Source organism: Zunongwangia sp. HGR-M22, assembly GCF_027594425.1.
Lineage (GTDB): Bacteria > Bacteroidota > Bacteroidia > Flavobacteriales > Flavobacteriaceae > Zunongwangia.
In genome coordinates this window covers 550,001-607,671 of the sequence record NZ_CP115159.1, presented here as the reverse complement: position 1 = coordinate 607,671, position 57,671 = coordinate 550,001, and the positions used below count along the sequence as shown (strand labels likewise).

Annotated in this window: 47 protein-coding genes and 2 tRNA genes (2 of these 49 running past the window's edge); 20 read left to right on the top strand and 29 right to left on the bottom strand. The window is 36.2% G+C overall.

Features of this window, described 5'->3' with window-relative positions:
- Nucleotides 1-240, bottom strand: the 5' portion of a protein-coding gene (locus PBT91_RS02545) for a rhomboid family intramembrane serine protease (RefSeq protein ID WP_270060239.1). It extends 501 nt beyond the left edge of the window; 240 of the gene's 741 nt are visible here — the first part of the coding sequence; the start codon lies at nt 238-240; its stop codon lies off the left edge, out of view.
- Nucleotides 241-326: 86 nt separating this feature from the next.
- On the opposite strand from PBT91_RS02545, the gene PBT91_RS02540 reads away from it, so the two are divergent.
- Nucleotides 327-1,601 (top strand): replication-associated recombination protein A, encoded by a 1,275-nt coding sequence (locus PBT91_RS02540; protein ID WP_270060238.1) that lies wholly within the window; start codon nt 327-329, stop codon nt 1,599-1,601.
- On the opposite strand, the gene PBT91_RS02535 is transcribed toward PBT91_RS02540, so the two are convergent.
- The 6 genes from PBT91_RS02535 to PBT91_RS02510 are packed head-to-tail and all read right to left on the bottom strand — an operon-like array spanning nt 1,598 to nt 7,502.
- Nucleotides 1,598-2,431: a hypothetical protein gene (locus PBT91_RS02535; protein WP_270060237.1), complete on the bottom strand. Its 834-nt coding sequence runs from the start codon at nt 2,429-2,431 to the stop codon at nt 1,598-1,600. The two genes, PBT91_RS02540 and PBT91_RS02535, sit on opposite strands and share 4 nt — an antisense overlap.
- Before the next feature lie 51 nt (nt 2,432-2,482).
- Complete coding sequence (locus tag PBT91_RS02530) at nt 2,483-3,172, bottom strand: YjjG family noncanonical pyrimidine nucleotidase (RefSeq protein ID WP_270060236.1); 690 nt, start codon at nt 3,170-3,172, stop codon at nt 2,483-2,485.
- Nucleotides 3,159-4,448: a polysaccharide deacetylase family protein gene (locus PBT91_RS02525; RefSeq protein ID WP_270060235.1), complete on the bottom strand. Its 1,290-nt coding sequence runs from the start codon at nt 4,446-4,448 to the stop codon at nt 3,159-3,161. Before PBT91_RS02525 ends, PBT91_RS02530 begins: the two co-directional genes overlap by 14 nt.
- A gap of 11 nt (nt 4,449-4,459) precedes the next feature.
- Nucleotides 4,460-5,158 (bottom strand): RadC family protein, encoded by a 699-nt coding sequence (radC, locus tag PBT91_RS02520; protein WP_270060234.1) that lies wholly within the window; start codon nt 5,156-5,158, stop codon nt 4,460-4,462.
- A 49-nt stretch (nt 5,159-5,207) separates the two neighbouring features.
- Complete coding sequence (locus tag PBT91_RS02515; protein WP_270060233.1) at nt 5,208-6,560, bottom strand: UDP-N-acetylmuramate--L-alanine ligase; 1,353 nt, start codon at nt 6,558-6,560, stop codon at nt 5,208-5,210.
- Between the two features lie 54 nt (nt 6,561-6,614).
- Entirely contained in the window at nt 6,615-7,502 is an 888-nt protein-coding gene (locus PBT91_RS02510; RefSeq protein WP_270060232.1) for a tetratricopeptide repeat protein, read from the bottom strand.
- Between the two features lie 201 nt (nt 7,503-7,703).
- Between PBT91_RS02510 and PBT91_RS02505 the strand changes: the two genes are divergently transcribed.
- The 3 genes from PBT91_RS02505 to PBT91_RS02495 are packed head-to-tail and all read left to right on the top strand — an operon-like array spanning nt 7,704 to nt 14,793.
- Entirely contained in the window at nt 7,704-12,215 is a 4,512-nt protein-coding gene (locus PBT91_RS02505) for a gliding motility-associated C-terminal domain-containing protein (protein WP_270060231.1), read from the top strand.
- A 20-nt stretch (nt 12,216-12,235) separates the two neighbouring features.
- A complete protein-coding gene (locus PBT91_RS02500; RefSeq protein ID WP_270060230.1) occupies nt 12,236-13,174 on the top strand; it encodes a PorP/SprF family type IX secretion system membrane protein in 939 nt (312 codons plus the stop codon).
- 11 nt (nt 13,175-13,185) lie between these two features.
- Complete coding sequence (locus tag PBT91_RS02495; RefSeq protein ID WP_270060229.1) at nt 13,186-14,793, top strand: OmpA family protein; 1,608 nt, start codon at nt 13,186-13,188, stop codon at nt 14,791-14,793.
- Nucleotides 14,794-15,124: 331 nt separating this feature from the next.
- Here the strand turns inward: PBT91_RS02495 and PBT91_RS02490 are convergent, their stop codons facing one another.
- From PBT91_RS02490 to hpt, 4 genes are all read right to left on the bottom strand, one after another.
- Nucleotides 15,125-15,652: a DUF4136 domain-containing protein gene (locus PBT91_RS02490; protein WP_270060228.1), complete on the bottom strand. Its 528-nt coding sequence runs from the start codon at nt 15,650-15,652 to the stop codon at nt 15,125-15,127.
- A 149-nt stretch (nt 15,653-15,801) separates the two neighbouring features.
- Nucleotides 15,802-16,818, bottom strand: coding sequence for a GTPase ObgE (gene obgE, locus PBT91_RS02485; RefSeq protein ID WP_270060227.1), 1,017 nt, complete (start codon nt 16,816-16,818; stop codon nt 15,802-15,804).
- Between the two features lie 14 nt (nt 16,819-16,832).
- On the bottom strand, nt 16,833-17,405 hold the full coding sequence (locus tag PBT91_RS17590) for an adenylate kinase (RefSeq protein WP_333474218.1): 573 nt from the start codon (nt 17,403-17,405) through the stop codon (nt 16,833-16,835).
- Between the two features lie 10 nt (nt 17,406-17,415).
- Nucleotides 17,416-17,946, bottom strand: coding sequence for a hypoxanthine phosphoribosyltransferase (gene hpt, locus PBT91_RS17585; protein ID WP_333474217.1), 531 nt, complete (start codon nt 17,944-17,946; stop codon nt 17,416-17,418).
- A gap of 121 nt (nt 17,947-18,067) precedes the next feature.
- Here hpt and PBT91_RS02475 point away from each other — a divergent pair, with 121 nt between their 5' ends.
- From PBT91_RS02475 to PBT91_RS02455, 5 genes are all read left to right on the top strand, one after another.
- Nucleotides 18,068-19,222 (top strand): 5-(carboxyamino)imidazole ribonucleotide synthase, encoded by a 1,155-nt coding sequence (locus PBT91_RS02475; protein WP_270060226.1) that lies wholly within the window; start codon nt 18,068-18,070, stop codon nt 19,220-19,222.
- A gap of 309 nt (nt 19,223-19,531) precedes the next feature.
- The gene (purE, locus tag PBT91_RS02470) at nt 19,532-20,020 is read left to right on the top strand and encodes a 5-(carboxyamino)imidazole ribonucleotide mutase (RefSeq protein ID WP_270060225.1); all 489 of its coding nucleotides are present in this window, start codon (nt 19,532-19,534) and stop codon (nt 20,018-20,020) included.
- Between the two features lie 400 nt (nt 20,021-20,420).
- A complete protein-coding gene (locus PBT91_RS02465) occupies nt 20,421-22,451 on the top strand; it encodes a M3 family metallopeptidase (RefSeq protein WP_270060224.1) in 2,031 nt (676 codons plus the stop codon).
- 183 nt (nt 22,452-22,634) lie between these two features.
- On the top strand, nt 22,635-23,186 hold the full coding sequence (locus PBT91_RS02460) for a sigma-70 family RNA polymerase sigma factor (RefSeq protein ID WP_270060223.1): 552 nt from the start codon (nt 22,635-22,637) through the stop codon (nt 23,184-23,186).
- 2 nt (nt 23,187-23,188) lie between these two features.
- Entirely contained in the window at nt 23,189-23,452 is a 264-nt protein-coding gene (locus PBT91_RS02455; RefSeq protein WP_270060222.1) for a hypothetical protein, read from the top strand.
- Here the strand turns inward: PBT91_RS02455 and PBT91_RS02450 are convergent.
- A complete protein-coding gene (locus PBT91_RS02450) occupies nt 23,430-24,254 on the bottom strand; it encodes a hypothetical protein (RefSeq protein ID WP_270060221.1) in 825 nt (274 codons plus the stop codon). The two genes, PBT91_RS02455 and PBT91_RS02450, sit on opposite strands and share 23 nt — an antisense overlap.
- Before the next feature lie 177 nt (nt 24,255-24,431).
- Between PBT91_RS02450 and gcvP the strand changes: the two genes are divergently transcribed.
- The 4 genes from gcvP to PBT91_RS02430 all read left to right on the top strand — a co-directional run bounded on the left by gcvP (nt 24,432) and on the right by PBT91_RS02430 (nt 30,068).
- A complete protein-coding gene (gene gcvP / locus PBT91_RS02445) occupies nt 24,432-27,281 on the top strand; it encodes an aminomethyl-transferring glycine dehydrogenase (RefSeq protein WP_270060220.1) in 2,850 nt (949 codons plus the stop codon).
- Nucleotides 27,282-27,407: 126 nt separating this feature from the next.
- A complete protein-coding gene (locus PBT91_RS02440; RefSeq protein ID WP_270060219.1) occupies nt 27,408-28,466 on the top strand; it encodes a 3-oxoacyl-ACP synthase III family protein in 1,059 nt (352 codons plus the stop codon).
- Between the two features lies 1 nt (nt 28,467).
- On the top strand, nt 28,468-28,986 hold the full coding sequence (locus PBT91_RS02435; RefSeq protein ID WP_270060218.1) for a methyltransferase: 519 nt from the start codon (nt 28,468-28,470) through the stop codon (nt 28,984-28,986).
- A gap of 227 nt (nt 28,987-29,213) precedes the next feature.
- Nucleotides 29,214-30,068: a glycosyltransferase family 2 protein gene (locus PBT91_RS02430; protein ID WP_270060217.1), complete on the top strand. Its 855-nt coding sequence runs from the start codon at nt 29,214-29,216 to the stop codon at nt 30,066-30,068.
- A 183-nt stretch (nt 30,069-30,251) separates the two neighbouring features.
- Here the strand turns inward: PBT91_RS02430 and pafA are convergent, their stop codons facing one another.
- A complete protein-coding gene (gene pafA, locus PBT91_RS02425; RefSeq protein WP_270060216.1) occupies nt 30,252-31,892 on the bottom strand; it encodes an alkaline phosphatase PafA in 1,641 nt (546 codons plus the stop codon).
- Between the two features lie 115 nt (nt 31,893-32,007).
- Here pafA and PBT91_RS02420 point away from each other — a divergent pair, with 115 nt between their 5' ends.
- Both PBT91_RS02420 and PBT91_RS02415 read left to right on the top strand, forming a co-directional pair.
- On the top strand, nt 32,008-32,745 hold the full coding sequence (locus PBT91_RS02420) for an MlaE family ABC transporter permease (RefSeq protein ID WP_270060215.1): 738 nt from the start codon (nt 32,008-32,010) through the stop codon (nt 32,743-32,745).
- Between the two features lie 2 nt (nt 32,746-32,747).
- Nucleotides 32,748-33,512, top strand: coding sequence for an ABC transporter ATP-binding protein (locus PBT91_RS02415; protein WP_270060214.1), 765 nt, complete (start codon nt 32,748-32,750; stop codon nt 33,510-33,512).
- Here PBT91_RS02415 and PBT91_RS02410 read toward each other — a convergent pair.
- The 8 genes from PBT91_RS02410 to porV all read right to left on the bottom strand — a co-directional run bounded on the left by PBT91_RS02410 (nt 33,509) and on the right by porV (nt 41,726).
- On the bottom strand, nt 33,509-34,927 hold the full coding sequence (locus PBT91_RS02410) for a DUF389 domain-containing protein (protein WP_270060213.1): 1,419 nt from the start codon (nt 34,925-34,927) through the stop codon (nt 33,509-33,511). The genes PBT91_RS02415 and PBT91_RS02410 overlap by 4 nt on opposite strands.
- A 21-nt stretch (nt 34,928-34,948) precedes the next feature.
- Nucleotides 34,949-35,548: a SprT-like domain-containing protein gene (locus PBT91_RS02405; RefSeq protein WP_270060212.1), complete on the bottom strand. Its 600-nt coding sequence runs from the start codon at nt 35,546-35,548 to the stop codon at nt 34,949-34,951.
- Between the two features lie 9 nt (nt 35,549-35,557).
- A complete protein-coding gene (locus PBT91_RS02400; RefSeq protein ID WP_270060211.1) occupies nt 35,558-36,241 on the bottom strand; it encodes an SDR family NAD(P)-dependent oxidoreductase in 684 nt (227 codons plus the stop codon).
- A gap of 1 nt (nt 36,242) precedes the next feature.
- Complete coding sequence (locus PBT91_RS02395) at nt 36,243-37,193, bottom strand: M28 family peptidase (RefSeq protein ID WP_270060210.1); 951 nt, start codon at nt 37,191-37,193, stop codon at nt 36,243-36,245.
- A 68-nt stretch (nt 37,194-37,261) separates the two neighbouring features.
- Entirely contained in the window at nt 37,262-38,890 is a 1,629-nt protein-coding gene (locus tag PBT91_RS02390; RefSeq protein WP_270060209.1) for a pyruvate dehydrogenase complex dihydrolipoamide acetyltransferase, read from the bottom strand.
- A gap of 5 nt (nt 38,891-38,895) precedes the next feature.
- A complete protein-coding gene (pdhA, locus tag PBT91_RS02385; RefSeq protein WP_270060208.1) occupies nt 38,896-39,894 on the bottom strand; it encodes a pyruvate dehydrogenase (acetyl-transferring) E1 component subunit alpha in 999 nt (332 codons plus the stop codon).
- A 109-nt stretch (nt 39,895-40,003) separates the two neighbouring features.
- Nucleotides 40,004-40,486, bottom strand: coding sequence for a cytidine deaminase (gene cdd, locus PBT91_RS02380; protein WP_270060207.1), 483 nt, complete (start codon nt 40,484-40,486; stop codon nt 40,004-40,006).
- 85 nt (nt 40,487-40,571) lie between these two features.
- Nucleotides 40,572-41,726, bottom strand: a complete 1,155-nt coding sequence (gene porV, locus PBT91_RS02375; RefSeq protein ID WP_270060206.1) for a type IX secretion system outer membrane channel protein PorV — start codon at nt 41,724-41,726, stop codon at nt 40,572-40,574.
- A gap of 356 nt (nt 41,727-42,082) precedes the next feature.
- On the opposite strand from porV, the gene gldJ reads away from it, so the two are divergent.
- Nucleotides 42,083-43,774 carry a gliding motility lipoprotein GldJ gene (gldJ, locus tag PBT91_RS02370; RefSeq protein ID WP_443089602.1) on the top strand — a complete coding sequence of 564 codons (1,692 nt, stop codon included), beginning with the start codon at nt 42,083-42,085 and terminating at the stop codon, nt 43,772-43,774.
- Between the two features lie 72 nt (nt 43,775-43,846).
- Nucleotides 43,847-45,136 (top strand): UDP-N-acetylmuramoyl-tripeptide--D-alanyl-D-alanine ligase, encoded by a 1,290-nt coding sequence (locus PBT91_RS02365; protein ID WP_270060204.1) that lies wholly within the window; start codon nt 43,847-43,849, stop codon nt 45,134-45,136.
- Nucleotides 45,137-45,190: 54 nt separating this feature from the next.
- Here the strand turns inward: PBT91_RS02365 and PBT91_RS02360 are convergent.
- From PBT91_RS02360 to PBT91_RS02325, 8 genes are all read right to left on the bottom strand, one after another.
- A tRNA-Val gene (locus PBT91_RS02360) sits at nt 45,191-45,265 on the bottom strand.
- Nucleotides 45,266-45,319: 54 nt separating this feature from the next.
- Nucleotides 45,320-45,394 (bottom strand) — tRNA-Val (locus PBT91_RS02355).
- Nucleotides 45,395-45,460: 66 nt separating this feature from the next.
- Entirely contained in the window at nt 45,461-46,681 is a 1,221-nt protein-coding gene (locus tag PBT91_RS02350) for a bifunctional folylpolyglutamate synthase/dihydrofolate synthase (RefSeq protein ID WP_270060203.1), read from the bottom strand.
- Between the two features lie 3 nt (nt 46,682-46,684).
- Nucleotides 46,685-47,515, bottom strand: a complete 831-nt coding sequence (locus tag PBT91_RS02345) for an energy transducer TonB (RefSeq protein ID WP_270060202.1) — start codon at nt 47,513-47,515, stop codon at nt 46,685-46,687.
- Nucleotide 47,516: 1 nt separating this feature from the next.
- Nucleotides 47,517-47,909 carry an ExbD/TolR family protein gene (locus PBT91_RS02340; protein WP_084841259.1) on the bottom strand — a complete coding sequence of 131 codons (393 nt, stop codon included), beginning with the start codon at nt 47,907-47,909 and terminating at the stop codon, nt 47,517-47,519.
- Nucleotide 47,910: 1 nt separating this feature from the next.
- On the bottom strand, nt 47,911-48,612 hold the full coding sequence (locus PBT91_RS02335; protein ID WP_270060201.1) for a MotA/TolQ/ExbB proton channel family protein: 702 nt from the start codon (nt 48,610-48,612) through the stop codon (nt 47,911-47,913).
- Nucleotides 48,613-48,748: 136 nt separating this feature from the next.
- On the bottom strand, nt 48,749-49,975 hold the full coding sequence (locus PBT91_RS02330; protein ID WP_270060200.1) for a Glu/Leu/Phe/Val dehydrogenase dimerization domain-containing protein: 1,227 nt from the start codon (nt 49,973-49,975) through the stop codon (nt 48,749-48,751).
- A 39-nt stretch (nt 49,976-50,014) separates the two neighbouring features.
- Nucleotides 50,015-51,088 (bottom strand): anhydro-N-acetylmuramic acid kinase, encoded by a 1,074-nt coding sequence (locus PBT91_RS02325; RefSeq protein ID WP_270060199.1) that lies wholly within the window; start codon nt 51,086-51,088, stop codon nt 50,015-50,017.
- Nucleotides 51,089-51,178: 90 nt separating this feature from the next.
- Here PBT91_RS02325 and PBT91_RS02320 point away from each other — a divergent pair, with 90 nt between their 5' ends.
- The 3 genes from PBT91_RS02320 to PBT91_RS02310 form a co-directional block, all read left to right on the top strand.
- A complete protein-coding gene (locus PBT91_RS02320; RefSeq protein ID WP_270060198.1) occupies nt 51,179-52,321 on the top strand; it encodes an acyl-CoA dehydrogenase in 1,143 nt (380 codons plus the stop codon).
- A 229-nt stretch (nt 52,322-52,550) separates the two neighbouring features.
- Entirely contained in the window at nt 52,551-57,074 is a 4,524-nt protein-coding gene (gene gltB, locus PBT91_RS02315) for a glutamate synthase large subunit (RefSeq protein ID WP_270060197.1), read from the top strand.
- A gap of 3 nt (nt 57,075-57,077) precedes the next feature.
- Nucleotides 57,078-57,671: the 5' portion of a glutamate synthase subunit beta gene (locus tag PBT91_RS02310; RefSeq protein ID WP_270060196.1), read on the top strand. The gene runs 870 nt beyond the window's last position; 594 of the gene's 1,464 nt are visible here — the first part of the coding sequence; its start codon is at nt 57,078-57,080; the stop codon falls past the right edge of the window.

The following is a 57,671-nucleotide window of genomic DNA, read 5'->3' as shown; positions in this document are numbered from 1 at the left end:
GGCCATAGAAAGCACCAAAAGCGGAATTGTATTATTAAATAAATGTTTTATCCCACTATGGATAAATGGAGAAAAAATCACACCTCTTAACCCAGCAAGAGTTCGGGGAAAGACTCCCAAATGATTTAGGCTGAAACCAAATCTCACTTCAGCCCAAAATACAATCCATATAATTAACACAAAAACTAAGGGATAACCAATAACTCCCGGTGTGAATTGAAAATTTTCCTTGCTGCTCAATCTCTATTAATTTTATAGCATACTACAAAAAAATAACCAATTCAACATAGTAGATATTTTGTCATTCTAATTTTTACATTTGCAATATGAGTGAACCACTAGCAGAAAGACTTCGACCAAAGACTTTAGGGCAATATTTGAGTCAGACGCACCTTATTGGAGAAAAAGGAGCTTTAAAACAGCAAATACAAAGAGGAATAATCCCTTCGATGATTTTTTGGGGGCCTCCTGGCGTTGGTAAGACGACATTAGCAAATATCATCGCTAATGAATCTGATCGTCCATTCTTCACCCTAAGTGCGATAAGTAGTGGTGTAAAAGATGTACGCGAAGTCATTCAGAAAGCAAAAAAAAGTGATGGTTTATTTACGACAAAAAGTCCGATTCTTTTTATAGATGAAATTCATCGCTTCAGTAAGTCTCAGCAAGATTCGCTTCTTGGTGCCGTAGAAAAAGGCTGGGTAACTTTAATCGGTGCGACTACAGAAAACCCAAGTTTTGAGGTTATTTCAGCATTACTTTCCAGATGTCAGGTTTACGTACTCAAACCTTTCTCTAAAGAAGATCTAATCGCTTTGCTTAACAGAGCGATGAAAGAGGATAAAATTATAGCTTCGAAAAACGTAAAGCTTAAAGAAACCGAAGCTTTGCTGCGATTAAGTGGCGGTGATGCACGAAAATTACTCAACATTTTCGAACTCTTAGTTAATTCAAGTGACGAAGGATCTGAAATTACTAATGATCTAGTTTTTGAAAAAGTACAACAAAACACGGTGCTCTACGACAAAACCGGCGAACAGCATTATGATATCATTTCAGCATTTATAAAATCGATTAGAGGTAGTGATCCTAACGGAGCTGTTTATTGGCTAGCCAGAATGATTGAAGGTGGAGAGGATGTGAAATTTATTGCCAGAAGATTATTAATCCTTGCCAGTGAAGATATAGGAAATGCAAATCCTACAGCGTTAGTAATTGCCAACAACACATTCCAGGCGGTAACAACTATTGGTTATCCTGAAGCCAGAATTATTTTAAGCCAATGTGTAACCTACTTGGCGACTTCACCAAAAAGTAATGCTTCCTATCAAGCCATAAATCAAGCTATGAGCTTAGTAAAGCAAACAGGAAATCTTTCTGTACCCCTTAATATTCGAAATGCACCAACTAAATTAATGAAAGATTTAGGATATGGGGAAAACTACAAATATGCCCACAATTATGAAGGTAATTTTGTAAAAGCAGAATTTTTACCAGATGAGATAAAAAATACCATCCTTTACGAGCCGGGCAATAACCCTAGAGAAAACTCTCAACGCGAATTTCTTCGGAAAAGATGGTCTGGAAAATACAATTATTAATCCTGAAGTTTATAAACGGTTTTTATCGTTTTATTGCTTTGGCGATCAAAAATCTCTACAACAATACTTCCGTCTTCATCAAAATAAGCAATTCCTTGTTTAGTGAGTGAATTGTAGATAAAATTATCTGAACCATCAGATTTTATAAGCATTGCAAAAGGTTCTGACATTCCTTTTTGATAAAAACCAAATCCAGATTCATTCTCTTTAAGAAAATAAACAGAATTATCGTTCACAAAAAACTTTTCTGAAGAAGTTGCAATAATAGAATCTTCAGTATCCATTTCGTTTTCTTCAACCACTTCTACTTCACTCTCTACAGCATTAGAAACTTCAGTAGCTGCAACAGCTTTTGGTTGTTTTTCAACCTGTTTATTTGAAGCTTGTTCTACTATAGGATCCTCGTTGTACGAATAATCTAAATCTTCTAAAGATGTAAAGGCATCTCTTAAGGCTTCATGGTAAGCGCTTTTATACTCTTTTTCTCTACTTCTTCCCTCTTTAGACTCATAAATCACATTCCCGTAGCAATCTTTTAATTGAAGCACCATTTTGGTCACAAATAAACCTGAATTATTTTGAACATCTGCCTCTAAGGCTAAACAGTTATTATTTTGCAATTCAGCTGGTTTTTCAGCGCTTTTCATCACCGTTGAAAATCCATACTTCTCTAATAAAAACTTTGTAAGCGCATTAACCTGATATTGATTTTTCTCTTTTGAGAATTCGAATTTCTCTGGAACAATCACATATTTATAATCATCCACGCTTTTTTGACCATAGATAATAGCGGTAAATAATATTGCAAATAAAACAGTAAGCTTTTTCATTATTATTTTAATTTAATTCTCAGTTCAAAAGTAAAAGTATTAAAGTCCATTCTACAAAAACTGATTAATCTTTTTCAAATTGTTTAATCCTATAATATCTTTGTAAATCGACTTATTGTAATAATCAAAATAAATCGTGTGTAATCCAAAGGCGGCAGCACCTTCGATATCTGCTTCGTAATTATCCCCTATCATCACCGATTTTGCCGGTAAAGCTTTGGCTTTTTTAAGCGACATTTCAAAAATAGTTGGATGTGGCTTTTTAACACCAGCTTCTTCAGAGGTTGTTATTGTTTCAAAATAATTAAGAATATTAGCATTCTTCATTTTTTTATGCTGCACTTCATCAAATCCATTGGTAATAATATGAAGTTTGTATTTATCAGAAAGATAATCCAAAGCTTCCAAGCCACCATCCAGAAGATGATTATATTCAGAAAGATAAAGAATATAATCATTAGATAACTTGGCAATATCTTTATCAGAGAGATTGTAAGACAAGGCTTCAAAAGAATCTTTTAACCTGCCATAGCGCAGTTTCTCTTTAGAAACTAAATTTTTGCGATAATTCTCCCAATATTTAAAATTGACAGGAACATATACTTCCAAAAATTTGGATAGATCTATCTCTATGCTATTCAGCTTAAAAATATATTCGAAAGTAAGTGCAGAATTTTTATCAAAATCCCATAGCGTATGGTCTAAATCAAAAAAAATATGCTCTATATTATTCAATTTCATGAATTTGTTTTAATAGTGAATAATACCTACTGCTATTATAATATTCTGAAAAGTCTTCATTCTTGAAAATCGTCCTAAAGGTTCCTCCTACGCTTTTTACCCTTTCATGAATTTTACTAATTTCTTTTTTCAATTCTTCGGAAGAATATTTTTTACCCACATTAGAATTGAAGATATAAGGATGAATTTGCAGCGGACTGGTAATTTCCATATTAATATCATAAAACAAAAATGAAAAACAGGTCCCGGCTCTAAATCCCAAATCGTCTGGGTATCCCATAGAGTAATCATTTTCAAACTCTAATTCTGCCAACGTATTAAAATGCTCAGGGATGCCAAGATCGTAACTTGCATTTAAAACATTTTCTAAAGGATAATGGATAATATTTTCTAATCGCACCTTTTCTACGCGTAATGTTTTAATAACCTGAGAAGAATAATGACCTAACAGCAATCCAATTTTAGCATAATCTGAGACATATTTTATATTGGATCGATAAGGCATTCTGTTGTAATTTATATTCCTATCATACAGTGTAAAATCTGCAACCTTGAACATAAAAATCGTAGATAATGAATGTTTTTTTACCAACTGCACCAACTCATCAAAAATATCGTATGGATCTCTTTTAAGTTTCATCCAAGATTTTACACGATCTACAAATCGATGAAAATGCAATTTTACTAAATCATTACCCCATCCAACCATGCTCCTAATAACTCCCTTATTACTAAAAACAAAACCATGCTCTATAGCAAAAATAGTCTCTGCTCTAAAATTGGTTGTATTAAAAAGCATCTCTGGAAATTTCTCTTTTAAAACTTCTTTAAATTTGTACGCCCAAATATCTACAACAGGTGTTTTTAGAAAGCTTTCTTTATAGGCCAAACTTTCTGAAACCGGAAACCGGCCAGCTTTATCTTTTACATGTGGTAGATATTCTTCGTATCTAGTAAGTAAATAAAAAGAGGCGGCAAATATATCGAAAGGCAAATTGCTATGGTCACTTACCGGGAAAAAGCAAACTGTATTTCCCCAAGGCTGTACCTTAACTTCCAGCTCTTCAAAACCATGTTCTAGTAATAAATCTGTATTCTGAATAAAAAACTCGTTCCCTAACGGCTGTTTTCCGTAAGACATTTTAAAACCATCATGCGCTACAAACTCCTCTATTTTGGAGGTAAATTTAATCTCTATCCCCAGCATATTTGTACATATATGCTTAAAAATATAGATAATTCTAGGAGTAACTTTTTGCGTGTAGACCAGTAGCATTTAGGGAATTTTTAAAGAATCGCTTCGTCCGCAAAGCTAAAATAGGACATTTCAGTTACAATTATGTGATCAAGCACTTTTATATCCAGACTTTCTGATGCTGTTTTTAATTTTTGCGTTAAATTCTTATCAGCAGTACTAGGCTTTAATGTTCCAGAGGGGTGATTATGCGCCAGAATTATAGAAACTGCACCCATCTCTAGTGCCTTTTTAAGTGTGAGTCGCACATCCACCAGAGTACCGGTAATTCCGCCTTTACTTAATTGCAATTTATCAATAACTTTATTAGAATTATTTAAATAAATAATCCAAAACTCTTCGTGTGGCAACTCGCCAATAACAGGTTGCATTAGTTCAAAAACAGATCTACTAGAAGTAATCTTGGTTCTTTCTAAGGCATTTTCTAAACGTCGCCTTCGACCAAGCTCTAAAGCTGCAATGATGGTAATTGCTTTCGCCTCACCAATTCCGCTAAACTTACAAAGTTGGCTAACCGTTAGCTTTCCTAATTCACTAAGGTTATTTTGTGTTGAGGCCAAAATTCGCTTACTAAGCTCTACTGCGGTTTCTTTACGATTGCCAGAACTTATTAAAATAGCAATCAATTCTGAATCACTTAAAGCTAGCTTCCCCTTTCTAAGCAATTTTTCTCTTGGCCTATCATCTATTGCCCAATTTTTAATACTAAAATGTTCTGATTGCTCCTCCATTCAGTTAAAATACAACACATTAGGAAAGCATTAAAGAATTTAACCAATTTTATAATTCAGTAACAAACTGTTCTAAATCGATACCGCCATAATTTCCGCTGCTCATAAAAAGCAAAGCTGAATTATCGAAATTTGATTTTTTTAGATGATCTTCTAATTCTGAAGTCTCAGTAATTACTACTAAATCATCTCGATCGAAAGCAGACTTTATAGCTTCAGTAGAAATAGCTGTTAATTTTTTATGCGCAACAGCTTCAGAAGAATAAAACACAATTGCCGTATCGGCTGCATCCAGGGATTTTTTATATTCAGCAATAAAACTTTCATTTAAACTACTAAACGTATGCAATTCTAAACAGGCAATGATTTTTTTATCTTGAAATTGTTCTTTTACTGCATTTACACTCGCCCTAACTTTTGAAGGGCTATGAGCAAAATCTTTAAAAGCGATAAAGTCTCCAGATTCTTTAATTTTCTGAAGTCTTTTTGAAGCTCCTTTAAAAGTTGCAATGGCTTCATAAAAATCTTCTTCATCTATCCCCATATGCTGGCAAACCCACTTTGCTCCTGCAAGATTGTTTAAATTATGTTTACCAAAAATTTCTAGAGGCATATCACCTTCCGGAGTAATTAGAACTGTTTCCCCATCTTCAATGTTATATTCTGGCGTTTTATAAGGATGTTTTCTTATAGGATTAGTATTGTTCTCAACAATAGTTTTTAGCTCTAAATCCTCCTCATTATAAACAAGAATGCCACCGTTTACAATCTTATCTATAAAGATGCTAAACTGCTCCAAATAATTCTCATAAGTAGGAAATACATTGATATGGTCCCAAGCAATACCGCTTAGCAAAGCAATGTTAGGTTCGTACAAATGAAATTTTGGGCGACGATCTATGGGTGAAGATAAATATTCGTCCCCTTCAATAACCATAAAATCATTATTGTCGTTTAGCTTTATGGTATTATCTAGTCCTTCTAGTTGTGCTCCTACAAGATAATCTACCTCGCGATCATGGTAATGCATCACATGCAAAATCATACTTGTGATTGTGGTCTTACCATGCGAACCACCAACTACCACTCGAGTTTTGGTTTTAGATTGCTCAAAAATAAATTCTGGATACGAATAAATTTTCAAGCCCAATTCCTGAGCTTTCAATAATTCTGGATTGTCTTTTCTAGCGTGCATTCCTAAAATTACTGCATCTAAATCTTTTGTAATCTTCTGCGGAAACCAGCCAAAATCATTTGGTAATATACCGTTTTGCTGAAGTGAAGATTTTGAAGGCTCAAATATAGCATCATCACTACCTGAAATTTGAAATCCTTTATCGAGAAGAGCTATAGCTAAAGCATGCATGGCGCTCCCTCCTATAGCTATAAAATGAATTTTCATTGAAACAATTTTCAGCAAATGTAATTATTGCTTTTTTAAACACGAAGTTCTAGCTTACATATCCTTAATATCTTCTTTTAAATCTAAGGCTGTTTTGGAATTTCCGTCTATTTCTAATGATTTATTAATATAGTATAGCGCGGTGGACTTATCTGATTTATTTTCTGAAATTTGAGCAAGCTTTAAATAAGCTTCCGCGGGAGTTTTGAGATCCAAATAATTAAATCCCTGTATATATTTATCCATGAGAGAATCAATTTCAGATTTAGGTATTCCATACCTTAACCCTTCTTGCGCAAACTCAAAATAGAGATAATTACGCAAAACTAAAGACGGTTTACCTTTTAAAGCTTTAATACCTTCTTTTATATATTTCGCTGATTTTTGTTTTTCGTCTTTGTAATTATAAACTGAAGCCATAGCAATGCAATAGTCAAGCTTACTTAACTTATTTAAGCTTTTCGCCTGTGCTAATCCTTTTTCAAAACTACCTCCTAGTACAGAAGGAAGTTGTAAATATAATTCAGACAAAGCTCTTTTGCTTTCTATGTGATTAGGATCTAAAGAAGCTGCTTTTTCTAAGTGCTCTTTAACTTTAGGTATTAAAAAGGCTGCTTGAAATTTATTAATCTCAATAGCTTTCATGCCCATTGCACCGCCCACCTTAAAATGATATTCGGCAAAATTGGGATCCAGCTCTACTAAACTTTTATAGTTATAGATAGCCTTATCCCACTCTTTTAGATGACTAGCAATGTTACCTAAGTATAGCTTACCTGCTTCGGTAAACTCAAAATTTCGATCTATAAAAATTTCAGCCTTATCGAGTTCATAATTTTGTATAAATTTTTTCGCTGTTCTTAACTCCTCACTTGATTGCGCATTACTTTTACAACATAAAATAAAAAAAAACAGCATTCCTAAGACATTTTTTACCTCCAAACGTTAATTTTTTAAGATTACTTATAATAAATTTAAGATTTCATTTCCAAACAGCTTTAACAGTTATTGCCTAATAAGGGGAAAAATACTAATAATTCCTAAATCCTAGCATTTTTTATATCCGCATGTTAAAAATTATTACAATATTTGTGCTATAAATATTGTATTTATTAATTATTATTCGAATTTAACACCTAGCCTATGCGAAATTTTACTTTGAGGATTAGGGGAACCAAATTGTTCCTATTATCCTTTGTATTATTTATGGGAGGATTGTCTATGTACGGCCAGCAAGGTTGTCCAACAACGGCAAATACCGACCAGAATCAGACTTTCTGTTACCTACAGACTGTAGGAGAAATAGAAACTGATGGAACAACAGTTTACAGAACTGAAACATCTACGAATCCTATTCCTAGTGACGAGCTTCTTGAAAATGCAGCAACTTACTATATAGGTAATGCAGATGGAGATTGTAGTACAAGAATTGCTGTAAATATAACTGTAAATTCAGCTCCGGCTCCAGTTTCTGGATACGGAACTACATTTTCCCCTACTCTTGGATCTTCTTCAGATTCTTTCGATGTAGATGATTTAATCGCTACTTTAGTAGATGATAACCCAGGAATGAATTTAGTTGTATTTGCAGATCAATATGATACTAATACACTTCCAGGAAACACAACTTTAATTGCTGAAAACCCATATTGGGTAGGGCAAACAGGAAATGCTTGTCCTTCTGAAAGATTAGCGATTCGATACGACCCGATAGTTGCTGAAGCTCCAACAGGAGAAGCTCAGCAAACTTTTTGCCCTGAAGCAACGGTTGCAGACCTTGTAGCACAAGGTACAAGCGAAAACACTCAGGCAATTCGTTGGTATAGTACTGCTACATCTAATCCAGCTTTGGGTGATGATGTCATATTAGTTGACGGAGAAACTTATTACGCTACTCAGATAATCAACAATGTAGACTCTCCTCTTCCTCCTACAGAAAGTGAAGATAGATTTGAAGTTACGGTTACCGTTTTTGAACCGGTAAATGCTGGTGATGACGCTAGTACTGTGGTATGTTCAAATGACTCTACGCTAGATTTATTCACTCTTCTTTCTGGAGATGCTGATACAGATGGTGCATTTACTTTAGACGGCACAGATCTTAATGGTCAATTTGATCCGGCAAACTATCCTGCTGGGGAGTATTCAGTTACTTATAGTGTAGCTGATGATTGTACTACTGATGAAGCTACTTTCACAATTACGGTTACTGCGCAACCAGACGCTCCAGTTATAGGAGATCAAGAATTTTGTGAAACTGATAATGCTACTGTTGCTGATTTAGGTACCGATACTAATATAGCTATTTACGATGATGCCAGCTTATCAAATGAGCTTGCACCTTCAACAGCTTTAGTAGACGGAATTTATTTTGCAGTTGCCAGCGATGGACCTTGTACTTCTGAAGCCAGTGAATTCGAAGTAGCGATTTCTGAAGTTCCGGATGCTCCAGTTATTGCTAATCAAACTTTCTGTGAAACTGATAATGCAACTGTTGCCGATCTAGGCACTGGTGATAGCATTTCTATTTATGATGATGCTTCTTTAACCACAGAACTAGCTCCCGCTACTGCATTAACAACAGGAACTTATTATGCTGTGGCAACTAATGGTTCTTGTGTATCTGACGATACTGAATTTGAAGTAACTATAACTCCTGCAGTATCACCTAAAGCTGGAGACGACGCTTCTTTTGACGTTTGTATCAATGAAACTATTGAACTTACCGATTACCTAAGTAGTGATGCACTTACTACCGGTACTTTTTCAGGTAACGGTGTATCGGGGACACAATTCTCTGCATCTACAGCAGGTGATTACACGATCACTTACAATGTAAATAGTACTAATAGTTGTGTTACTAATGGATCTGATTCAGCTACTTTCACAATTACTGTAAACAACCCTGCTGATGCAAATGCTGGTGAGGATATGGCTTTTGATGCTTGTGTTAATGAATCTATTGATCTTGTAGCTTACCTTTCTGACAATGCAATCACTTCTGGTGAATTCACTGGAGATGGGGTTACTGAGGGAATGTTCATGGCGACTACGGCTGGAACTTATACCGTAACCTACACTGTTGATGAAAATGACACTTGTGTGAATGCCGGAACTTCTGATTCAGCTACTTTCACAATTACTGTTAACAACCCTGCTGATGCAAATGCTGGTGAGGATATGGCTTTTGATGCTTGTGTTAATGAATCTATTGATCTTGTAGCTTACCTTTCTGACAATGCAATCACTTCTGGTGAATTCACTGGAGATGGGGTTACTGAGGGAATGTTCATGGCGACTACGGCTGGAACTTATACCGTAACCTACACTGTTGATGAAAATGACACTTGTGTGAATGCTGGAACTTCTGATTCAGCTACTTTCACAATTACTGTAAACAACCCTGCTGATGCAAATGCTGGTGAGGATATGGCTTTTAATGCTTGTGTTAATGAATCTATTGATCTTGTAGCTTACCTTTCTGACAATGCAATCACTTCTGGTGAATTCACTGGAGATGGGGTTACTGAGGGAATGTTCATGGCGACTACAGCTGGAACTTATACCGTAACCTACACTGTTGATGAAAATGACACTTGTGTGAATGCCGGAACTTCTGATTCAGCTACTTTCACAATTACTGTAAACAACCCTGCTGATGCAAATGCTGGTGAGGATATGGCTTTTGATGCTTGTGTTAATGAATCTATTGATCTTGTAGCTTACCTTTCTGACAATGCAATCACTTCTGGTGAATTCACTGGAGATGGGGTTACTGAGGGAATGTTCATGGCGACTACAGCTGGAACTTATACCGTAACCTACACTGTTGATGAAAATGACACTTGTGTGAATGCCGGAACTTCTGATTCAGCTACTTTCACAATTACTGTTAACAACCCTGCTGATGCAAATGCTGGTGAGGATATGGCTTTTGATGCTTGTGTTAATGAATCTATTGATCTTGTAGCTTACCTTTCTGACAATGCAATCACTACTGGTGAATTCACTGGAGATGGGGTTACTGAGGGAATGTTCATGGCGACTACAGCTGGAACTTATACCGTAACCTACACTGTTGATGAAAATGACACTTGTGTGAATGCTGGAACTTCTGATTCAGCTACTTTCACAATTACTGTAAACAACCCTGCTGATGCAAATGCTGGTGAGGATATGGCTTTTGATGCTTGTGTTAATGAATCTATTGATCTTGTAGCTTACCTTTCTGACAATGCAATCACTTCTGGTGAATTCACTGGAGATGGGGTTACTGAGGGAATGTTCATGGCGACTACGGCTGGAACTTATACCGTAACCTACACTGTTGATGAAAATGACACTTGTGTGAATGCTGGAACTTCTGATTCAGCTACTTTCACAATTACTGTAAACAACCCTGCTGATGCAAATGCTGGTGAGGATATGGCTTTTAATGCTTGTGTTAATGAATCTATTGATCTTGTAGCTTACCTTTCTGACAATGCAATCACTTCTGGTGAATTCACTGGAGATGGGGTTACTGAGGGAATGTTCATGGCGATTACGGCTGGAACTTATACCGTAACCTACACTGTTGATGAAAATGACACTTGTGTGAATGCTGGAACTTCTGATTCAGCTACTTTCACAATTACTGTAAATGCTACTGCTAATGCAGGTGATGATGCTACCGAAAATGTTTGTGTAGCTGACACTCCGATAGACCTAAGTATATTCCTAAATGGAGCAGATGATAATGGAGTTTTCTCACTTGACGGAAACGATCGTGATAATTCTAACTTCGACATTAGCACAACAGGTACTTACGTATTCACTTACACAGTAACAAACAATTGTGGAACAGATGCTTCTACATTAACAATTACAGTTAATGAAGTTCCTGATGCACCTACCCCTAACGCTACAGATTTGAGTTTCTGTGCTGTTGACGGCGCAACTGTTGGAGACATTAATGTTCCAGGAACCAATGTAGCATATTATGCTGATGAGACTACTGAAGATGCGTTAGACGCAACTGAAGTTTTAACTTCGGGAACCTATTACGCTACTCAGACCAATGCTTCTGGATGTGAATCTGAAAGAGTTGCTATTAACGTAACCGTTGAGGATCCACAAGCACCAACTATTCCGGCTATTGAAATATGTGAATATGACGATCGATTTAACAGAACGACACTTCAAGATATAACTGAAGCTATAAATAGCGATAATGTAATTACTTGGTATGATTCTGCCGACAGTGATAATGCACTTAGCAATAATACTGTTTTAGTTGACGGAACAACTTACTATGCCAGTGCATCCAACAATGCAACAGGCTGTGAAAGTTCTACTAGAGCAACTTATGTAGTTGATTTCGGAGATTGTGAGACTCCGTTCCAAGAAGGTATTTCTCCAAATGGTGATCAGCTTAACGATACTTTTGATCTTCAATATTTAAAACTTGACTATCCAAATTATGAAGTTGAGATTTACAATAGATGGGGAAGAATGGTTTATAAAGGAAATTCATCAACTCAACCATGGGACGGTACATCAAGCGAATCTTCAATCGGAGATGACGTTTTACCAAATGGTGTATACTTCTATGTGATTGAATTCAATGACGGATCAACTCCTGCTAAACAAGGCAAAATATACTTAAGCAGATAATCAGGATAAATTAGAAAGCAATGAAAAATATAATCACAAAATATCTAATATTTACAGGCATTATCCTTTTTTCTTTAAAGGGTATGTCTCAGCAGGATCCTGTGTTCACACAATACATGTATAATATGAGTGTTGTGAACCCGGCATATGCTACAGACGATCCAGGGATGTTAAACCTTGGTGGTATTTATAGAGCTCAGTGGGTAAATGTTGACGGTGCACCTCGCACCGCCAACTTCTTCGCCCACACTCCAATAAGCGAAAGAATTGAGGTTGGTTTAACCGTAGTTCATGACGAAGTTGGAGATTGGATTAAAGAGAATAATATTACTGCAGATTTTGCTTATGTATTACCATTAACAAATAACAGTAAGTTATCCCTTGGTGCTAAGGCTGGTTTAACCACTTTCGATTCTAACACTACAGGTATTGTTCTTCCAGATCCAAACGATTTAGCTTTTCAAAACTATAATGAGACTTTCCCAGTATTTGGTGCAGGTGCTTTTTGGTTTAGCGATAATTATTATTTAGGTGTATCTGCTCCTAACCTATTTACCGCTAAGCATATCGAAAATGAGCAAGGTATAAGTGGAATAGGAGAAGAAGAAATTCACTATTACATTACTGGTGGATATGTTTTTGATCTTAGCCAAAATGTAAAATTGAAACCTGCATTTATGGCTAGAGGAGTAAAAAACTCTCCACTATCTGTTGATGTAACTGCAAATGTTCTTTTATACAATCGTTTAGAAGCTGGTCTAGGTTATAGATTCGACGAATCTGTTACAGGATTAGTAAACTTCAAGATCACGCCACAACTTCGTGTAGGATATGCTTATGATTATACTACTACGAATTTTGGAAACTACAACGACGGTACTCATGAAATCATGGTGTTGTTTGATATAGATTTATTCGGTTTAAACAAAGGATACGACAAGTCTCCTAGATTCTTCTAAAAAAGATTAATATGAAAAACATTTATAGTACATTATTAATATTTCTTGTAAGCATCGCAGCTTTCGGACAAAGGTCTGAAATCAGGAAAGCCGACAAGCTTTTCGCACAGCGAGCTTACATAGATGCTGCTTCGACCTACGAAGGAGTATCAGAAAAGAACCAGGAAGTTCTTCAAAATCTTGGAGATGCTTACTTCTACACAAATCAGATGCAAAATGCAGCTGGAGTGTACTCAACTTTATTTGAAAGACATGAAGAGATAGCACCTGAATACGAATTCAGATATGCACACTCACTTCGTGCCACAAATAAGAACGACGAAGCAGATAAGTATTTCGCATCTTACTATGATAAAGATGTAGATATGAAAGAATTCGAAGAAAGCATTGTAGATTCTAGTAATCTTTATATCTATGAGCCTAAAATGTTAGCTGCAGATAATGCTGCATCTTCAGATTTTGGAATCTCATATTTTGGAGAAAATAAAATCGCATTTGCTTCAACAAGAAATACTGCTCGTCCTATCTACCCTTGGAACAAAAAACCTGCATTAGACTTATATACAGGTGAGATTTCTGAAGAAGGTGAGATTAGCAACGTAGTACTTTTCTCTGATGCAATTAATACAGACGAGCACGAAAGCTCTGCTGTATTTAACGAAGATGGTACAGTTATGTATTTCGACAGAACTAATGAAAAGCGTTTTAAAACTGAAGAAGGTCTTAGAGTTGCTAACATTAGAATTTACAAAGCTGAATTAATTGAAGATCAATGGACAAATATTGAAGCACTTCCTTTTACTAGTGCAGAATTCTCTACAGAGCACCCAGCTTTAAGTCCTGATGGATCTACACTTTACTTTGCTAGTGATATGCCAGGTGGACAAGGAGGTTTTGACCTTTATAAAGTTTCTGTAAATGATGACGGAACTTATGGTACTCCAGAAAACCTTGGTCCTGGAATAAACACTGAGCACAGAGAACAATTTCCTTTTATCAGCGAAGACAATGTTCTTTACTTCGCTTCAGATGGTCACATAGGATTTGGAAACTTAGACGTTTATAAATCTGAAGGTGATTTTACAGAAGCTGAAAACCTTGGTAGCTCTATTAACAGTGCTTACGATGATTTCGCTTTCATTATTAACGAAGGAGAGAAAAAAGGATACTTAACTTCTAATAGAGGCGGTAACGACAACTTATATTCTTTCACAAGAACTAAGTACGTTAAGAAAACCAGACAAATTGATATTCCGCATGAAAATAGAATTTACTTCGAATTTGATAAATCTGAAGTAACTCCTGAATATCAAGAAGTACTTGATAAAGTAGTAGATATTCTTAAAGATAGTGAAGCTACAAATATTAGAATAGCTTCTCATGCCGATGCTAGAGGATCTGACGAGTACAACCTTAAACTTTCTCAGCGAAGAGCTGATTCTACTAAGGAATATTTAGTAAATAATGGTATTGCTTCTGAGAACATAACAACTAAAGGTTATGGAGAATCGCAACCAGTAAATGATTGTACTGAAGCAAAAGGATGTTCTGAAGAAGAATATGCTAAAAACCGTAGAAGTGTAATTACCTTTACTACTATGGAAGTTGTTGAAGAATAATTAAAATTAACTTCATAAAACTAAGAAGCTCCGGTATATCCGGAGCTTTTTTATTATAGGAATATTACTACTGATAATGACTAAATCAGGCTTATCTAATTAATTTACAACCATCACTATTATCACAATTTTCAAGCTCAATTTTAGAATAACAAAAGAACCCAGACTTATTTTAAATATTGAAATAATTGAACAAATATTATAGAAGGTGATTTAACAATGATCTCTAATTAATATTAGGAATGTATTTGAGAGACAGTAAAAAGTTGAAATATACCCTTTGAAAAAACTACTTGGTAAGTGTCCCAAGCTTCTTTTAAAAGACTTTTAATCACTTTTTGGGCGGATAAGCTGCTAAGGCTTTTGCAAAAACTTTATCGAATAAAGCTTGGCGCTGATCTGGATTTGCATTATAATTGAATTTAACCTCAACTTCGGCTTTCCAAACTAAAGCGTCTTTTTCTACGTCGATAAAATCGATTATAAACCGAACATAATCTTTTGGACCGCCAAGTGGAATTCCCCCAGAAACCCCTACTCCAACATTTCCACCGCCGCTACCTACGCCAACTCCCAGTGTGTTATTACTTTGCTCCTGAAATTTCTCCGTATAAACATTGATATACAAATTTGGGTTCTCTTCAGCTAAGGCTAAGCCTCCCTGACGCGTAAAATGATCGATACTATTGATAATCCTTTTTTCATCAAGCTGACTCATGTCAGTCTTAAAATCTGGAAATAACTGATATGTTTTGTAATTATCGAAATTAGTTTGCGCATCATAATCGAAAGTGGTTCTCGGCGTATTGCAAGAAACAAGGATCATACAGAAAAAAACAAGCTTAAAGACTAACTTCATATTTGACAATTTTAAACTACCTTTTAAAATTAAGCAAAAATCGTCCAACTTCTTAGTTTGCATTAAACTTTGCAAAAAGAAGCTTTAAAAATCAAAAATATCTACGAATACAGTGTAATCGATATGGATATTAAATCCAATGAAATAGTCTATTTCCTGTCCTCTGGATCTTTATTAAGCATTTCCCAAAGCTTATCTTTAAGCTCGGTTAAGCCTTGTTGTGCGACTGAAGATATGAACAAATAAGGCACCGGTAGATTTTCGTCTAATTCGGCTTTCAATTCAGCTTTTAGCTCATCATCCAGCATATCGGTTTTAGATACGGCTATTAAACGATCTTTATCCAACATTTCAGGATTGTAACGTCGAAGTTCATCCACCAATATTTCATATTCCTTAGTTACATCTTCTGCATCGGCTGGAACCAGAAATAATAATGTCGAATTTCGTTCAATATGTCTTAAAAAACGGTATCCAAGTCCTTTTCCTTCCGCAGCACCTTCAATAATTCCCGGAATATCGGCAACCACAAAAGATTTGAAGTCACGATATTTTACGATCCCCAGATTGGGTTTTAGTGTAGTGAATTCATAATCGGCAATTTTAGGTTTTGCCGAAGTTATCACCGACAGTAAAGTAGATTTTCCTGCATTTGGAAAACCTACTAAACCTACATCGGCCAACACTTTAAGTTCTAAAGTTATGTCTAATTCCTGTCCATCGATACCCGGTTGAGAGTAACGTGGCGTTTGATTGGTAGAAGTTTTAAAATGCCAATTACCACGACCACCCATACCGCCTTCAGCGATAATGACCTCCTGGCCATCTTCGGTAACTTCATCTATAATTTCTTGGGTTTCGGTATCTCTAATTACCGTTCCCAAAGGCACGTCTACAATTTCGTCCTGCCCATCGGCACCAGAGCTTCTTTGCTTACCTCCGTTACCGCCATGCTCAGCACGCACATGCCTTCTAAAACTAAATTCAAATAATGTCCAAAGGTTTTTATTTCCACGTAAAATTACGTGACCTCCACGACCACCATCACCACCATCTGGGCCACCTTTTGCTACATATTTTTCGCGATGCAAATGTGAAGAACCAGATCCACCATTTCCAGAAGATACATGTAACTTAACGTAGTCTATAAAATTCCCTTCTCTCATTATCTAAATTCGAATTATAATTTGTCGATCACGTTGCTGATTCTTGCTGTAATTTCTTCTACAGAACCTACACCATCAACACCATAATATTTATCTTGTTTCTCGTAATACTCTTTTAATATCGCAGTCTCGTCGTAGTATACTTTAATTCTATTTCTAATTACTGCTTCATCGGCATCGTCTTTCCTTCCAGAGGTTTTTCCTCTCTCCAATAAACGTTTTACCAAAACCTCATCCTCTACTTCTAAAGCAATCATTGCTTTCACTTCGGTGCCTTTACCTTGAAGAGAAGTAGCCAATGAATCTGCCTGATTTTCGGTTCTTGGAAATCCATCAAAAATAAAACCTTTAGCATCAGGATTTTTATCCACTTCAGCATTTAGCATATTGATAGTAACCTCGTCTGGCACTAGCTGACCTTTATCGATAAACGATTTTGCGGTTAAACCAAGTTCTGTTTGATTTTTGATGTTGTATCTAAAAACATCGCCTGTAGAAATATGTACTAATTGATATTTTTCTTTAAGAATATCTGCCTGAGTTCCTTTGCCCGCACCAGGAGGACCAAAGAGTACCAAATTTGTCATGTTATTTTGTTTACGATTTACGTTTGTATACTGCTGTAAGATTTCTTCCTAAACCATCATAATCTAGACCATAGCCCACTATAAATTCATTAGGAATTTCGATTCCTGCGTAATCAATATTTATACTTCCGCGATACATGGAGGGTTTATAAAATAATGTAGCAACCTTATAATCACTCACATTTTTTTCTCTCAAAATTTTATCCAGCTCTTGCAACGTGCCTCCGGTATCTACAATATCCTCCAAAATCACCACTTTTTTACCCGCAAGAGATTTATTAAGACCTATTAAAGTTCTTACATCTCCTGTAGATTCTGTGCCCTGGTAAGATCCTAATTTTACAAACTGAATATCACACTCTCTTTTGAACTTTTTCATCACTTCAGAAGTAAACATAAAAGAGCCATTAAGCACGCTTAAAAAAACAGGACGCTCATTTTCATAATCTGCGTTAAGCTTTTCTGCGATTTTTGTTATTGCTGTATCAATTTCTTCCTCACTCACATAAGGTTCAAAAACAATATCGTGTATTTTTACCAAAATCTGCTTTTTTTAAGGAAGCAAAGATACGGAATCTCATTTACAACACTCACCCAATTTCTGCAAGAATAAATAGTACAGTCTTCCTTAAAAATTTATTTTTGCACAAACAGCCTTAAATATGATTAATTATTTTTCTTCAAATTTTAAACTGGGTATTCTTGGCGGTGGCCAATTGGGCAAAATGATGCTTTACGACACACGTAAGTATGACATCCAAACCTATGTTTTAGATCCAAATAACGAAGCGCCTTCCAGAATTGCTTGCGATCATTTTGAACAGGGTGATTTGATGGATTTTGAAACTGTTTTAAACTTCGGAAGAAAAGTTGATGTTTTAACTTTTGAGATTGAAGGCGTAAATATAGACGCTTTAAAAAAGCTAGAAACTGAAGGTATTAAAACCTACCCAAGTGCGGCAACACTAGAAAAAATTCAGAATAAAGCGGTACAAAAACAATTTTATACAGAGAAAGAAATTCCAACTGCTCCTTTCAAAGTGTATCAAAAAATCGCGAATCTTCTCGCAGATGTAGAATCTGGCGCCAGATCTTTACCGTTTGTTTGGAAAAGTGCGACGGGTGGTTACGACGGAAAAGGAGTAGCTGTAATTAAGAAAGCTGAAGATTTAAAAGAATTACCGGATGCTGAATGTATTGCGGAAGAAATGATTCCGTTTAAAAATGAGCTTGCCGTGATTGTTGCCAGAACACCAAACGGCGAAGTAAAAACCTATCCGGTGGTAGAAATGGAATTTCATCCAACAGCCAACCAAGTAGAATATGTAATTTGCCCAGCCAGAATTGACAATCATGTTGCTGAAAAAGCCAGAGCGATAGCACAAAAAGTTTCTAAAGCTTTTGAGCATGTAGGCCTTTTGGCTGTAGAAATGTTTCAAACCGAAAATGATGAAATTTTAGTAAACGAAGTAGCACCACGCCCTCACAACAGTGGGCATTATAGTATTGAAGCGAGTTACACCAATCAGTTTGAGCAACATATTCGCGCTATTTTAGATTTACCTTTAGGAAAAACCGATAGCAAATTAGGTGGAATAATGGTAAACCTAGTTGGTGACAAAGATTATGAGGGCGAAGTAGTTTACGAGAATATCGATAAAATCATGAAAATGGAAGGTGTTACTCCCCATATCTACGGAAAAAAGATCACACGTCCTTTTCGAAAAATGGGACACGTAACTATTGTAAACGAAAATATTGACGAAGCAAGAAAAATTGCGGAACAGGTAAAAGGAACTATTAAAGTTAGAAGTTAGAAGTTAGAAGTTAGAAGTTAGAAGTTAGAAGTTAGAAGTTAGAAGTTAGAAGTTAGAAGTTAGAAGTTAGAAGTTAGAAGTTAGAAGTTAGAAGTTAGAAGTTAGAAAATTATCAAATCGGTTTTTGTCTGAATTTCTATTTCCTAAACTTATAAACAAATTAGCAATAAGAATAAATTACACGTCACCCTGAACTTGTTTCAGGGTCTCATTCGATTTTTCAACGGGGATGAGATTCCGTGTCAGGCACGGAATGACGAAAACAAGAGATACTATAAATTAAAAGTTTAGTAGTCAAAAAGATATAAAATGAGCAAAGTAGGAATTATTATGGGAAGTACTAGCGACCTGCCGGTAATGCAGGAAGCAGTAGATATTTTACAGGGTTTTGATATTGAAGTTGAAGTAGATATTGTTTCAGCACATCGAACTCCGGAGAAATTATTCGATTACGGAAAAAATGCTCATACTCGCGGAATTAGCGTAATAATTGCCGGTGCTGGTGGCGCCGCACATTTACCAGGAATGATTGCTTCACTTTCTCCGCTACCAGTTATTGGTGTTCCGGTAAAATCTAGAAACTCTATCGATGGTTGGGATTCTGTATTATCGATTCTGCAAATGCCGGGCGGTGTTCCCGTAGCTACCGTTGCTTTAGATGGTGCTAAAAACGCAGGGATTTTAGCTGCTCAAATTATCGGTGCTGCCGATAAATGTGTTCAAGATAAAGTGCTAGTTTTTAAAGAAGGACTTAAAGAAAAAGTGATCAAAGGCGCAGAAGAGGTTAAGAAGAAGTAGCAACTAGATCGCTTCGTTTTCAGATTTTAGATGTTAGACAATAGATTTTAGAAACAGGATACTTATTTCGAATTTTAAATGCTGAATTTTGAATGAAATTTCGCCATTTCTTTAGAATTAATCTGTAATGAAATGTACTGATTGCTGAAAACTAAAGGCTGCCTGCTAATTGATTATTGGTTATTGCTAATTGAAATCTTGTTTCCAAAAACCTATAAATCTATTTTCTAGCAGCAAAGCGGTCTAATTTCTAAACTCTAAAAACTCTGCCAATTCGTCCGAATAAAATAACTCAGATTCCTTAATTCTGGCAATCAATCTTAAAAACCTGAAATAAAATAACTAATCTTGATTATGGCTTAGGCTTTGTACTTCACTAATTCGAAAAAATTGAATGTATATGAGTACAGATAATCCATTATTGCAAGATTTTAATTATGCTCCGTTTTCTAAAATTGAAACCGAACATTTTAAACCTGCAATTACCGAAGCTATACAACTAGCAAAAGCTGAAATTGAAGCAATTGCTTCAGCTGAAACTGAACCAACTTTTCAGAATACTATAGAGGAATTAGAATTTGCCGGTGAAAAATTAGATCGTGTAACCAGTATTTTCTTCAACCTTAATTCCGCAGAAACCAACGCAGAAATTCAGAAAATTGCTCAGGAAGTTTCTCCATTATTATCTGAATTTAGTAACGATATAATTTTAAATGAAGATTTATTTAAACGTGTAAAATCGGTTTACGATCAAAAAGATCAGTTAGATCTTACAACCGAACAAAAAACGCTTTTAGATAAAAAATACAAGTCGTTTTCTAGAAACGGTGCCAATCTTCCGAAAGAAAAACAAGAGGAATTACGAGAAATCGACAAGCAACTTGCTGCGTTAAGTTTACATTTTGGTGAAAATGTATTAGCTGAAACTAATAAATTTGAGCTACAAATTACCAACAAGGACGATCTTGAAGGTTTACCGGAAAGTTTTAAAGAAGAAGCTAAAGGTGTTGCTGAATCTCGCGAAAAAGAGGGCTGGATCTTCACGTTAGATTATCCAAGTTATATCCCGTTTATGAAGTATGCGAAAAACCGTGAACTTCGTAAAAAAATGGCATTAGCTTTTGGTGCAAAAGGATTTCATGGAGATGAACTAGACAACCAAGAAAATGTGCTTAAAATCGCCAAACTCAGGTATCAGCGAGCACAACTTTTAGGTTTCGAAACACATGCACATTTTGTATTGCAAGAGCGAATGGCAGAAACTCCGGAAAAAGTGGATCGTTTTTTAAATGAACTTCTTGAAAAGGCTAAACCTGCTGCGGAAAAAGAATTTGCAGCGCTTGAAGAATTCGCGAAAGAATTAGATAATATCGACCGATTGGAAAAATGGGATTCAGCTTACTACAGTGAAAAATTGAAGCAAAAATTATTCAATTTAGATGATGAAAAGCTAAAACCATATTTCAAATTAGAAAATGTAATCGACGGAGTTTTCACCGTTGCCGGCAAGTTATACGGACTTCAATTCAACGAAACCAATGAGGTTGAAAAATATCATCCCGATGTAAAGACCTATAATGTTACCGATGAAGATGGCAAAGATGTAGCCTTATTTTATGCCGATTTTCATCCAAGACCGGGAAAACGTGGTGGCGCCTGGATGACAGAGTATAAATCGCAGTATGTAAAAAACGAAAAAGAAGAGCGGCCACATGTTTCGATCGTTTGTAATTTCACGAAACCAACAAAATCGGAACCTTCCTTATTAACTTTTAATGAAGTGACCACGCTTTTCCACGAATTTGGACATGCACTGCACGGCATGTTAGCCAATACCGTGTATCCAAGTTTATCAGGCCCGAATGTATATTGGGATTTTGTGGAATTACCTAGCCAAGTTTTAGAAAATTGGTGTTACGAAAAAGAAGCATTACAGCTTTTTGCGAAACATTATAAAACCGGTGAGTCAATTCCGATGGAATTGGTTGAAAAAATAAAAGATTCGTCTAGCTTCCAGGAAGGAATGCAAACCGTTCGCCAATTAAGTTTCGGAATGTTAGATTTAAGCTGGCATGCGATAAACCCAACGGAGGTTAATGATGTAAAAGCACACGAGAAACAAGCTTTTGAACCAACAAAATTATATCCAGATGTTCCGGAAAATTGTATGAGCACCGCATTTTCTCATATTTTTCAGGGAGGTTATTCAGCAGGATATTATTCTTATAAATGGGCCGAAGTTTTAGATGCTGACGCGTTTGAATTTTTTAAAGAACAAGGAATTTTTAATAAAGAAGTTGCCGATAAATTCAAAAACAATATTCTTTCTATGGGCGGTACCGAGCATCCTATGACGCTTTATAAACGCTTCCGTGGAGAAGAACCAAAGCCCGATGCTTTACTTAAAAGAGCAGGATTAATTGAAAAGTAGAAGCTGAAAAAATCGTCATTCCGGACTTGATCCCGAATCTCATCCAGTTGAAAACGTAATGGGATTCTGAATCATGTTCAGGGTGACGACTACTTCAAATCGAAAAAAAATTCAAAGCATACAAACCATTCTTTGGTATAAATAAGTTTTCTTACTTTTACCTGATAATCTCACGACAAAAAAATGTCAACGCATAGCATAGATCCAACTAAATGGGTAGATAAATACTCAGATTATCTCTTCAATTATACAATTGTAAGAGTAAACGATCGTGAGGTTGCTAACGATCTTATTTCTGAAACTTTTCTTGCCGGTCTCAAATCGATGGAAAATTTTAAGGGTGAAGCCAGTGAACGAACCTGGTTAATCTCTATCCTTAAACGAAAAATTATCGATCATTACCGCAGGAGTAATTCTAAGAAGGGACAGGCCGAAGTTCATATTAATTATCGTGACGGTGAAAACGATGGTGACTGGCTGGAAGAGCAGGTTGCCGATCAATTTGATAAAACTGCCGAGGACGAAATGGAAAACACAGAGCTGGGTATGGCAATTCTGGACTGTTTAGAAAAAATAAATACTAAGCATGCGACCATTTTTAAAATGAAAACTATCGATGGTATAGATACCGATGTTATTTGTAAAGAATTCGATATCACTCCGTCTAATCTTTGGGTAATAATCCACAGAGCCAGAACAGCTTTAGCAGCTTGTCTGGAAAAAAACTGGTTTTAACTATGCAGGAAGAAAAGAAATATATTGATTGCGATAAGGCGGAATGCTGCTGTGATAAAGGTCAGTATAAAGAAGCTGACTTGATGGAAAAAATGCAGCTTTTAGAGCATTTAGCAGAATGTCCTCGTTGTAGAGAATACAGCGAGCGTAACACACGTTTAACTAAACTTATTGAGAAAGCAAAATTAGAGTGCTGCTCGCCAGATGAGAAAGAATGCTGGCGTAAAGCTATCCAAGAAGAGCTTAGGAAATCTCACCTAGAATAACCAAAATTAGCACCCAGAATATTGGTGCAGCTTCTACCCAAAAAGAAGAATAAAATTTGTTTTGTTTTGTTCTTGAGGCCAACAACATTATGACAACCAGAACTACAAATATTGCCAATCCCAGCAAGCTATATTCCACAGCGCTAGTTTTGAATAGTTCTAAACCTACCGCTAAAAAAAGCAAAACACCTCCAAAAATTTTAGTGTTCTTTACTCCCAATAGCTGCGGAATGGTTTTTAGTGAAGCATGATCATATCTTAAATCTCTAATTTCAAAAGGAAGCATCAATACCACATGTATTAATATTCGTTGAATTATAGCTATAATTTTATCCTGAAGCGAAATCTCATAATGATGTAATAAGGGTAATAAAACTCCGGTTCCGGTAGCTGTAATAGCTATTACGAAAACTTTGATACCGGCGATATTCCTTAAATTTTGATGCCCTTTTAAGACAGGCGTTGCGTAAAGCAAGGTTAGCATTCCCAATATAGTCGAAACAAAAAGCGTTTTGTAATCTTGTTTCAGTGTAAACCACAATAAAGCTATAAAACAGAAAAACGAGAACACCTGTATAATCTTTAAATTCTCAGCAAGACTGGAATGATGCAAACCGGCAACACTGGCGTATTTTACAAAATTATAACTGGTAACCGTTCCGAAGAAAATAAACCAAAGCAGGTTTTGATCAACCTCAATCCCAAACTCTAAAAAAGTAACTAGGGTAAAACAAACCACGGCAATCCCGGTATGGATACTGGAATTTAAATAAAAATTAAAAAGGTATTTTAGCGACTTCACTAGGCTAAAATAGGCAATTCTAATTTCTAAATTTACTTATGGAAATCGAACCTTAAAATTTTAAGCTATAATTCTTCACCAGACGTTAAAAAATCTTTAAAACTGTGTCGTCTAATCTTTAAAGATTTACGATGAAATTACGTAATTTCGCGCCATCAAAACACAACTACAATATTGATGAGAACAGATTCTTTTGCCCTTCGACACATTGGTCCTAAAGAAGAAAATCTTAAAGAGATGCTACAGACTATCGGCGTTGATAGCTTGGAGCAACTTATCTACGAAACAATCCCAGATGATATTCGTTTAAAACAGCCCCTAAATTTACCAAAAGCGCTTAGCGAGAATCAATACGCCGAGCATATTGGAAAGTTAGCTGCTAAAAATAAGGTTTTCAAATCTTACATTGGTCTAGGTTACCACCAGGGAATTATGCCTGCGGTAATACAACGTAATGTTTTAGAAAATCCGGGCTGGTATACGGCTTATACGCCTTATCAAGCTGAGATTGCTCAAGGACGATTGGAAGCCTTGCTAAATTTTCAAACAATGGTAAGCGATCTTACCGGAATGGAAATCGCCAATGCCTCCCTTTTAGACGAATCTACTGCAGCGGCAGAAGCTATGGCTTTACTATTTGCGGTTAGAGATCGTAAGCAAAAAAAGGATAACGTAAATAAGTTCTTTATTTCTGAACAGGTTTTACCACAAACCATCTCATTAATTAAAACCCGCGCAGAATTTTTAGGTATTGAAATAGTACTTGGCGATCATGCCGAATTCGATTATTCCTCTGATTTTTTTGGTGCTTTAATTCAATATCCTGGAAAGCACGGTCAAATTTTCGACTATGCAGATTTTGTAAATAACTGTAACGAAAACGGAATAAAAGTAGCTGTCGCTGCCGATATTTTAAGCTTAGTAAAATTACAGGCTCCTGGTGAATTAGGTGTAGATGTGGTTGTAGGAACTACGCAACGTTTTGGGATTCCATTAGGTTATGGTGGGCCTCACGCTGCTTATTTTGCAACTAAGGAGGCTTATAAAAGAAACCTTCCCGGGCGTATTATTGGTGTAACTAAAGATACCGATGGTAATCATGCGCTAAGAATGGCGTTGCAAACCAGAGAGCAACATATAAAACGTGATCGTGCAACGTCTAACATTTGTACTGCACAAGTTTTACTTGCAGTAATGGCAGGAATGTACGCGGTGTATCACGGGCCAAAAGGATTACAATATATTGCTGACACCGTTCATTATTCTACCACAAACCTTGCTTCTGAATTAGAAAAATTAGGTTACGAGCAGGTAAATTCAGCATATTTTGATACACTTCAGATAAAGGCAGATGCTGAAAAAATAAAAGCTGCTGCGGAAGCTAAAGAATATAACTTCTATTATCCTAATGCTGAAACTGTAGTGATTTCATTAAATGAAACTACTACTACAGAAGATGTAAATGCAATAGTATCTATTTTTGCTGAAGTAGCTAGTAAAAAAACTGAAGAGCTTTCAGAGTTAAAAGAAATTACCGCAATTCCTGAATCGGTTTCTAGAAAAACAGATTTCTTAACTCACGAAGTTTTTAACGCATACCATTCAGAAACTGAATTGATGCGTTATATCAAAAAATTAGAACGTAAAGATCTTTCGTTAAATCACTCCATGATTTCTTTAGGATCTTGTACGATGAAGTTGAATGCAGCTTCAGAAATGCTTCCGCTTAGTAATCCGCAATGGGGAAATATTCACCCTTTTGCTCCGATAGAACAAGCTGAAGGTTATCAAATTATTCTTAAAGAATTGGAAGATCAGTTAACCGAGATTACTGGTTTTTCTGCTACTTCTTTACAACCAAATTCTGGTGCGCAGGGAGAATATGCAGGATTAATGGTGATTAGAGCTTATCATGAAGCTCAAGGCCAGGGACATCGTGATGTTTGTTTAATTCCTTCTTCTGCACACGGAACCAACCCGGCATCTGCAGTAATGGCGGGAATGAAAGTAGTGGTAACCAAAGCTACCGAAAATGGAAATATCGATATTGATGATTTAAGAGAAAAAGCTATTGAGCATAAAGACAATCTTGCAGCTTTAATGGTGACTTATCCATCGACTCACGGTGTATTCGAATCGGCTATTAAAGAAATTACTCAGATTATCCACGATAATGGAGGGCAGGTTTATATGGACGGTGCCAATATGAATGCTCAGGTTGGTTTAACCAATCCGGGAAATATCGGTGCAGATGTTTGTCACTTAAACCTTCATAAAACCTTTGCGATTCCACATGGTGGTGGTGGCCCAGGTGTTGGTCCTATTTGTGTTGCAAAGCAACTAGTACCGTTTTTACCAGGAAACCCAGTAATTAAAACTGGAGGAGAACAAGCTATTGGCCCAATTTCTTCAGCTCCTTGGGGATCTTCTTTAGTATGTTTAATTTCTTATGCATATATCAAAATGTTGGGAAGCGGCGGACTTCAAAAAGCTACCGAACATGCGATCTTAAACGCAAATTATATTAAAGAACGTCTTTCAGATCATTATAAAACCTTATACTCTGGCGAACGCGGACGTGCAGCTCACGAAATGATTTTGGATTGCCGCCCGTTTAAAGAAAACGGTATTGAAGTGACTGATATCGCTAAGAGACTTATCGATTATGGATTCCACGCACCAACGGTATCTTTCCCAGTTGCTGGAACTGTAATGATTGAACCTACAGAAAGTGAAAGCAAAGCTGAATTAGATCGTTTTTGTGATGCTTTGATTTCTATTAAAAAAGAAATTGAAGAATCTAGTGCAGATGAGCCAAACAACGTATTAAAAAATGCGCCACACACGATTAAAATGTTAACCGCAAGCGAGTGGAATTTACCTTATAGCCGTGAAAAAGCAGCTTTTCCATTAGATTATATTGCAGATAATAAGTTTTGGCCTACTGTTAGAAGAGTAGATGAAGCTTTTGGAGACAGAAATTTAATGTGTACCTGCCCTCCTATTGAAGAATATATAGAAGCATAACTTTTAAGATATATCATAAAAAAGGCTATCAATTTGATAGCCTTTTTTTATAACTAAAAACAATTAACACTTTATTAGCAAAATCACATTTAATTATTATCTTCCCTTAATAATTCAAAACGCGCGATGAATATTAAGATCACAGGAACGGGAAGCTATATCCCTAATGTTATTACGAAGAATGCCGATTTTCATTTACACCAATTCAAAAATCTGGACGGTAGCGACTTCCCTAATTCCAATGAGGAGACCATAAAAAAATTTAAAGCAATTACCGGGATTGAGGAGCGGCGCTATATCGATGACTCTCTTAACACTTCCGATATTGCTTTTATGGCAGCACAAAAAGCGATAGCATCTGCTAACGTAAATATTGAAACCCTAGATTACATTATTGTCGCCACCAATTATGGTGACGTTAAAAAAGGATCTATACAAAGCGATACGGTGCCGAGTATGGCCACGCGTGTAAAAGCTAAGTTGCGCATTAAGAATCCTAAATGTGTATGTTACGACGTTCTTTTTGGATGTCCTGGCTGGATTGAAGGAATGATACAAGCACAGGCTTTTATTAAGTGCGGCATGGCCAAAAAATGCCTCGTTATAGGGGCCGAATCACTCTCTAGAGTGGTAGATAAGCACGATAGGGACAGCATGATATTTTCTGATGGCGCTGGTGCCGCTATCTTAGAAGCAAGCGAAGAAACCGGCGGTATTTTGGCGCACGAAACAGCTACGCATTCTTTAAGTGAATCTGAATATATTTATTTTGGAAAATCTAATAATCAGGAATCTCAATCTGATACGCGTTTTATTAAAATGAATGGTCGTAAAATTTACGAATTTGCGTTAATCAATGTTCCCAATGCCATGAAGTCTTGCCTGGAGCAAAGCGGAAAAGGAATAGACGATCTTAAAAAAGTATTTATCCATCAGGCAAATGAAAAAATGGATGAAGCTATTATCAAACGTTTCTATAAATTATTTGACAAAAAGACTCCTGAAGGCGTCATGCCTATGTCTATTAAAGAATTAGGAAATAGCAGTGTAGCAACGGTCCCTACTCTATTAGATCTGGTGATTAACAAACAAATCGATAATCAGGAATTGCAAAAAGGTGATATTATTTTACTGGCCAGTGTTGGTGCCGGTATGAATATAAATGCAATAGTATACGAATATTAAAATGTACGAAGATACCTACCCGGGTAAACGATTCCAAAAAACACTCGAATTTCTAAGCAAACATGTTAAAGCTCCATCACAGGTTTTAGATCTTGGGATTCAAAACCCTTTTTCTGAAATTATGCGGAAAGAAGGATACAAGGTTACCAATACAACTGGTGAAGATTTAGATGAGAAATTTGATATTGTAAAACAAGATTTTAAAGTCGTTACGGCTTTTGAAATTTTCGAACATTTATTGAACCCATACACTATTCTAAAAAATATAAAGGCAGATAAATTAGTTGCTACCGTACCATTAAAATTATGGTTTGCTGAAGCGTATCGTAGCAAAACCGATATGCGTGATCGACACTATCACGAATTTGAAGACTGGCAATTCGATTGGCTTTTAGAAAAATCTGGCTGGGAAATTAAAGCCCGCGCAAATTGGACCAATCCTGTAAACAAAGTTGGAATCCGGCCGATTTTACGACGATTTACGCCGCGTTATTATGCGGTTTATGCTGAACGAAAATAAATTTTCCAGTACTACAAGCTTATGAAGCATCGCTAAAATATTCGGGCCAACAAACTAAGATTAGTCAAAACCGAAAACTATTTTATAAAGCAATTATTCAAATTCGATAAATCTAGCTTGTTTCTTAGCTTCAACTGAGTGACTGAATAAACAGATCTAAAAACTTCGATTTATAAAATTAATCCTGAAATTATAGAATATCGTAAATTTACGCTAAACTTTAGCTTTTGAGAATTTATATCGTTATACCGGCACACAATGAAGCAGATTTTATTGGTTTAACCCTCCAATCTTTGGTTAGCCAGACTTTCCTACCAAGTGAAATCGTGGTTGTAAACGATCAAAGCACCGATGCGACTCCAAAAATTGTTCAGGATTTTATCAAAAAGCACCCTTTTATTCAGCTAAAAAACACCACTTCGTCTGAAGCACATCAACCGGGAAGCAAAGTGATTAATGCGTTTAATGCTGGTTTAGCAGAGCTGGATGAAAATTATGATTTGATCTGTAAGTTTGATGCTGATTTGATTTTCCCTGAAAATTACTTAGAAACTATAGTTGAAATTTTCAAAAAAGATCCAAAAATCGGAATGGCCGCCGGACATTGTACCATCGAAAAAAATGGCGATTGGATTATCGAAAATCTAACCGATAAAGATCATATTCGTGGTGCTTTAAAATGCTATCGTAAAGAATGTTTTAAGGCTATTAAAGGGATAAAGCCGGCAATGGGATGGGATACCGTAGATGAACTTTTAGCGCAGTTTCACGGCTGGAAAATCCAAACTACAGACAAATTATTTGTAAAACATCTTAAACCAACAGGAGCCAATTATAATAACAAAGCTTCCCGATATAAACAAGGAAAAGCATTTTATCGATTAGGCTACGGATTTTTAATTACCGGAATTGCTTCAGCTAAGTTAGCTTTTATGAAAAAAGACTTCGGTTTATTTCCTGCATATTTAAAAGGATATTTTCAAGCAAAAAGATCAAAGGAAGAATTATTAGTTTCCGAAGAAGAAGGAAAATTTATTAGGGACTTACGCTGGAAAAAAATGAAAGGCAAAATTTTCAAATAACAACATTTTTTTTGACTACAGAATTGAGTAAACTACCTTAGAGATAGCCCATGAGTCGTTATTCGGAAACGAATTTTCAATTTCGAGGTAAGCCATGGAGTATTAAACCCTTTGGCGGTGCCAATAAAAAAAGCTCCTGAATTTTTTCGAAACTCAGGAGCTTTTTAGTTATTTCGGTTTATTTTATTCTGAAGCCTTGTCCAACATTATCGCTAATGGCTTACCACTTGTGGCATTTGGATATTCAATTCCTAAAATTGCTGCCATGGTTGGCGCAATATCAACAATCTCTGAACGCTCATATGTTTCACCTTTTGGCACGCCAGCTCCAAAAAACAGTAATGGGGTGTGCGTATCGTAGTTAAAAACACTACCGTGGGTAGAGCCTTTACCGTAACCACTTCCCGGATGGGTTACTATAATTACATCTCCACTTCTTTTTTGGTTAAATCCGTTTTGAACAACATAACCTAATCCATTAGAAAAGTTGTTAGCCTGTAGTTCATTTCGAGTATATACTTTATAAACACCCGGCTGCTGAATTAAAAAATGCTCAATTTTAGATTCAACTTCAGCAGGATTTAAATCATTATCTGCCATGTACTCGTAATCAAAAAAGATCTGATTATTTGATACATTTTTGATAAGTCCGTCGCCAAATTTTTCCGTAGAAAAAGCAGAAAAATCGTCTTTCAATTTATCATAGTCTAGATCTCCGGTTGGAATTCTATTTTGATCAAGAAAACCACCTACATGGCCGCCACCGTGATCTGCAGTTAGAAAAATGGTATACTCTCCTTTTCCAACATTTTCATCTAAATAACTTAAAAGATCAGATAGATTTTTGTCTAATCTTAGGTAAGTATCCTCTACCTCTTTAGAATTTGCGCCAAAGTTATGCCCTACTTTATCGGTACTAGAAAAACTAAGGGTTAAAATATCGGTGTCTTCATCTTTACCTAAATCTTCTCCTTTAATTGCTGCCAGCGCAAAATCCAAAGTGATATCATCACCATACGGTGTTTGCGGAATCAAGCTATAATTCCCGTTTTTCTTACTTAATTTTTTCAGATTATAAGGAAAAGTAGCTTTGTCTTTACCTTTAAAACCATTCTCAAAATCGTTGTCATCTTCCCCGCTTTCGGTATAGGTTTCAATATCGTAGAGTGTATTCCACTCTTTTAAATATGAATCTGATTTTCCAGATTTATTGAAATCCTTAACCCAAGCAGGTAATTCTTCCATATAATAAGTACTTGTGATAAATTTCCCATCATCACCGCCCGAATACCAATACGCTGCATTTGCCGTATGGCCTGCCGGAAGTATAGAACCACGATCTTTGATAGAAACCCCGATAGTTTTTCCTCTAAACTGCGTATGCAATCTGTTTTGGTCTGAAAGTGTCGTTGCTTCTACACGATGCGGTGACATTTTACCTGCATCGGTCTTGGTACCCACCGATTCTACATCATCGTCCTGTGCACAATACACCATTTCTCCCGCAAACTTATCATACCAGTTATTCCCTATAATCCCGTGATTCATTGGGCTGGTTCCTGTCCAAACGGAAGTATGTCCCGGGCCAGTGTACGTTGGCGCGTAATTGAAATGATTATTTCTGAAATTAAAACCTTCCTTTATTAAGCGTTTAAAACCACCCTCGTCATATTTATTCCAAAACTTATTCAGGTAGTCATATCGCATCTGATCGACTACGATTCCTACCACCAATTTTGGTTTTTTATTTTTGATTTCTGATTGCTGTGCTTTTGTAGAGAAAGCAAAAAGCAACATAAATGTTGCCAGGTATATTCGTTTCATAATAACTAATTTGAAGAATGCTTCAAAAGTAAGAAACTTATAAACTTAAAGATTAATTCTACGTTAAATACTTTCGAAGTAAAATTTAGTATTTTAGCTTTACAAAAATTGTTTAATGACCTACCTGCACTCCATTGGCGAATACTTTATCATGCTGAAAGGTATTTTTGCCAGAATGACCAAAAGATCGGTCTTAAAGGATCTTATTTTTAAGGAAATCGATGAACTTATTATCGGTTCGTTGGGTATTGTTTGTTTCCTATCTTTTTTTATAGGAGCAGTTGTTGCAATTCAAACAGCACTAAACCTCAACAACCCTTTAATTCCTAAAAGTCTCGTAGCCTATGCGGCGAGGCAATCGGTGATTTTAGAATTTGCTCCAACTTTTATTTCCATAATTATGGCAGGTAAAGTGGGATCTTTTATAACATCGAGTATTGGGTCTATGCGGGTAACCGAACAAATTGATGCGTTAGAGGTTATGGGAATCAACTCTAAAAACTACTTGATTTTCCCTAAAATCGTAGCTATGATGACCTATCCTTTTGTGATCGCCATCTCTATGTTTTTAGGAATATTAGGCGCCTATGTTGCCGCGGTGTTTGGAGGATTTGTAACTCCCGAACAATTTGTTACCGGATTACAGGATGATTTTACTACATTCCATCTTATATATGCATTCATAAAAACATTCTTGTTTGCAATTATTCTTTCTACTGTACCCGCATACCACGGGTATTACATGAAAGGAGGAGCCTTAGAAGTTGGCCATGCAAGTACCACTGCATTTGTTTGGACAAGTGTGGTGCTTATTGTAACCAACTATGTTGTTACTCAATTATTACTTAGTTAATTATGATAGAGGTAAAAGGTTTACATAAAGCTTTTAATGGCGAAGAAGTTTTAAAAGGTATCGATTTTGTTTTCGAGCGCGGAAAAACTAATTTAATAATTGGCCAATCTGGATCTGGAAAAAGTGTTTTTTTAAAAAACATGCTAGGTCTTTTTACTCCTGAACAAGGCGTAATTGAATACGACGGCAAACCTTATAGTACATTTTCTGATGAAGAAAGAAGAGAACTAAGGAAAGAAATTGGGATGGTTTTTCAGGGAGGAGCACTTTTTGACTCTATGACAGTTAAAGAAAATGTTATGTTTCCGCTGAAAATGTTTACCAAGATGAAGAAAGCGAAGATGGAAGAACGAGTTAGTCTCGTTTTGGAGCGCGTAAACCTTATTGGTGCAGATGATAAATTCCCTTCAGAAATTAGTGGCGGTATGCAAAAACGTGTTTCTATAGCACGGGCTATTGTAAATCAGCCAAAATATTTATTTTGTGATGAACCTAACTCGGGATTAGATCCTACGACCGCTACGGTTATTGATAATTTAATTCAGAAAATCACACATGAGTATGATATAACCACAATTATCATTACCCATGATATGAACTCGGTTCTGGAAATTGGTGAAAAAATTGCGTTTTTAAAAGATGGTGTTTTGGCGTGGACAGGCAACAAAGACGAAATCTTTAAGACCACAGACAAAACAGTGACCGACTTTGTGTATTCTTCAGACTTATTTAAAAAAGTAAGAGAAGCGCAACTGCAAGGCTACTAATTAGTAGATTTTACACTTAATGTATCAAGTTCTAGCCTAACATTTAACCAGGCTTCGAATTTCTTTCTGCTATTTTCTTTTTCAGTAGCGGTAACTTTATCTTTCCAGGTAATTGTAAATGTTGGAATGGTATCTACTTTCTGAAAATCGGTAATAACCTGATTAGAATATCCAAGATTCCTGATTTCGCTATAATTCACCTGAGCTTCTTTACTAAGACTTTCAAAATCGAATAAAGAAGTCCGGTATCTTTTTATTTGATCTTCCAATAAGCGAATCTTGGCATCTTTATTCTCAACAACTTCCTGATTTTTCATATACAAATCTTCCAAAATACCACTACGAACTTGTGAGGATAATTGATCTAGATTTCCGCCGTCTTCAGCATTTTGATGTACAATAAGCTGTGATTCTTTAAGAGCTTCAATTTCATTTAGCTTAGCCCGCCAGGTGGCTACTGTACCTTCCGGAACTCGCTTACCTATTAAATAGACATCAATTGTTTTATTATCAAAATCGGATTCCTGCTTTAAAACTTCTGCTCCCAAATAACGAATATCATTACTAACAAAATCTTTTGCTTTAGTCTCAAATAAGGTTTTATTCAAAAGATTTATAAATAAAATGATACTAGGAATCATTACAATCACCGCAACTGCCGAAGCAATTTGAGCTGTTCTTCTTCGCCTCTTGCTATTGGCATATCGCACCAATGGAAAACCTAAAAGTTTAGCAACCGCAAAGGTCGAAAGTGCAATAAAAACAGCATTTATAGAAAAAAGATAAAAGGCACCACCGGCGTTTTGCCATTGAGAATTTGCCAGACTAAAACCTACAGTACAAAGTGGTGGCATTAAAGCCGTAGCAATTGCCACTCCCATAATTACACTCGCAATAGTTCCTTTTTTAGACTTACCAACTATTAATGCCAGACCACCAAAAATGGCCACTAAAACATCTAATATCGTAGGATAGGTCCTTGCTTCAAGCTCTGGAGTAATTTCTGTAACCGGAGAGATTTTAAAATACACAAAAGCAGTAAGTACACTCAGCACTACCATGATACCGAGGCTTTTGAGCGACTTTTTTAGCGTATCTACATCATTAATGGCAACCGACATTCCAACACCTACAATTGGTCCCATTAATGGAGAAATAAGCATCGCTCCTATAACTACTGCAGTACTACTTACATTAAGCCCTATGGACGCTACAAATATGGAAAAGATAAGAATCCAGGCATTATGACCTTTAAAGGAAATATCTTTTCTTACCGCTTCTAATGTAGATTCGCGATCACTATCGGTTCGAATATCTAAAAGATCGTTTATAAATACTTTTGTACTCTGAAAAAACCCTTTAGCCTTTGCGTGATATTCCTCTTGAATCTCTTCGTTTTTGTTTTCGTTTTCCATATTCTTCAGCAGATCCTGAATTTAAGCTTTAATCAGCTCTACTTCAGCATTAGGTTGAAATAAATAAATTTTACCACTATTCACTTCCAGACACTCGTAGCGCTTAATTCTTTTTGGACCTTTTTTAAAGACCTTTCCGTTATAAATCCTGAACAATGCACCAGCTGGCATTTCAAAAATATAGTTTTTATCGTTTGGTTGATCAAAACTTTTTAAAGCTATTGACAATCGAGCATCTGTATCACTACTTGCTGTTGGGTTTTTAAAATGATTAGCTATTAGCGGTAGTAATTTTGACGGAAAAATTTCAGGATGAATAAATGGCAGCATTAAGTTTCTAAAAGTCAACTTCCATTCTCTACCGTGCGGCTTAATTCTTCCTCCGTATTTTTCGAAAGCAAGCAAGTGTGCAATTTCATGTACCAAAGTGATTAAAAATCGATATTGGTTGAGATTAGCATTAATTGTTATTTGCTGCGCCCCATCTGGCATTCTTCTATAATCGCCATGCCGAGTGCGGCGTTCGTTTACCACTTTTAAATGCACATTATTATCGCGAATAAGCATAAAAGCCGGCTCTACCGCATGACTAGGCAAATATCTTGAAAGCACCTGATTCATCAATCCAAATTAAGGCGTACTATTAGAAACTTGAAGCAATTTCCCATTATAATATTTACTTCCTGTTAAGCTGAAATTCTTAATATAGGAAGCCATTTCTGCTGCGGAAAGCGGAGCTTCAAGACCAGGAAATGCTTCTGCTAACATTTCGGTTTGTACTGCTCCCAATGCTAAGACATTAAATACTGGTCCCGATTCTTTATACTCTTCAGCTAAAAGTTCAGTTAAAGTTATAATTGCCGCTTTACTGGAAGAATATGCCGATAAACCAGCGAATTTCATACTCCCCTGAACGCCTCCCATACTACTGATACTTACAATATGAGATTCAGCAGTCATAAATGGCATTAACTGCTGTGTTAAACCTATTAAACCAAAAACATTAACCTCGTAAATATTTCTAAACTCGCTTAGAGTGGTTTCTTGAAATGGTTTGTTTAAAAAAGCTCCTGCGTTATGGATAAGAATATCTATTTTACCATTCCATTCTTTTTCTACAAAATCTGAAGCTTTTTTTAAGTCGGATTCTTTTCCAAGATCAAAAGAAAAGCTGCTAATATTGTCCAATTTCATTTCAGATACTGGAGCCTGATTTCTCGAAAGAGCCAATATATTAAAATTTTCTTCAGCAAAAAGTTTTACCAGTTCAAGACCAATACCCCGGCTTGTTCCAGTTATAACCACATTCTTCATTCTAATTCATCTTTATCTCCTTTTCTGGAGTATTTAACACTTTATGGATTCCAGGAATAATAGCTTCTACAACATTCGCCATATGTTCTGGATTCATTTCTGAAACCTCATCCTTTACATGATGGTAGTACGGATAATTTGTAAAATCGAACGTGCAAATGGTTTGTGCAGGCACTTTCAATTCCGCATAATAAGGATAATTATCGCTTCTTTTAAACAAATTCATTTGATTTGCCTCTGGTAAAAACCCTAAAGTTTGCTCCCCTGTATATTCATTAAATTTTTCAGCAAGATTACTTTCCTTGAATCCGGTTACATATGCCAGATAATCTTTGCCAGCCATGGGAACTCCAATCATCTCAAGATTAATCATGGTGTATAGATCGATTCCTTCTTCTCTAAGTCTTTTTGCACTATGGTAAGATCCTTTTAATCCCATTTCTTCTCCACTAAAGAGAATAAATAAAACACTTCGCTTGTTATCTTTAAGCTCTGCAAAGTATTTAGCTAACTCTACTACTGCTGTGGTTCCTGCTGCATTATCGTTAGCTCCGTTAGCGATAGAATCTCCCTCTACGGCATTAACTACACCAATATGATCATAATGCGCTCCAATAACTACAAATTCGTCTTTAAGTTTAGGATCATTCCCTTCTAGATAACCAACTAAATTAAATGCCTTGGTATCCCCTATTGTGAAATGATCACGATAAGTATCGTAGTAAGGTTTTACGCCATTTTCCTTAAATATGCTTGTAATGAAATTTGCTGCTTTTTCTATTCCTTCTGTTCCCGTTTTACGACCCAATAAATCATCTGAAGCTAAGTACTCCAAATTATCTTTCATATCGTTTGCAGAAATTTCTATCTCTGCCGTTCCCTGAGCGTTACAGGAAAACAATCCGGCCATACTAATAGCCAGGATTCCTAAAGTTATAATTGGTTTTCTCATATTAGCTAAAATAAAAAAATCCCACGATTTAACGTGGGATTCTTATCTATTCTAATATCCAGATTATTTTATGCGAGCATAGTCACTGGATTTTCTATAAATGTCTTAAGATCTTTTAAGAAAGCCGCACCGGTTGCACCATCTACAGTTCTATGATCACAAGCTAAAGTGAGCGTCATTGTATTACCAACTACAATCTCGCCATTCTTAACTACAGGCTTCTCTACGATAGCTCCTACAGAAAGTATAGCTGAATTTGGTTGATTAATGATACTGGTAAATTCAGTAATACCGAACATGCCTAGGTTAGAAACTGTAAAAGTACTTCCTTCCATTTCTTTTGGCTGAAGTTTTTTATTACGTGCTTTACCTGCAAGGTCACGAACATTCCCTCCTATTTGCGTCATCGACATTTGATCTGCAAATTTAAGCACAGGAACAACAAGACCATCTTCTACGGCTACAGCAACTCCCATATGGATATGCTTGGCAATTTTCATTGCATCACCAGTCCATTGGCTATTTACCTGCGGATGTTTACGAAGTGCCATTGCACTAGCTTTAATAACCATATCATTAAAAGATACCTTAGTATCTGGCATCGCATTAATCTGCTTTCTAGACTGCATAGCATTAGTCATATCTACCTCTATAGTAAGATAGTAGTGTGGAGCAGTAAACTTAGATTCGCCAAGACGTTTTGCGATTGTCTTACGCATTTGAGAATTTTTGATCTCCTCAAAACTTTCTTCACCAGCAGGAACATAAGGAGCAGCTACAGAAGTTTCTGCTTCTTTCTTTGTAGTTTCTTCTTTAGCGGCAGGAGCAGCAGATGGCTTGTAAGATTCTATATCTTTCTTAACAATTCTACCATTCTCTCCTGAACCTTCTACTTTAGATAGATCAATTCCTTTATCCTCTGCCATTTTTTTAGCAAGTGGAGAAGCGAAAATTCTACCATCTTCTGATGTTGATTTCGTTTCGTCTGATGTAGCTTCTTCTACATTCTCTCTAGCTGCAGAAGTTTTTTTATCAGCTTTAGGAGCAGATTTTTTTGGAGCACTAGCACCGGTAACATTAGAAACATCCGTTCCTTTAGGACCAATAATCGCTAATAAACTATCTACAGGAGCAGTTTCTCCCTCTCCAATTCCAATTTTAAGAAGCGTACCTTCGTAGAAAGATTCAAATTCCATCGTCGCCTTATCGGTTTCGATTTCAGCAAGAATATCTCCTTCAGAAACCTCATCACCTTCTTGTTTCAACCAGGAAGCAACTGTACCTTCTTCCATAGTATCACTAAGACGTGGCATTTTTACTATCTCTACACCTTCAGGAATTTCTCCTCCTTCAGATGAAGCAGCCTCGTCTTCAGTAGTCTCTTCTTCACCTTTTTCAGACTTATTATCATCAGCAGCTTCAGAAGAACCTCCATTTAAAAGTCCAGAAATATCTTCTCCCTCTTCCCCGATGATTGCCAAAAGCGTATCTACCGGAGCTGTTTCACCTTCCTCAATTCCTATATGTAATAATGTACCTTCATAGAAAGATTCAAACTCCATCGTCGCCTTATCGGTTTCGATTTCAGCAAGAATATCTCCTTCAGCTACTTTATCTCCTTTTTGTTTTAACCATTTTGCCACAACACCTTCTTCCATGGTGTCGCTTAATCGCGGCATGTTAATTACTTCTGCCATAATTATTATAGTTTATGTGGTAAGAAAGGGTAATCCTCTTGTTCGTAAACCACATCGTACATTACGTTTTTATCTGGGAAAGCAGATTCTTCAGCAAACTGTTCACATTCTTTCACCTTATCTTTCACTCGCTTATCAATATCCTTGATATCATCCTCGGTCGCATATTTCTCTTTAATAAGAATATTTCTAACCTTAGTAATTGGATCGATTTTTTGATATTCTGCAACTTCATCCTTCGTTCTATAGTGCTGAGCATCACTCATTGAGTGTCCTCTATAACGATACGTTTTAAGCTCTAAGAATGTTGGGCCTTCACCTTTTCTTGCACGCGTTATTGCTTCATCTAAAGCCTCTGCAACTTTCTCTGGATCCATCGCATCTACCGGCGCGCATGGCATTTCGTATCCATTCCCAAGTTTCCAGATATCCGTACTTTTAGCAGTTCTTGCTACTGAAGTTCCCATTGCGTAACCATTATTTTCTACGCAAAAAACTACTGGAAGATTCCAGTTTACAGCCATTGTTAAGGTCTCATGCAAAGATCCCTGACGAGTTGCCCCATCTCCCATGAATGTAAGAGTAACTGCATCTCTTTTAAAATATTTATCTGCAAATGCAAGCCCGGCACCTAAAGGAATTTGTCCTCCAACAATACCATGACCACCATAAAAACGATGTTCTTTAGAAAAGATATGCATAGAACCCCCTAAACCTTGTGAAGTCCCTGTACCTTTACCGTAAAGCTCTGCCATTACTCTTTTAGGATCTACTCCCAAACCAATTGGCTGTACGTGATTACGATAAGCCGTAATCATACGATCTTTATCGGTATCCATCGCATGTAAAGCTCCTGCCAAAATAGCTTCTTGCCCGTTATACAAATGTAAAAAACCTCTTACTTTTTGCTGAATATAAACTTGCGCAAGCTTATCCTCAAACTTACGCCAAAACAGCATATCCTCATACCACTTTAAATAGGTGGCTTTTGTTATTTTCTTCATTTACTTAAAAATTTTTATGGCTTTACAGATAGATTTCGCCAAGCGAGTAACAAAAATACTATTTATAATAAGAATGGAAAACAGTTTTAGTGCAAAAATCTTTATAGGACTACAGATTAAGTTTATCGAAAATAAAGGGTAATAAATCCTTTATCGATTTCGCTTTATACACTTTTCCAGTTTCTCCCATAAAATAGATTGGAATTCCTGTAGATTGATTCACTTCATATTCTGAAATCGACTGCCGGCAAGCACCGCATGGCGGGATAGGCGAGGTAATTTCTTTGCTAAGCGATTTAGCCGTAACAGCCAAAGCTTTCATTGGCATACCAGGATATTTAGAACCGGCGTAAAAAATTGCAGTACGTTCTGCACATAATCCAGATGGATACGCAGCATTCTCCTGATTGCTACCAGAAACAACTTCATCATTTTCCATCAAAATTGCGGCGCCTACCTTAAAATTCGAATAGGGCGCGTAAGCCTTATCTCTGGCTACTATAGCTTTATTCATTAAAATTTGAATAGGCTTTGGCAATTCAGATTTCGACTGAAAAACATCTAATTCTGCTGAAAACTTAATTTTTTCCATAATGAAAATTTCGGGCTACCAAAGTAAACAAAAAAGCACCAAAATAAAATTGGTGCTTTTTTCAAATTGTTATTTTATATTTTCACTAATTAATGTATTCATCACCAAAATTAAAAGTAAGACCAAATCGTAAAGTTTTATCTAAAGGACTTGGAAAATCTGAAGTAGAAAATAAATACGAAATATCGATAATCACAAAATCATCATACGTAAACCCGCCACCAAAAGACACAAACTTACGATAGCCTTTTTCATCGCTCTCATTAAAATAACCTGCCCTCAATTTTATAGCATCTCTAAAAGAGTATTCTGTACCAAGCGCCCAGGTAATTTCTTTCATCTCTTCACTAAACCCATTTGGAGCATCAGAAAAAGATTTAAAAATACCACTAATTGCACTTACATTATTATAGGTATCATCGTCTTCTCGATCGATAACACCATCTCCATTAAAATCTTGAGGAGTGGGAACAAGCAATTTATTGAACTCTAAATAAACACCGAGCTTACTATCTGGATTAAAAATAAAATCAAAACCTCCACCGAGTCTCAAATTAGTAGGAATAAAATTTTCCTGCCCAGCATCATCATATTTCATCTTAGGACCAATATTACTTATATTAACTCCTAATCTCCATATTCCGTCGAAATTCTGAAATACTACTTCTTCACTTTGATAATATGCTGCCACGTCTACACCAAAACTTCCGGCTGCACCTAGATCCTGGCCGTCGCTCAAACCAAGATCAGATCTCAGGTATCTTCCCGCAACTGCCATAGAAAAAGTTTCACTAAGTTTTAAAGCATAAGAAGCATCAAAAGTTAGTTCGTTAGGATTTACGGGCAAAGGAAATTGGTCTATGGTTTGCCTAGTTTCTATAGTTCCTAAACTAAAAAATCTAAAACTAGCCGCAAACGCACTACGATCGTCAATTTTACGATAATAACTTAGATCCCCTAAAAAGATATCACTTACAATATCTTTTAAATAAGGAGTATAAGACATTCCTATCCCATTTTCTGAAGTTGCAAAAGCAAATTTTGCAGGATTCCATTGTTGAGAAAAGACATCTACAGGAGTAGCCACACCTTGATCTCCCATACCGGCTGCTCTAGCATCTGCAGCCACAAGCAAGAAAGGGACAGCTGTAGTAATCACTCGATCTCTCAATTCTTGCGCGCGAAAATGATTAGAAGTAAAAACTAAACCTAGTAATAAAATTGTTGAAAGTTTTTTCATCGCAGTAAACTAAATGATAAACAAATATATGCCAATATTATTAGAAGCTAAGGAAGCTCTTTTTAATTTTCGATTAAACACTCTAATCCTTCGTTAGAAAGAAAATGAACCACGTAGATTGGATAAACTAAATTTCGCTACATAACAAACATTATTTTTTAAGCAAAAAGCGTAGAAAAAATATTAATTTTACAGCTTTAGGCATTTTATTTGTGCATATTTGCCTAAGTATTTGACGAGAGCAAATACTTATTTTGACATGTATTGAGATTAAAGTATTGGTTTAAGGGCAAATAAACTTGTACTTTTAGCGTTAATTATTATATTGCAAAGCCTAAATTCTACCTAAAGAGAACATGAGAATGAGAAAGAAAACTGCTTTCAGAGCACTTTTTACCATCGCTTTGGGCGTTGGTCTAGTAGGATGTAACAATTCAAAAAATTACAAAAACAGCTCCAGAGCTACCGGTTGGGATATTAATTCTAAAGACGGTGGATTTCAATCAAAAACAGACTACGACGAACAAGAGCCTGCTCCTGGATTAGTATTTATTGAAGGAGGAACTTTTACAATGGGACAGGTACAGGATGATGTGATGCATGATTGGAATAACACTCCTACTCAGCAACACGTTCAGTCCTTTTATATGGATGAAACTGAAGTTACTAATCGTATGTACCTAGAGTATTTGGATTGGTTAAAAAGAGTTTTTCCACCTAGCCAAGAAAATTATAGAAACATTTATTATGGTGCAGTTCCTGATACCTTAGTTTGGAGAAACCGACTTGGATACAACGAAACTATGGTAAACAACTACCTAAGACACCCTGCCTATGCAGAATATCCTGTAGTTGGAGTTAGTTGGGTTCAAGCTGCCGAATTTAGTAAATGGAGAACCGATCGTGTAAACGAAAAACAGCTAGTTGAAACTGGGTATATTGCTGAAGAAACTTTATATAAAAACGATGCAGGTGCCACATTTAGCACAGAAACCTATATCAATGCGCCAAGCCGAGTTTACGGTGGAAACACAGAAATGACCCAGAGCGGTAAGAAATCTCAGAAATTATTAGAGAATCAATCTACAGATAGTCTTGGGAATACTTCTGGTGGTAAACAATATGTACAGCGTAAAGACGGAATTTTATATCCTGAGTATCGCCTTCCTACAGAAGCGGAATGGGAATATGCAGCCTTAGGTTTGGTTGGTATCCGTGACTATAATAATTATCGTGGTAGAAAAAAATATCCTTGGGATGGAAGATATACTCGCAGTGGAGATTTAAGAAAACAAGGGGATCAATTAGCTAACTTTAAACAAGGCTCTGGTGATTACGGTGGTATTGCCGGATGGAGTGACGATGGAGCAGATATTACCGCTCCCGTGATGAGCTATGAAGCAAATGATTTTGGCCTTTATGACATGGCTGGAAACGTAGCTGAATGGGTTGCTGATGTTTATCGTCCAATAGTTGATGACGAGTTTAATGATTTCAACTATTATAGAGGAAATGTTTATACTGAAAACAGCATCAATGAAGATGGTACAGTTCAGGTAGTAGGAAGTGACGACATAAAATACGACACTCTTAGTACAGGAAGAGTTGTAGCTAGAAACCTACCAGGTGAAATTCTTCAGAAACCAATAACTGAAGATGATACTTACATGAGAACTAACTTTTCTAAAAGCGACAACAGAGATTTTAGAGATGGAGATAAAAGTTCTAGCCGTTACTATCAACCTTTTCAGGATATCGACAATTCTTCTAAAAGAATGTACAATTCTCCAGACTACGACAGAGTAGCTACCGGAGATACAACACAGGCTAAACCAAAATACGACAGCAAGGAAAGAACAACCTTAATTAGTGATGACGTTCGAGTTTATAAAGGTGGTTCTTGGAGAGACCGTGCTTACTGGTTAGATCCATCACAAAGAAGATATTTCCCACAAGATATGGCTACCGATTATATTGGTTTTAGAAATGCAATGTCTAAAGTAGGATCAAAATCTATGGATAACATAAAAAGAGCTAAAAGCAAATAGAGCTTTCAGTTTTAAAGAAATATTCACAGAAAAAGCCCTATTCATTTAGGGCTTTTTTTATACCTTAATTTCATGAATATAGCAAAAATACACCGTAGATTCCTAACAAGTTCAGGAGTTAGCACAGACACCAGAAATATTAAACCCAACAGCCTATTTTTTGCGCTAAAAGGTGCAAATTTTAATGGAAATCAGTTTGCAGAAGAAGCCTTATCTAAAGGAGCTGAAGTTGCTATTGTAGATGAAGAGATTTACGCTAAAGAACAAGAAAACTATATCCTTGTAGATGATTGCTTAAAGGCCTTACAGGAATTAGCTACTTTTCACCGACAATTTTTAGGAATACCCATTATTGCAATAACCGGAAGTAACGGCAAAACCACCACCAAAGAATTATTAAACGCCGTACTTTCTAAAAAATATCATACTGTAGCGACAAGTGGAAATTTAAATAATCATATTGGCGTCCCACTCACCTTATTGAAAATGGACCAAACTACGGAAGTTGGTATAGTTGAAATGGGAGCCAACCACCAGGGAGAAATTGAATTTCTTACAGAACTCACTTTACCAGATTACGGTTATATTACGAATTTCGGAAAAGCCCATTTAGAAGGCTTCGGAAGCATTGAAGGAGTTATCAAAGGGAAAAGCGAATTATACCAACATCTTATAGATCATAAGAAGCTTTTGTTTCTGAATTTAGATGATACAGTTCAAAAACTACATGATAGCTACTCCCACATCTTCACCTTCGGAACCAGCGAGAGCGCCGCTGTTACTATTAATTACAATTCTGAAAATAAATCAGAGTTTGCATCTTTCAACTTTAACAACGTAAACTTTATAAGTCAATTAACCGGGCATTACAACGCTTTTAATGCAGCTGCAGCCTTAACCATTGGCTTATACTTTAAAGTTCCGTTTGAGGATATTAAAAGCGCTATTGCCAATTACACACCAAGCAATAATAGATCCCAAATTCAAAAGACAAAAAACAATACACTTTTACTTGATGCCTATAATGCCAATCCCACAAGCATGCTTTCGGCATTGAAAAATTTTAAAGAACTACATACAGATCTTAATAAAGTAGTGATTATTGGTGATATGTTAGAATTAGGGAAATATAGTGCCGAGGAGCACCAATCTATTGTAGACATATGCAAAGAATCAGGATTCGAAAAAGTCTATTTAATTGGAAAACATTTTAAAGAAGCTACAACTCTCACCTCATTTAAAAAGTTTGAAACGACAAATGCCTTAAAAAACTTCCTTAGCAAAGAACCCATAACTAACTCTTACATCTTGATAAAAGGATCACGCGGCATAGCCTTAGAAAAATTAACAGATGTTCTATAAATGAACAGAGAATAAATAAAAAAAGCTTCCAGATTTGGAAGCTTTTTCTTTTTGTGGGCGCGAAGGGATTCGAACCCCTGACCCCTTGGGTGTAAACCAAGTGCTCTGAACCAACTGAGCTACGCGCCCTAATGAATGCTCTAGCTAAAAAAGCTTCCTTTTACGGAAGCTTTTGAATGGTTGTGGGCGCGAAGGGATTCGAACCCCTGACCCCTTGGGTGTAAACCAAGTGCTCTGAACCAACTGAGCTACGCGCCCCATTCATTATTGCGAGTGCAAATATAGATTAGTTTTTCTTCTGCACAAAGAAAAAAATTAAAAATTTTAAATTATTTCAGCTATCGTGAAATTACTACCTCCACAAAAAATTAAATCTTCTGCTCTAGCATTTTTCAAAGCGCACTCATAAGCTATTGAAACGCTTTTAAATATCTTTCCTTTTAACCCAAATTCCGCAGATTTCTGCATTAATTTTTCAGCTTCCAATCCTCTTGGCACATTTGGTTTACAGAAATAATATGTCGCCTCTTTTGGGAAAAGTGGCAATACCTCATCTAGATCTTTATCATTTACAACACCAAAAACAAAATGTAGTCGATCATAAACTTCATCCTTTAATTGCGTGAACACATATTGTAGTCCATCGCTATTATGAGCCGTATCACAAATTACTTTGGGTGATTCCTGAAGAACATCCCATCGCCCCCTAAGATTAGTGTTTCTTCGAACATTATTTAATCCTTCTCTAAGATTCTCTTCAGAAATTAACCAATCTTGAGAAATAAGCTGATTAATAACTGCGACAACTCCCTTTATATTCTTTTGCTGATAACTCCCCAATAGATCTGTACTAAGATCTACAGGAATTTTACGTTCTTCAGCCAAAACAATTTCAGCGTTTCTTTCTTTAGCGATTTTTCTGAAAACAGGTTCTGTTTCAGGATGTTTTTCTGAAATAGCAACCGGAATATTCTCCTTTATAATACCTGCTTTTTCTCCGGCAATTTCTTCTAATGTATTCCCTAAAAATTGGGTGTGATCTTTACCAATATTGGTTATTAAAGCAACTTCAGGAGTAATAATATTAGTGGAATCTAAACGACCTCCCAATCCTACTTCAATAACTGCAATATCTACTTTTTCTTCAGCAAAATACCAAAATGCCATTCCTACGCTCATCTCAAAAAAAGACAAACTTTCTGCCTCTAAAAAGGATCTGTTATTTTCAATAAAATCGACAACCGCTTTTTCCGAAATATAACTACCATTTATTCGGATGCGTTCTCGATAATCTTTTAGATGAGGTGAAGTATATAATCCAACCTTATAACCTGCTTCCTGCAACACCGAAGCTATCATATGGCTACTAGAACCTTTTCCATTAGTTCCCGCCACATGGATGCTCTTAAATTCGTTTTCAGGATGATTAAGATACGCTGCTAGTTTTAAGGTATTGGATAAATCTTTTTTGAAAGCTGAACTTCCCACACGTTGATACATGGGTAACTGTTGAAACATCCATTCAACAGTTTTTTGATAAGTCATCAATTATTCAGATAATTTGAAGTTATAAACTATAGTTCCTACCTGGCGAGAAGGAGCATCTGTATCACTATTAAATTTAGTTGCCATTGCTGCCTTCCGTGCTGGTTCTGTTAAACAAGTAGCATTATTGGTGGTTCCTTTTACACCAGGTGTAGCTGCTATTACCTGTCCCTGGCGATTTACCTCTATACGAACCACAACAATACCAGATTCGTTACAATCCTGAACAAATTTTTCTTTATTTAAAGCGCGTCTACCACCAAGACGATAATTACCATCGCCATCAAGCCCAGCTCCATTACCATAATAGCTTTTTGCATTTGGATCGCCATCTGGAGAGCCTTTATCTCCAGCTGCATTATCATTACCTTCTCCTCCACTTGCTTCTCCACTTCTTTCAGGACCATTTAAAATACTACTCATCGCATCGGTAGTAGATTTATCTGGCTTTGGATCTGGTTTCTTTGCAGGCTCTTCTTTCTTAGGCTTTTCTTTTGGCTTTTCGGTTTCGACCGGTTTTTTGACCTCCTTTTTTTCTTCAACTACTGGTGCTTCTTCTACTTCCTGAGTTACCACCTGATCTTCAACTACAGGTTCAGGCTCCGGAGGTGTAACCGCCGGACTTGTATTTTTAGGTGCAGATTCAATAGGCTTGGTAGGCTGATCGTTTCCTGACCCAACTTCAGATGTACCAAAATTAATAGCTATACCGTCCTCTGGTGGTGGATCTAGATAAGTAAAACCAAAAAAGAATAAAATGACTAGCAGCAGTATATGTAATACTACTGTAATCGTTAAAGATTTTTTTTCATGTTTGGTTTCTAAGAGCGCCATATTATTCCGGTTTTACCGCTAGGACTATTTTATATCTATTTCTATTAGCAATATCCATTACGTTTACTGCCTTTTCGATTGGCACACCTTCTTCTGCACGTAAAATTATTGTTGGATTTTCTATTCCTGCCAGTTTACTTTTTAATGTACTTTCTAAGGCTGAATTACTAATTCGCTCATCATTAATGTACACCTGCAGTTCTTTAGTTATGCTTACCGAAACATTCTGCTGGTTCGTGGTCTTTCCTTTAGCTTTTGGAAGAATTAGATCCAAAGCCTCTGGAGTAATTACCGGAGAAGTTAGCATAAAAAATATCAATAACAAGAACACAATATCTGTCATTGAGCTCATACTAAACTCCGGACTAACTTTATTTCTCCCTCTTAAATTCATATTAAGCTGGCTCGTTTAAAAGATCTAAAAAGTCTACCGCAGTAGCTTCCATTTGATGCACAACTTTATCGGTCTTTACCACCAGATGGTTATATCCAATATAAGCGATAATCCCTACAATTAGACCTGCAACAGTGGTCGTCATAGCTGTATAAATACCTTCAGCTAACAGTCCCATTTGTGCCTGACCACTACTAGTTGCTAACTCATGGAAAGCAATTACCATTCCAATCACCGTACCCAAGAAACCAATCATAGGTGCTACTCCAGCAATAGTTGCAAGAATACTAACATTTTTTTCAAGTTTATAAACTTCCAGACGGCCAGCATTTTCAATAGCTGTATTGATATCCTCTAGTGGACTACCAATTCTTGAAATTCCTTTTTCGGTTAGTCTTGCTACGGGATTATCTGCTTGAGAGCAACGCATTTTTGCCGACTCGATATTACCGTTAGAAACACTGTCTTTAATTTGATGCATAAAGTTTTTATCTACCTGGCTTGCCGATTTTATAGCAAACAATCTTTCAAAATAGATATAAACCGCTGCAAAAAGTAAAATAAAAAGAATAAGGATAATGATCTGCCCAGCAATACCACCACTTAATAACAAATCGAATATAGAAAGTGTTTTTTCTTCTGAAACCGCTGCAGTATCCTGCGCTGTTTGCGCAATGGTATCCTGCTGAATAAAATATAGCATACTAATTGATTAGGGTTTTTTAGTTTAACGTGATAAACGGATTTAAATTGTTGCCCAAATTTAGTAAAATAATCATCAGAATAATTCCTTATCTGCATTCATTAAGAAATTACTAACAGATAAGGAAATGAATATGTTATACTAACTGTTTAAGAGCAACCTCAAATGCGGTTTTACTAATATTTGTACTGCTACTATTATTATTGAACGTATTTTGGATTGCATTTTTTATAGTGATTGACGTATCATTGAAGATAGCCTCATCTGTCATTTGTACACGACGCTCCATAAAATAAGCAAATACACGAGCCATCCCGCAATTCGAAATAAAATCTGGGATTAAACTTACACGCTCATCAATAAATTCCATAATAGGGCCAAAGAAAATTTCTTTATCTGCAAAAGGAACATTTGCCCCACAAGAAATCACTTCCAGCTTTCTATCGATTAAATTAGAAATTTGATCTTTAGTTACCAATCTAGAAGCTGCACATGGCGCAAAGATTTCAGCATCAATTTTCCATATTTTTTCATTGATTTCTTCAAAAGGAATTAAGTTTGGTGAATTCAGTGTATTTCCTTCTTTATTCAAGAATAAGTCTTTGATTTCCTCAAAAGAGAACCCCTCTTCTTTAATTAAACCACCGGCACGATCGATAATCCCGACTACCTTTGCTCCCATCTGCGATAAATAATAAGCAGCAGCAGAACCTACATTTCCAAATCCTTGTACGATCGCTTTCTTACCTTTTATATCTCCACCGTAAATATTATAATATTGATTTACAGCTTCGGCAACACCAAAACCGGTAATCATATCGGCTACAGTATATTTTCTGGATATATCTGGAGAGTAATCCGTATTTTCTAAAACCTTAATTACTCCTTGGCGCAGCTGTCCTATTCTATTTATCTTATCTGCTTCGGTTGGCTGAAAATGGCCGTTAAAAACACCTTCTTGTGGATGCCAAACTCCGCAATCTTCAGTAATAGGTATTACTTCATGAATTTCATCTACATTTAAATCACCGCCAGTTCCGTAGTAACTTTTTAATAAAGGAGAAACCGCTTTATACCAACGCTCTAAAACACCTTTTTTACGTGGATCTTTAGGATCGAAGTTTATTCCCGATTTTGCTCCACCAATAGCAGGTCCAGAAACGGTAAATTTCACTTCCATTGTTTTTGCTAAAGAAAGTACCTCATTTTTATCCAATCCTTCTCGCATTCTCGTTCCTCCTCCAGCGGCACCACCTCTTAAAGAGTTGATTACCGTCCAACCCTCAGCTTCCGTTTCAGGATCATTCCAATGAAAAACAATTTCCGGTTCTTTATTCTCGTAAACTTTTAATAATTCTTTCATGTATGTGTGATTTGCGTCAAAGATAATTATTCATAAAATTTAAATAGCTTCAAAGGCAAATACCTTTCCTGAAGAATGATCTTTTTTAGCGCCGGTAACCGAACTTAAAACGTTCACTTTCCCTTCTAATTTAAGTACACCCAACAATCCAAAAATTAAAGCTTCTTTAAAATCGATAATCTTGCTATCTGGAATTATAAATTCACAATTTGAATACTCCCTAAATTGTTGAATAAGAAAATCGTTAAACGCGCCACCACCCGTCACTAAAATTTTAGATCCTACATTATTATCCAAAACTTTTGCTACCTGCTGTGCTACATGTATCGTATAGGTATGTAAAATATCGGGAATAGGTATTTCTTCGGAATCAATAAGCGGTAAAACTTCAGCCTTCACCCATTCGATGCCGAGAGATTTTGGAGGTTTTTTAGCATAATAATCAAGATTGTTTAATTGCTGAAGTAATTTTTCATGCAATCCTCCTCCTGAAGCAATTTGGCCTTTATCATCGTAAGCTTTGCCCAGTTTCTTAGTAAAATAATTCAGTACGGTATTTACAGCACAAATATCGTAAGCTAGCATTTGCTTATTACGCTCTTCAGAGATATTTGCAAAGCCCCCTAAATTCAAACAATATTGATATTCACCAAAAAGTAACTGATCGCCAATAGGCACCAGTGGCGCTCCTTGCCCTCCTAGCGCAACATCCTGAACTCTAAAATCGCAAACCACATTACTTTGAAGATAATCTGCAATTTCAGGGAGATTTCCTATTTGTAAAGTGTATCCATTTTGGGGCTCATGTTTTATCGTATGCCCATGCGAACAAATAGCATCCAGATTTTCGATCTTATATTCAGCAATAAATTGAAGAATCACGTCGGCTAAATACCTAGTATACTTTTTATCTAAATCTTTTAACTCTTCTTGATTCAAAGAAATTCCTGAATTCAGGTTTTCACGCCATTCTTCAGAATAATCTATAGTTTGAGCCTCAAGAATTTTAAAATTATAGTTATTTTCAGCAGAGAAATGGAGGTATGCCAAATCAATTCCATCTAACGAAGTGCCAGACATCACTCCAATTACGAAATAGTCTTTTTTTCTCATATTCTCAAAAATAAATATTTTTTGTTGAAAAATACACACTAAAAATTTATATTTGATAAGTATAATTATCTTTTTCTAAATTTATATTCAATGAATTTCGAATTAACCGAAGAACATATAATGATTCGCGATGCCGCTCGCGACTTTGCTAAAAATGAATTACTTCCCGGCGTTATTGATAGAGATGAGAAACAAGAATTCCCAAAAGAGCAAGTTAAGAAAATGGGAGAACTTGGATTTATGGGAATGATGGCTTCACCTGAATATGGCGGTGGTGGGATGGACACTATTAGTTATGTCCTGGCCATGGAAGAAATTTCTAAAATCGATGCATCAGCATCCGTTATCATGTCGGTAAACAACTCTTTAGTTTGTTGGGCATTGGACACCTACGGCTCTAAAGAACAAAAGGAGAAATATCTGACAAAGCTTACAACTGGAGAAAAATTAGGTGCATTTTGCTTATCTGAACCCGAAGCTGGTAGTGACGCTACTTCTCAGCGTACTTCCGCAATCGATAAAGGAGATCATTATTTATTAAACGGAACCAAAAACTGGATTACCAATGGCGGTACCGCAGATTACTATTTGGTAATCGCACAAACCGATCGAGAGAAAAAACACCGCGGAATAAATGCCTTTATTGTAGAAAAAGGATGGGAAGGTTTTGAAATTGGCCCGAAAGAAAACAAGTTGGGAATTAGAGGAAGCGACACGCATTCTTTAAATTTTAACGACGTAAAAGTTCCAAAGGAAAATAGGATTGGCGAAGATGGTTTTGGTTTTAAATTCGCTATGAAAACATTATCGGGCGGCAGGATAGGTATTGCAGCGCAAGCTTTGGGAATTGCCTCTGGCGCTTTCGAACTAGCTAGAGATTACAGTAAACAACGTAAAGCTTTTGGTACTGAAATTAGCAATCACCAGGCTATTGCTTTTAAGCTTGCAGACATGTATACAGCTATAGAAAGCTCACGACATTTAGTAATGAAAGCTGCTTGGGACAAAGACCAGAAAACAAGTTACGATCTAAGTGGTGCGATGGCAAAATTAAGTGCATCGCAAACAGCAATGGATGTGACAGTAGAGGCAGTACAAATACATGGCGGCAATGGCTTTGTAAAAGAATATCATGTCGAGCGATTAATGCGAGATGCAAAAATTACGCAGATTTACGAAGGAACTTCAGAAATACAAAAAATTGTAATTTCAAGAAGCGTACTTAAATATTAGTCACTAAAACCCATAAAATCAGCTCGCTATTCGTAGCGAGTTTTTTTATATCAAAATCTCTAATTCACCATTACATAATTCGGAATTTACACTCTAATTCTTTGAACGATTAATAAAAATTAAGATTTTATTTAGTTTTGCTGAATTTTGTAAGCTCTTTAGTGTTATTACTTTCATTTTCTTTACTAATTTAGATATTTTTGTAGTAATAACATAAGGAAGATAGGATATGACACCAAAAGAGCAGGGGCTATACTTGCCTGAATTTGAGAGAGATAATTGCGGCGCGGGATTCATTTGTAACCTAAAAGGTAAGCAAACAAATGATATTATCCATAAAGCTTTAGATATTTTAATTCGATTAGAGCATCGCGGGGCTGTAAGTTCAGATGGAAAAACCGGAGATGGTGCCGGTATATTGATCGAAATTCCACATAATTTTTTCAAAAAAGTTTGCAATTTCAACCTACCAGAATTTGGTGAGTATGCGGCAGGGATGGTTTTTCTCCCAAGATCAGAAAATCAATTGAAAATATGTAAAGAGATTTTTGAAGAAGAAATTATTAATCAAGGATTAAATATTATCGGCTGGAGAGAAGTCCCGGTAGATAAATCCTGTTTGGGAAGCATCGCTACTTTAAGCGAACCTAATGTTCAACAAATCTTTATTGGTAAAGATGAAGATACAAATGACTTACATTTTAGAGCTAAGTTATTTGCAGCTCGTAAAATTGCAGAACATAAAATATATAGTTCTAATTTAGGCGAAGCTGAATATTTTTACCTTCCTAGTTTATCAACAAAAACAATTATTTACAAAGGGTTATTGATGCCTCAAGACATCAATATCTACTATAAAGATCTTAACGATCCAGATTTGGTAACCAAACTTGCTTTGGTTCACCAACGATTCTCTACAAATACATTCCCTACCTGGGATTTGGCCCAGCCATTTAGATATATGTGTCACAATGGTGAAATCAATACACTAAGAGGGAATTTAAGCCGAATGAAAGCCCGTGAAGAGCTTTTTGAAAGTGAAATTTTTGGTGATGACATCAAAAAAATATTACCAGTGACTTTAGAAGGAAAATCAGATTCTGCTTCTATGGATATGGTTTTAGAAATGCTTTTACAAACTGGGCGTTCTCTTCCAGAAGCTATCATGATGATGGTTCCTGAAGCTTGGGAGAAAAACCCTTCGATGACAGACAATAAAAAAGCATTTTACGAATATAATGCCTGCATAATGGAACCTTGGGATGGCCCTGCTTCTATCCCCTTTACCGATGGACAATACATTGGCGCACTGTTAGACCGTAATGGTTTACGACCATCCCGATATACATTAACCAAAGATGGTTATGTAATTATGTCTTCTGAAACAGGTGTTGTTGATGTAAAACCTGAAAATGTTGAATTACACGGTCGCCTTGAACCTGGAAGAATGTTCTTAGTAGACATGGTTGAAGGTCGAATAGTTGGCGATGAAGAGGTTAAAGAACAAATTGTATCAAAGAGACCTTATAGAAAATGGTTAAAGGAAAATTTATTACCACTAGCTGAAGTACCATATACCGGAAACAAAACCCCTATAGAGCCTGAAGAATTCCAGACAAGACAAAAAGTTTTTGGATATACTTTAGAAGATATCAAGACGATCATTAGCCCAATGGCTACGCAGGGAAAAGAGGCGATTGGTTCTATGGGAACAGATATTCCTTTGGCCGTTCTCTCAGATAAGCCACAATTACTTTTTAATTATTTTAAACAATTATTTGCTCAGGTAACCAATCCACCGTTAGATGGAATACGCGAAGAAATTGTTACCGACATTAGCTTATCCATAGGTGAAGACAAAAACATTTTTGATATCACCCCAGATCATGCTAAGAAACTTAGAATTCAAAATCCAGTTATCTCAAACGAAGATCTGGATAAAATAAAATATATAGAACACGACGATTTCCGTGCAAAATCAATTTCAATATTATATGAAGTTGAAAAAGGAATGAACGGTCTTGAGGAAAGACTGGATCAGATTGTATTGGAAATTAAAAAAGCGGTAGATGAGGATAGAAATATCATTATACTTTCAGATAGAAATGTAAGCGATAAGTTAGCTCCTATCCCATCCCTTTTGGCTTGTTCCTTTGTTCATCATGAACTCAAAAAACACAAAAGAAGATCTGCTTTCGGAATCGTAATTGAATCTGCTGAACCTAGAGAACCACATCATTTTGCATTGTTATTTGGTTACGGCGCATGTGCTATTAACCCTTACATGGTAAATGAAATCATCTATAAACTTTCTGAAAACGGTGATATTGATGAGAAAGATCCAGATGTAGCAGTTAAAAATTTCAATAAAGCGATTGGAAAAGGTATCGTTAAGATCATGAATAAGATTGGTATTTCTACCTTACATTCCTACCGTGGTTCACAAATTTTTGAAATTCTAGGTTTAAATAAGAAATTCACTAATAAGTACTTTACCAATACTCCTTCGAGAATTGAAGGTATTGGACTTTATGAAATTGAAAGGGAAATCCAGAAAAGACATCAATTAGCCTTTAATCCACCAGAAACTGAAACTGGTTTGGATCTAGAAATTGGTGGTGATTATCGCTGGCGAAGAAATGGGGAGCGCCATATGCTAAATCCTGCTTCTGTAGCAAAACTACAACAAGCAGTAAAGCAAAACAGTTTTCAAACGTATAAGGAATATTCCAACTTCGTTAATAATCAGACCAAAAACCTGATGACTCTTCGGGGGATGTTTAAATTCAAAAAATTAAATCCAATCCCGGTAGAAGAAGTTGAACCCTGGACAGAAATTGTAAAACGCTTTAAAACAGGTGCAATGTCGTTTGGCTCCATTAGTAAAGAAGCCCACGAAAATCTTGCAATTGCCATGAATCGTTTACAAGGAAAAAGTAATAGTGGTGAAGGTGGTGAAGATGCAAACCGTTTTACTCGCGATGCTAACGGAAATTGGAGAAATAGTGCCATTAAGCAGGTAGCCTCAGGAAGATTCGGTGTTTCGATTAATTACCTGTCTAATGCGAAAGAGATTCAAATTAAAATGGCTCAGGGTGCAAAGCCGGGTGAAGGCGGACAATTACCTGGTCCAAAAGTGAATCCAGATATCGCAAAAACCAGAAATTCTACTCCTTACGTAGGTTTAATTTCGCCTCCTCCTCACCATGATATTTATTCTATTGAAGATTTAGCGCAGTTAATTTTCGATCTTAAAAACGCTAATAGAGAAGCTAGAATAAATGTAAAACTTGTATCTAAAGTAGGTGTAGGAACCATCGCGGCTGGTGTCGCAAAAGCAAAGGCCGATGTCGTTTTAATCTCTGGATATGATGGCGGTACTGGAGCATCTCCACTAACATCATTAAGACACGCAGGTTTACCTTGGGAGTTAGGTATTGCTGAAGCCCAGCAAACTTTATTACTTAACAATCTGAGAAGCCGAATTACGGTTGAATGTGATGGTCAGTTAAAAACAGGACGGGACGTTGCAATTGCATGTCTTCTGGGAGCCGAAGAATTTGGTTTTTCAACTGCTCCATTAGTTGCATCAGGTTGTATTATGATGCGCGCATGCCATTTAAATACTTGTCCCGTTGGTATTGCAACGCAAGATCCTGAATTGAGAAAGAACTTTAAAGGTACACCTGAAGACGTTATCAATTTCATGTATTTTGTTGCACAGGAGTTACGCGAAATAATGGCGAGCTTAGGCTTTAGAACATTAAACGAGATGGTTGGACAAAGTCAAAAACTAGATATGGATAAAGCTATTGAGCATTACAAAGCTCAAGGAATAGATTTGTCTGGCATTCTTTACAAACCAAATATCGACAAAGACATACCTTTATATAAAACTCAGGATCAAAATCATGGGTTAGAACACGTTCTAGATTTTGATATTTTAAGTAAGGCACATCCAGCGATTTATCGCAAAGAAAAAATGAGCCTAGACTTTAAAATCTCGAATATCAACAGAACAACTGGTGCCATACTGAGTAATGAAATCTCAAAGATTCACGGCGAAGGAGGATTACCAGAAAATACACTAGAACTTAACTTTAAAGGTTCTGCTGGTCAAAGTTTTGGTGCTTTCGCTACACGTGGTCTCACCTTAAATGTTACCGGTAACACAAATGATTACTTCGGAAAAGGCCTTAGTGGTGCAACACTTACTGTTCGCGTACCAGAAGAAGCTACATTTAAATCGGACGAAAATGTAATCATAGGAAATGTTGCATTATACGGAGCGATTAATGGTGAAGCTTACATCAATGGTATTGGCGGAGAACGTTTTTGCGTTAGGAATTCAGGTGCAAAAGCAGTGATCGAAGGAATTGGCGATCATGGTTGTGAGTACATGACTGGTGGTCGAGCAGTAATATTAGGACAAATAGGTAGAAACTTCGCTGCTGGTATGAGTGGAGGGATTGCTTACATCTACAATGCAGATAATAAATTAGACAACAATAATTTTAATATGGAGATGATCGAGTTAGAAGAACTAACCAATGATGACGCTTCAGAATTAAAAGAGTTAATACAAAATCATTATTATCATACTGATAGTGAAGTTGCAGGTGAAATTTTAGATAATTGGAAAGAAAGTCTATCTAAATTCATCAAAGTGATGCCTACCGAATTTAAAAAAGCATTACAACGAATGGAAGACGAAAAAAACGAAGAAAAAAACCTGGAACTTAAAACGGCGTAATTAATGGGAAAGCTAAGAGGATTTTTAGAATACGATAGAAAAGAAGAACAAACTGAAGCTGTTGAGCTTAGGGTTAAAAATTATAAAGAATTTACTAAAGATTTAGATACTGAAGAGCTTAATCACCAAGGAGCTCGCTGTATGGATTGTGGCATTCCATTTTGTCATAGTGGCTGCCCACTTGGAAACCTTATACCAGATTTCAACCATGCAGTTTATGAGAACGATTGGAAAAAGGCACTTCAAATATTACATTCAACTAATAATTTCCCTGAATTTACTGGTCGTTTATGCCCGGCTCCTTGTGAATCTGCCTGTGTACTGGGAATAATTGAACCTCCTGTTTCTATTGAACTTATTGAGAAATACATTGTAGAAAGAGGATTTAAAGAAGGTTGGATTGTTCCAAATCCACCGAAAAACAGAACTGGTAAAAAAGTTGCAGTTGTTGGCTCTGGCCCAGCAGGTATGGCTGCTGCACAACAATTAAATCGCGCAGGTCACGATGTAACTTTATTCGAACGTGATTCTAAATTGGGCGGTTTATTGCGTTATGGTATTCCAGACTTTAAATTAGACAAATCTGTAATTGATCGT

What these genes read in the sequence shown, in the direction of transcription:
- PBT91_RS02540 (WP_270060238.1), top strand. Translation starts at nt 327, where the DNA reads ATGAGTGAACCACTAGCAGAAAGACTTCGACCAAAGACTTTAGGGCAA.
- PBT91_RS02535 (WP_270060237.1), bottom strand. Translation starts at nt 2,431, where the DNA reads ATGAAAAAGCTTACTGTTTTATTTGCAATATTATTTACCGCTATTATC.
- PBT91_RS02530 (WP_270060236.1), bottom strand. Translation starts at nt 3,172, where the DNA reads ATGAAATTGAATAATATAGAGCATATTTTTTTTGATTTAGACCATACG.
- PBT91_RS02525 (WP_270060235.1), bottom strand. Translation starts at nt 4,448, where the DNA reads ATGCTACTGGTCTACACGCAAAAAGTTACTCCTAGAATTATCTATATT.
- radC (WP_270060234.1), bottom strand. Translation starts at nt 5,158, where the DNA reads ATGGAGGAGCAATCAGAACATTTTAGTATTAAAAATTGGGCAATAGAT.
- PBT91_RS02515 (WP_270060233.1), bottom strand. Translation starts at nt 6,560, where the DNA reads ATGAAAATTCATTTTATAGCTATAGGAGGGAGCGCCATGCATGCTTTA.
- PBT91_RS02505 (WP_270060231.1), top strand. Translation starts at nt 7,704, where the DNA reads ATGCGAAATTTTACTTTGAGGATTAGGGGAACCAAATTGTTCCTATTA.
- PBT91_RS02500 (WP_270060230.1), top strand. Translation starts at nt 12,236, where the DNA reads ATGAAAAATATAATCACAAAATATCTAATATTTACAGGCATTATCCTT.
- PBT91_RS02495 (WP_270060229.1), top strand. Translation starts at nt 13,186, where the DNA reads ATGAAAAACATTTATAGTACATTATTAATATTTCTTGTAAGCATCGCA.
- PBT91_RS02490 (WP_270060228.1), bottom strand. Translation starts at nt 15,652, where the DNA reads ATGAAGTTAGTCTTTAAGCTTGTTTTTTTCTGTATGATCCTTGTTTCT.
- obgE (WP_270060227.1), bottom strand. Translation starts at nt 16,818, where the DNA reads ATGAGAGAAGGGAATTTTATAGACTACGTTAAGTTACATGTATCTTCT.
- PBT91_RS17590 (WP_333474218.1), bottom strand. Translation starts at nt 17,405, where the DNA reads ATGACAAATTTGGTACTCTTTGGTCCTCCTGGTGCGGGCAAAGGAACT.
- PBT91_RS02475 (WP_270060226.1), top strand. Translation starts at nt 18,068, where the DNA reads ATGATTAATTATTTTTCTTCAAATTTTAAACTGGGTATTCTTGGCGGT.
- purE (WP_270060225.1), top strand. Translation starts at nt 19,532, where the DNA reads ATGAGCAAAGTAGGAATTATTATGGGAAGTACTAGCGACCTGCCGGTA.
- PBT91_RS02465 (WP_270060224.1), top strand. Translation starts at nt 20,421, where the DNA reads ATGAGTACAGATAATCCATTATTGCAAGATTTTAATTATGCTCCGTTT.
- PBT91_RS02460 (WP_270060223.1), top strand. Translation starts at nt 22,635, where the DNA reads ATGTCAACGCATAGCATAGATCCAACTAAATGGGTAGATAAATACTCA.
- PBT91_RS02455 (WP_270060222.1), top strand. Translation starts at nt 23,189, where the DNA reads ATGCAGGAAGAAAAGAAATATATTGATTGCGATAAGGCGGAATGCTGC.
- gcvP (WP_270060220.1), top strand. Translation starts at nt 24,432, where the DNA reads ATGAGAACAGATTCTTTTGCCCTTCGACACATTGGTCCTAAAGAAGAA.
- PBT91_RS02440 (WP_270060219.1), top strand. Translation starts at nt 27,408, where the DNA reads ATGAATATTAAGATCACAGGAACGGGAAGCTATATCCCTAATGTTATT.
- PBT91_RS02435 (WP_270060218.1), top strand. Translation starts at nt 28,468, where the DNA reads ATGTACGAAGATACCTACCCGGGTAAACGATTCCAAAAAACACTCGAA.
- pafA (WP_270060216.1), bottom strand. Translation starts at nt 31,892, where the DNA reads ATGAAACGAATATACCTGGCAACATTTATGTTGCTTTTTGCTTTCTCT.
- PBT91_RS02420 (WP_270060215.1), top strand. Translation starts at nt 32,008, where the DNA reads ATGACCTACCTGCACTCCATTGGCGAATACTTTATCATGCTGAAAGGT.
- PBT91_RS02415 (WP_270060214.1), top strand. Translation starts at nt 32,748, where the DNA reads ATGATAGAGGTAAAAGGTTTACATAAAGCTTTTAATGGCGAAGAAGTT.
- PBT91_RS02410 (WP_270060213.1), bottom strand. Translation starts at nt 34,927, where the DNA reads ATGGAAAACGAAAACAAAAACGAAGAGATTCAAGAGGAATATCACGCA.
- PBT91_RS02405 (WP_270060212.1), bottom strand. Translation starts at nt 35,548, where the DNA reads ATGAATCAGGTGCTTTCAAGATATTTGCCTAGTCATGCGGTAGAGCCG.
- PBT91_RS02400 (WP_270060211.1), bottom strand. Translation starts at nt 36,241, where the DNA reads ATGAAGAATGTGGTTATAACTGGAACAAGCCGGGGTATTGGTCTTGAA.
- PBT91_RS02395 (WP_270060210.1), bottom strand. Translation starts at nt 37,193, where the DNA reads ATGAGAAAACCAATTATAACTTTAGGAATCCTGGCTATTAGTATGGCC.
- PBT91_RS02390 (WP_270060209.1), bottom strand. Translation starts at nt 38,890, where the DNA reads ATGGCAGAAGTAATTAACATGCCGCGATTAAGCGACACCATGGAAGAA.
- pdhA (WP_270060208.1), bottom strand. Translation starts at nt 39,894, where the DNA reads ATGAAGAAAATAACAAAAGCCACCTATTTAAAGTGGTATGAGGATATG.
- cdd (WP_270060207.1), bottom strand. Translation starts at nt 40,486, where the DNA reads ATGGAAAAAATTAAGTTTTCAGCAGAATTAGATGTTTTTCAGTCGAAA.
- porV (WP_270060206.1), bottom strand. Translation starts at nt 41,726, where the DNA reads ATGAAAAAACTTTCAACAATTTTATTACTAGGTTTAGTTTTTACTTCT.
- gldJ (WP_443089602.1), top strand. Translation starts at nt 42,083, where the DNA reads ATGAGAATGAGAAAGAAAACTGCTTTCAGAGCACTTTTTACCATCGCT.
- PBT91_RS02365 (WP_270060204.1), top strand. Translation starts at nt 43,847, where the DNA reads ATGAATATAGCAAAAATACACCGTAGATTCCTAACAAGTTCAGGAGTT.
- PBT91_RS02350 (WP_270060203.1), bottom strand. Translation starts at nt 46,681, where the DNA reads ATGACTTATCAAAAAACTGTTGAATGGATGTTTCAACAGTTACCCATG.
- PBT91_RS02345 (WP_270060202.1), bottom strand. Translation starts at nt 47,515, where the DNA reads ATGGCGCTCTTAGAAACCAAACATGAAAAAAAATCTTTAACGATTACA.
- PBT91_RS02340 (WP_084841259.1), bottom strand. Translation starts at nt 47,909, where the DNA reads ATGAATTTAAGAGGGAGAAATAAAGTTAGTCCGGAGTTTAGTATGAGC.
- PBT91_RS02335 (WP_270060201.1), bottom strand. Translation starts at nt 48,612, where the DNA reads ATGCTATATTTTATTCAGCAGGATACCATTGCGCAAACAGCGCAGGAT.
- PBT91_RS02330 (WP_270060200.1), bottom strand. Translation starts at nt 49,975, where the DNA reads ATGAAAGAATTATTAAAAGTTTACGAGAATAAAGAACCGGAAATTGTT.
- PBT91_RS02325 (WP_270060199.1), bottom strand. Translation starts at nt 51,088, where the DNA reads ATGAGAAAAAAAGACTATTTCGTAATTGGAGTGATGTCTGGCACTTCG.
- PBT91_RS02320 (WP_270060198.1), top strand. Translation starts at nt 51,179, where the DNA reads ATGAATTTCGAATTAACCGAAGAACATATAATGATTCGCGATGCCGCT.
- gltB (WP_270060197.1), top strand. Translation starts at nt 52,551, where the DNA reads ATGACACCAAAAGAGCAGGGGCTATACTTGCCTGAATTTGAGAGAGAT.